The organism is Mangrovihabitans endophyticus (genome assembly GCF_014646155.1).
Taxonomy (GTDB): Bacteria; Actinomycetota; Actinomycetes; order Mycobacteriales; family Micromonosporaceae; genus Actinoplanes; species Actinoplanes endophyticus.
The window spans coordinates 1-52,275 of sequence record NZ_BMMX01000039.1; the positions used below are offsets into that span (position 1 = coordinate 1).

Consider the following 52,275-nt stretch of genomic DNA (forward strand, 5'->3'; position numbering starts at 1 on the left):
GGATCCTGGCCGTAGTCGACCAGCCCGCCTCGATCGGTGCCCTGCCCGTCGCGGTCGCCCGCGCGTGCGGGCATCAGATCGCCTATCTGCCCGGTCTGGTCATGCGCCGCCTCGCGGATCTGCATCCCGGCACGGCGAAGACCGACGCCCGCGACGCCTGGGTGATCGCCGACGCCGCCCGCACGTTGCCGCACACGCTGCGCCGGGTCGACGCCGGCGACGACGCCCTCGCCGAGCTGGAGATGCTGGTCGGCTACGACGACGACCTGGCCGGTGAGGTCACTCGCATCGCCAACCGCATCCGTGGCCTGCTCACCCAGATCCACCCGCCGCTGGAGAAGGTACTGGGCCCGAAAGTCCAGCATCCCGCCGTCCTCGAAGTGTTGTCGCGGTGTGGTGGCCCGGCCGGGCTGCGCAAGACCGGCCGGTCGAAACTCACCGAGATCATCAAACCTCGAGCTCCGCGCATGGGTGCCCGCCTGGTCGAGCAGATCTTCACCGCCCTGGACGCCCAGACCGTTGTCGTCCCTGGCAGCACCGCAGCCGAGACCATCCTGCCGAGGCTGGCCGGCAGCCTGCGGGAGCTGCTGAAACAGCGTGACCAAGTCGCCGGCCAGGTCGAGGAGATGCTTGATGCGCACCCTCTCTCCTCGGTCCTGATCTCGATGCCCGGCATCGGGGTCAGGACCGCAGCCCGGATCCTGCTCGAAGTCGGTGACGTCGCCGCGTTCCCGACCTCCGGCCACCTGGCCGCCTACGCCGGTCTCGCCCCGGTGACCCGCCGCTCGGGCACCAGCATCCGCGGTGAGCATCCACCCAAGGGCGGTAACAAGCAGCTCAAACGCGCGTTCTTCCTGTCCGCGTTCGCGGCCCTGGCCGACCCGCTCAGCCGGGCCTACTACGACCGGAAACGCGCCGAAGGCAAGAAACACAACGCTGCTCTCATCTGCCTTGCACGGCGTCGCGTCGACGTCCTGCACGCCATGCTCCGCACCGGAACGCCCTATCAGCACAAACCAGCAGAGAAGCTTGCCCTGGCTGCTTGACAGAACCCATAGGGACACCCCCCGAGGATGCGCGATCAACTGTGGGGCGGCGCCCGACCGACCCGGGCATCGAGGTGTCGCCGGGACCGACCTCGCCAATTGATGCAACTCGGGGCAGCGGGCAACGGCCGATGCCGGCCTGCATTTCTGCCCGCCGTAGTCGTCACCTGGCGGGCCGAGGTCGACCAGCTGTTCAGGCCCGACCGAGGAAGACAGCGAGCAGACGGCAAGGTCCTGCCAGGTCGGCGCCCTGCAAGACGTACGCGAGGGGGAGGGCGCGGATCGCCGCCCAGCCGTGCAGGTGGACAATACCCGATTCGGCCGCGGCCAGTGCCGCAGCCGTTTACCTTTCGAGTGATCCTCGGGAGGTAAATCCTGCTCAAGCCGCCTGTCGACCCGATGCGCGCTGTTCCTGCCGCGAGCCTGTTGGAGCCACGGACCGCCAGCATCCCACAGTACGAGGTCAAATTCGACGGTTCTCCAGAGACACTGATGTGTCTCAGCTGAGGATCGATGCGTATCGGTTCGCCGCCTCGTCCGTTGAGTGATTGGCACGCTCGTCGATCGCTCGCGGGGTTCTCATGCACCTGTTCTTCTCATCGAGGGCGCGTGCCTCCTGAGCAGCGAGCTGTCATCGTCAGGGTCCGCCCAGGCCGATGGCGGAGGCCGCAATCGACGCCTCTGAGCTCGGCCTATTCAGTATTGCGGCTTTGCCTCATTAATGGTGTGTAAGCAGCCGCCCGAGGCAGTCCAGCGCAGCCGCCCTTCTCCCTGGCCGATGTGGCGCTTACCGTGAGATGGCTCTCGATGAGCCGATCGACGACTTGGCGCTGCGGCGGTTGCAGGGTGACGGGTGAGCGGCTAGTTCCAGATCAGCATGTCTGATCTCGTCTCGCATGCCGCCAAGGTTGAGCGGATCGGTGACGGCTTGGACACCGCGAAGCAGGCTGGCGTGGCAGTCCAAGTTGACTCCGGCGCATATGGACAGCTGTGCCAGTTCGTGCCGACCCTACTGTATGACCTGCAAGCGCAGGTGGTCGACGGCCTCGGCAGCGCGGTCACTGCGGCGCGCGACACCGCAGATGCGTTGCGGTCGACGGCGGCGGGCTACGACACGGCCAGCGGCAAGGCGGCCGACCGGCTGAAGAAGACCCGATGAGTTCGGGCAATGCGCTGGTTGCAACGGCAGGTTCGTCAGTCGACCCATGGCCCCGGGTGTGGATCGCCCAGGGAGTCGAGAGCATCTACCGCAGAGTCAACGACGGTAGCTTGATCGAGGGATCTCCCGGCGCGGTCTCGGCCGGTCTTGACGCGCTCACGAAAGCCGCCGGGTTCGTGGTTGCCAGCGTACGGAGGTTGGTGCGCGACGGAATCGCCACGCTCATGTCCCGCCTGATCGTCTGTGCGGCTCAGCTGCAGCACGAGTGGTACAGGTTGGCCCTGGTGAGGATACGGGAGTCTGACTAGCGTGTTTGTCCATGAGCAACACTGTGGTGGAGCGCCTGATTGGCGCGTTGAACAGGCACGATCTCGACGGGGTGGCGGAGTGTTTCGGGCCGGACTTCTCGGGGGAGTGGCCGGCGCATCCGGGCCGGGACCTCGTTGGGCCGGAGCAGGTACGACGCAACTGGGAGAGGATCTTTAAGTTGTCGCCGGAGATCACGGTGGCGATGACGCAGGCGGTCGAAGTGGGCGACGAGGTGTGGGGTGAGTGGTACTACACCAAGGCCGCTGGGCAGGACCTCAAGGGTGTCATCGTTATTACGGTTCGTGACGGTCTGATCCGGCGGTCTCGGTTCTACATGGAGCCGATAGACGCGGTGGACGCCGCAGTTCCCGGCGGCCCGCGCCTCGCTCGCGACTGACGTAATGGGGCCGCGTGGCGGGATGACGACTTCGGCACCTTGCTGCGGACCCTGCGCCCATTGGGTCACTCCCGATGGGCCGCGGTTCGGGCGTCGCTGCCTATCGTGCGGCGGGTGCCCGGCCTGCGACGCGATGAGCTGGTTGGCATTGCGGGTGTATCGAAAGAGTAGCTGAAGCGGTTGGAGCAGGGGCGGCGACCGTTACGAGAGTTGGTCGACGCGCTCGCTTGAGCGCTGCGGCCCACTACTCCCAAACGCGGCTGGCTGTGCATGTTGGCCGGGGCCGCCGCTTCTCCGGAGCCGAATGGCGTGGTCCCCCGCGAGATCACCGAGACGGCCCGCCGGATGGTGGACCGCCTGACCGAGGTAGCGGTCAGTGCCTGCGACGTGGCACGTGGAAGTCTGCACGGTGCCGGGGGCGGGCCGCGGGCCCAACGGGGTATAAGGGAGATCGCGGAAATCTTAGAGGCCTACGGCCCCAAGGGTAGTTACCGTGCGGCGGCTGAGCTGGCGGGGTGTGACCACCACACCGTGGCCCGGTATGTGAAGTTCCGGGCGGAGGGACGCAGCCCGCAGGAGCGTGCGCAGCGGGTCCGGCCGATCGACGACTTCATCGACAAGATCGAGGAGCTGGTCGCCCGCTCGGGTGGCCGGATCCGCGCCGACGTGGTGCACCGGCGGATCACGGCGATCGGCTTTGTCGGCGGGGAACGCACGCCTCGGCGGGCGGTCGCCGAGCTGGTCGCGGCGAATCTTGCCCCAGGTGCCGATCGGGAGCGGGGGTCTAGGCAAGGGCGCGGCCGTTCATGTCCGGTCGGTGTGGTCCTCGAGCCACTGCTCGACCTCGCTGCGCCGGCAGCGCAGCACGCGACACGGATTGCCGACGGGCCGAGCCCGCGGCTGCGCCAGCTGTAGAGGGTCGCTTTGGGTTTGCGAATCCAGGCGGCGACCTCGTCGATGGTCAGCAACGGGTCCGGCGCCCAGGCCGTGCCGGGCCGGCTCATGGTGAGCCCCGGTGAGCGGGATGCACCTGGCCACGGGCCTTGTTCTCCTCGTTCTGCTGATTTGATGAGGCGATGGCTGGACTTGGCAACACAACGTGACTCATGCGCTGGCAGGGTCGGCCGGTCGTCTCTGTCGCCTGGCGACAGATCCCTGACGTCGGGGCGGGTAGCGGTGCCGCGGGTGACATGGTTGCGCTGACGGTTCTGTCGCGCTGCGCGGCGTCGGTGTCGCGGGTGACAGAGCCGTGCGGCCGTCCCTGACAGGGAGCGCCTCGCGGGGTGTCACGGTCGCCGCCGGGGGTGACCGAAGATCATCAAGGTCGTGGCGGTGCCGTGTCGTGTGTCATCGGAGCTGGCGTGCCTGGCGGTGCGCTTGCCGGTCGCGTAGGTGAAGGCGTCCCGGCCGTCTGCGGCGTCGATCGGGACGATGTCGTGCAGGTGACGGAGTCCGGCGGTCTGCACGGCGGCCAGCAGGACCTGCTCGTGGTGGTGGTAGCTGGTGGTGTCGGCGCCTGGCTGGGTGGCCGTGACGACGACGATGGTGCTGCCGTCGTCGGCGAGGTGCTGTTGACAGCGGCTGAGCAGGTTGCCGGCGTTCACGTCGGTGGTGTCGGGGCGGGGCCAGCGCAGCAGGATCAGCGCCGCTGCCGGGGACGGGTGGGCAAGCGGCTTGGGTCCGGTGGTGTCGGTGGCTGTCGTGTAGGTCCGGCCGGTTGCCTCGGCGGCGTGTTGCAGGTGGATGTCGGCGTCGAAGTCGAGGACGGTGCTGTGCACGTCGCTGTAGATGGCGACGAGGTGGTGCGCCAGGCGTGGCGTCAGCGGACTGGTGCTGGCGTCACCTGTTCCGGCGTCTGTTCCGGCGTCGGTGTCGCCGGGGGAGTCGGCGGCGGTGCGCCAGATGATGACGGTGGCCCTGTCGCGACCGGTGTAGGGGACAGGGGCGTCGGCTGGCGTGCTGGTACGGGACGGTGGTCCGTCGGGCTGATTCGTGTCGTGGGCTGTCATGGGCGGGTTGCTCCCGCGCCGACTGGCCGTGCTCGCATTCCACTAAAGGCGCCGCGGAGCTGGCAATCGCCGGACCGGCGCGCGGCGGCACGCTCAACACCGCCCAACACGCCGTCGTCGTCGGCGGCGGGCGTGACCCAACGAGGCGGCGCCCATCAGGGGCGTTGACCCAACGGCGCTGTGGCCGTACCCAACCCGTGCGGGCGCTCGGCTGTTGGATTCGCGTCGGCCCTCGACATGGATGGCCGTGTTGGCGGGCTGACCTGCGCTGTTGTGCGGGTGGCCCGTCAGCGCAGGGCAGGCAACGGCGACCGTTGGCTGGGAGCCGTCCCAGCGGAGGGAAGCACCGCATGCGCCAGGCCGAAAGCGGGCCCCGGGATGGCCACGGATCTGCGCACGCCCGTGATCATTGTTCCAAGGTGCTTGCTGCTGTCGGCACGCGCTTACCGGCGAGCATCGCGGCGCGCTGCCGCCGGCTCCGTCGGAGGCCGGTCATCGGGCTGGGGCGTTGACCGCCCTCAGCGTGCCGCGGGCGGCGGCGACCGGCTATGTCGCCCAACGGCTTCCAACAGGCAGGCTGGCCTGCACTGTTCGCTGTGCCCGACGACCAGGGTGGGCGTGGCCGTCATGCCGGCCACGGTTGCTGGGAGCCCCGTGACCTGGCCCAACGAGAGAGAGCAGCCGTCGGCTGCTGCGGCCGGTGTTGGTTTGGGCTGCCTGAATGGCGGCTCACGCGCCGCGTGCTGTGGCGCACCGCCCTCTAGGGAGTTTCGCCAATGTCTTGCTCTTCTTCCTGGCCGTTGACGCCGCTGGACGCGGCGGAGAAGGCGTTCACCCTGCTGGCCGCGGCGCCGACCCACGTGCCGTTCGACGCGCGTGGCTTCGCCGGGTTGCCGGAGCGGATTGTGTCGCTGGATGAGCTGCGCGGTCTGCTGCTGTCGGCGGGCACCGGCGGCGTCGTGCGGGACGCGGTCTGGCGTGAACTGGTCGTGCGGGCCCGGCGTGACGGACCGGCGTGGCGAGTCGCGGCCGTCGGGATGGCGATGCCGGGTCTGCGCCGGCAGGCCGGGCTGCTGGCCGCCGGCTGGCGCGGCGACACCCACGACCTCGACTCCGAATTGCTGGTCGGGTTCCTGGAACGCCTCGCGACGATCGACCTCGACACGCCGCGGATTTGCGGGCGGCTGGTGGAGGCCGGTGTCCGTGCCGCGCGCAAGCTGCGGGAGGCGGAGTCCGACACCCTGCTGATCCGCGCCGGCGCGGCGGGTGCGGTGCTGCCGATCCGGCCGTGGGACCACCCGGACCTGGTGCTGGCCCGGGCGGTCGCGGTCGCGGTCCTCGACCGTGACGAGGTCACGTTGATCGCCTCCACCCGGCTGGATCATCAGACGCTGGCGCAGGTCGCCGCACGGATCGGGATCTCCGCGCAGCTCGCCTCCCAATGGCGGGCGCGGGCGGAGAAACGGCTGCGGGAGGCGATCGTCGCGGGCGAGTTAGCGTTCGTGCCGCTGCGGGCGCGCCGCACCCGGGCCACTGTCGGCCGGCGGGCTGGCGGTGTTGGTCCGGCGTTGGGTGCCGGCGCGGCGGCGTAGACGGTGTTGGCCGTCCAACGCGAGGCCTTGGTGGGCAAGACATCGGACCGCAGACAGGGCCCGGTGTCGCGCCCCGGGACCTGCGGGGTGGCGCCGGGCTGACCGGGCCGTGTTCGCACCCGATCCCCGAACGGCTGGAAGGAGCCCTGCTCCCACGGCCCCGCCCCGGGTCCCGGCGGCGCACCCCAATCCCGTCATCGCCCCGGGTTCCGGGGCGGGAGGTGCCCGCCATGTCGCGACGCAACATTTCCCGTCTGCTCCTCGTTTTCACGGTCACCGTTGCGGCGGTGGCCGTGTCCGTGCCGGCCTCCGCGGCTGCCGCCCCGGTGATCGTGGCGGCCCACAGCCTGCCGGTGATCGTCTCCAACATCACACGGTGGATCATCGGTCTGCTGTTCGGGGTCGCGACCTTGTTCCTGACCGTCGGCGGCCTGCGCTATCTGGCCGCCGGCGGTGACCCGGGCGAGGTGGAGAAGGCCAAGTCCGCGCTCAAGTCGGCCCTGATCGGCTACGCCCTGGCGATCCTGGCACCGGTCCTGCTCGCCGTCGTCAGAGGCTGGATCGGTGGCTGAGCGATGACTGACTGGCTCATCTCCGGCCTGATCGACGCGATCGTCACCTGGCTGGCCGCGGTGATCATCGCCGGTCTGAACATTCTGTGGGACCTGCTGTCGGCCACCGCGTTCACCTCGCCGGATGTGACCCTGTTGCCCCAGGTCCAGTCCGTGTCCCGTACGTCGCTGGCGATCGTGAACACCTGCTATGTGCTGGCCCTGTTGTGGATGGCCATCCTGGTCCTGGGCCGCGACACCCTCCAATCCCGGTACGGCCCGGGCGAGCTGATCCCGCGGCTGGTCATCGGCCTGATCGGCGCGAACCTCGCGATGCCGCTGTGCTCGCAGCTGATCGGCCTGGCCAACGCGGTGACGACCGCGCTGACCTCGCAGGCCATCACCGCGCCGGGGTCGCTGCGCCAGATGCGCCAGATCGTGACCGGCTCGCTGGCCGGCCCGCCGGGCACCGACCCGGGCGGTTTCCTGCTCATCCTGATCGGGCTGGTCATCGCGGTCATGGTGGCGATGCTGCTGGTGCAGTGGATCGTGCGGGTCGGGGTGCTGATCGTGGCCGTCGGGATCGCGCCGATCGCGTTGGCGCTGCACGGCACCCCGCAGACCGAGCCCGCCGCGAAGCTGTGGTGGCGCACCATGCTCGGCGTGCTGGGCATCGTGGTCGTCCAGGCGGTCGCGCTGCACACCACCATGACGGTGTTCCTAGGCCCGCAAGCCGATCTGCCGGCGCTGGGCCTGCCCGGCAAGACCGGCACGGTCATGACGCTGCTGATCGTGCTGTGCCTGCTGTGGGCGATCCTGAAGATCCCGTCGATGATGCGCCGCTACGTCACCAGGTCCTCGCCGAGCCCGGTCGCCACGATGGTGCGGGTCCTGCTCGTGCAGCAGCTGACCCGCGGTGTGCGGCGCGGGATCGGCCGGGCCGGGGCGGCGCGGACCGCCGCCGGGCGCGGTCCCGGCAGGCAAGATCTTCCGTGGCCGATCGGCCCGTCTGGCCGGGGCGGGAACCGCCCGGTGCCGCCGCCCGCGGCCAGTGCCCGGCCCGCAACCGTTCGGACGCTGTCGCCTCTGACGGAGCGACCGGCGTCGCCGAGCCCGCGGCGGGCGTCGCGTCCCGATCGGGTGCCGTCACGGCCCCCGGCCGGCGCCGGACCAGGCGTGGTCGGCACGGCCTACCCGACCGGACGCCCGGTCCGGCCCTACACCCCCGACGAGATCGCCGGCGGCGTCGACGTCTACACCCGGTCGCTGCGCCGCCGCGCCGCCACCGCACCGAGCCGCGGCACGGCCGCGCCGTCTGGAAGGAACCGCTCGTGACTACCGACATCGCCGTTTCCCCAGCAATGCCGCCGGCGGGCCCGGACGCCCGCGACCAACCGACGGTCGTCGCGGTGGCCTGGCCCACCGGCCGGCCGATCTACCCCTACACCCCTGACGAGATCGCCGAGGGCGTCGACGTGTACACCCGGCATCTCAAGGCCCGCCGCCGGGCGCAGGGCGGTGGCCGGGATGCGTAACGACCCGGACGTGGCGCCGACGGCCCGTATTCCTGCCGACGTCGACACCCCCGACAAGATTGTTTACGGGCTGACGGTGCGGCAGGTGGCGATCCTCGCGGTCGCCGCTGCCCTCGGGTATGGCGTGGTCCGCGGGCTCGGGCCGCTGCTGCCGCCACCGGCCCTGATCGCCGTGCTGGTCCCGTTCGGCGGGGCCGCGATCGTGCTGGCGCTGGGCCGCCGCGACGGGCGCAGCCTGGACGCGTGGCTGCTCTCGGCGATCCGGCACTCCCGCGGCCCGAAGCAGCACGCCGCGGTGGCGGCCCGGCCGGTGCCGGGCTGGGCGCCCGGTGCGGGTATGGCGGTGCCGCAGCTGCGGCTGCCCGCGCACGCGATCGCCGAGTCCGGCGTCATCGACACCGGCGACCAGGCGGTCGCCCTGGTCGCGGCCACGACGGTCAACATCGGGCTGCGGTCCGGTGATGAACAGGCCGTGCTGGTCGAGGCGTACGGGCGGTGGCTGAATAGTCTCACCGGCCCGGTCCAGCTGGTCGTCTCGGCGCAGCGGGTGGATCTGTCTGGTCAGGCCCAGCGTGTCGCCGACCGGGCGGCGGGCATCGCCGACCCGCAGCTGGCCGACGCCGCGTACGACTACGCCGCGTTCCTCGACCAGCTGGCCGAGCAGCGGGATCCGCTGTGGCGCACCGTCACCATCGCCGTGGTCTCCACGGCAGGCCAGGGCCGCGACGCCGACGTCCTGCGCCGCGCCGACCACACCGCGTCCGCCCTCGCCGCGCTCGGGACGCAAACCGTCGTGCTCGACGGCGCCACGGCGACGGCGGTGCTGACCTGCGCCACCGACCCGTACGCGCCGGGGGATGTCACCTGGCCGCGGGCCCGCCCCGGAGCGCCGGTGACCGTGCAAGGAGCCGCCACGTGAAACTGTTCCCCCGCAGACCACCAGCACAGACAGGTGCTGACGTGAGTCCGGCGGCTTCGGTCGGGCTCGCGCCGGTTCTGGGACCGGCCTCGGTCGTCAACCTGCCCCGGCACGTGCAGCCCGGTGACGGCTACGCCGCGACCCTGATCGTCACCGGCTACCCGGCCGAGGTCGGCGTGGCCTGGCTCGACCCGCTGCTCGCGTGGCCGGGCCGGCTCGACGTGGCCGTCTACCTCGACCCGCTCACCCCGCACGCCGCGGCCGGGCGGCTGCGCCGGCAGCGGGCACGGCTGGAATCCAGCCGGCGCGTCGACACCGAGAAAGGGCGGCTGCCCGACCCGGCCGCCGAGGCCGCCGCCGACGACGCCGCGGACCTGGCCGACCGTGTCGCCCGCGGCCAGGCCAGGCTGTTCCGGGTCGGCCTCTACCTGTGCGTGCACGCGCCGAGCCTGGGGGAGCTGCAGGAGGCGGTCGCGCACGTGCGCGCGGTCGCCGCGTCCGTGCTGCTGGACGTGCAGCCGGCCACCTGGCGGCAGCTGCAGGGCTGGACGACCAGCCTGCCGCTGGCCACCGACACGATCGGCATGCGCCGGGTCATGGACACCGACGCGGTCGCCACCATGTTCCCCCTCGCGTCGCCTGACCTGCCCGCGCCGTTGCCGGGCGAGCCGGCCCCGGAGGGTGGCTTGTTGTACGGGCTCAACCCCGACAGCAACGGCGTCGTCTGGTGGGACCGGTGGAACCAGCACAACGCCAACGCGGTCGTGCTCGCCCGCTCCGGCAGCGGCAAATCGTATTTCGTCAAGCTGGAGGTGCTGCGGTCGCTGGCCGCCGGGGTGCACGTGTCGGTCATCGACCCCGAGAACGAGTATCACCGGCTATCGGACGCGGTCGGCGGCACCACCCTCGCTCTGGGGGCCAAAGGGGTGCGGATCAACCCCTTGGACATCGCGCCCGGCGACCGCCGCGACGACGCCCTCACCCGCCGGGCCTTGTTCCTGCATACGCTGGTCGCGGTGCTGCTGGGCGAGCAGCCGCCCCCGGCCGAACGCGCCGCCCTGGACACCGCGATCATCGCCGCCTACACGGCGGCGGGGATCTCCAACGATCCGGGCACGTGGCGGCGGCAGGCGCCGCTGCTGCGCGACGTGTGCGCCGGCCTCGACGCTCAGGATTCCGATCCGGCGCGGACGCTGGCGGCCCGGCTCACCCCGTGGGTGTCCGGGTCGTTCAAGGACCTGTTCGACGGGCCCACCACCCACGTTCCGGGCGGGCAGCTGGTGGTGTGGTCGACCCGGCAGCTGCCCGACGAGCTACGCGCGCCGGGCATGCTGATCGCCCTCGACGCGATCTGGCGCGACATCGACGCCCCCACCGGCGGGATGCCGCCGCGGCGGCTGGTCATCGTCGACGAGGCATGGGTGCTGCTCCAAGACGGCGCCGGCGCCACCTTCCTGTACCGGCTGTCCAAGTCCGCGCGTAAACGCCGGGCCGGGGTCTCGGTCATCACCCAGGACGTCGGTGACCTTCTCGGCTCGGAGCTCGGGCAGGCCGTCATCGCCAACGCCGCCACCCAGATCCTGCTGCGCCAGGCCGCGCAGTCGGTCGACGTCGTCGCCGACACGTTCGGGCTGACCGCGGGCGAAGCGCGGCTGCTGCTGTCGGCCCGCCGCGGCGAGGGCCTGCTGATCTCCGGCACCCACCGTGTCGGGTTCCAGGCCGTGGCCTCCCGCACAGAGCACCGGCTCTGCAGCGGCGACCTCGACGTCGACGACGCGTAGGGCGCCTGCCGGCAGGCCGCCGCGGCGCCCCGTCTCCACATCTGTCCTCAACATGGGCCGGGCCCGTGAGCTCAGCGGGAGCTTGCGGGCTCGGCCCTTCGTCGTTCGGCGAAAGGGGCTTCCCGTCATGTTCTGGTTCACCGTTGCGCTCCCCCCGCACCCGTCTGCACGCCCCGCTCCGATACCGGAGGTCGCCGAGCCCCTGCCGTGGCTGTGGATTCAGCAGGCCGCCTCCGCCGTCGCCGCCTGGTGCGCGCACCGGCCGTGGCTGCTCGCCGTCGTCCCCGCCGTCCTGCTTTCCGGGTGGACGGCCTGGGCGGTCCTCGTCGCCCGCCGCGACCGGCGCAGCCGCGAGCATGCCCGGCTGATCCTGATCAGCCCGCCGCCCGAGGTCGACCCCGACGGCGCCGCCGTGGCGTGGTCCACGCTGGCCGAGATCCTGCGGCCGGGCTGGCGGCGCCGGCTGCGCGACGGCCGTCCGCATGTGGCGCTGGAGTACCGCTGGACGGGCCGTCAGCTGCGCCTCGGGCTGTGGCTGCCCGCCACCATCGCGTCCGGGCCGGTGTTCGCCGCGATCCGCGGCGCCTGGCCCGGCGCCGCCTGCGAAATCGCCGACCCGGCCGGCCCGATCCCGGCCACGGCGGTTGCCCGGGGCGGGGCGCTGGTCCCGCTGTTGCCGGCCTGGTTCCCGCTGCACCGCGACCACGAGTCCGACCCGCTGCGCCCTCTGATCCAGGCTGCGGCCGAACTCCACCGGCACGAGGCCGCCTGCGTGCAGATCCTGGCCCGCCCGGCCACCAACCGGCAGATCGCCCGGCTGCGCCGTGGCGTCCAAGCTCTGCGGACCGGCAAACCCGCCGCCGGCCTGCTCGATCCGGCAGTGTGGCTGCGTGCCGTCTTGGACTTCGGGCTCGGTGCGTCCGGCCCGCGCCGCCCGGCATCGGCCGCGGCCGGGCGCGGGACCGCACGGCTGCCGGGCGCGGACCCGCAACGCGAGCGGGACGCCCGCGCCGCGGTCGACAAACTCGCCGACGCCCCGCTGTGGGAAGTCGCCATCCGGTACGCCGTCGCCCCCACCGGCCCCGGCGGCACGGCGACAACCGTGGCCCCGCGGCTGACCAGCCTCGCCCACGGCCTGGCGTCCAGCTTCGGCGTCTACACCGGCCGCAACCGGCTGCGCCGCGTGCCCCTGGGCCGGCCGGCCGCCGTGCTGGCCTCCCGTGTCCTGCGCCACGGGTTCCTGCTCGGTGGTGGCGAGCTGTCCACCCTGGCCGGGCTGCCGACCGACCTCGCCGTGCCCGGCCTGGACCGGGCCCGCGCCCGCGTCATGCCGGCCCCGGTCGCTGTGGCCGGCGGCGGGCGCGGCACCAAAGTCCTCGGCGTCGCGCAGGCCGGCGGCCACAAAGTCGCCCTGAAGGCCGCCGACGCCCGCCAGCACGCGCACCTCATCGGCAGCACCGGCAGCGGCAAATCCACCCTGCTGGCCAACATGATCCTCGACGATGTGCACGCCCGCCGCGGCGTCATCGTCATCGACCCCAAAGGCGACCTGATCAACGACCTGATCGACCGGCTGCCCGCCGAGGCCGCCGGCAGACGCCTGTACCTGATCGACCCGGACCAGCCCGCCGGGGCGACCCTGAACCCGTTGCAGGGCAACGACCACGACCTGGTCGTCGACCACATCGTCAGCATCTTCGGGAAGATCTTCGCCAAGCACTGGGGCCCGCGCATCGACGACACCCTGCGCATGGCCTGCCTCACCCTGCTCCGCAAGGCCAACGCCACGCTGACGCTGATCCCGTCGCTGTTGCAGGACAAGCAGTTCCGGGCCGCGTTCACCGCCGACCTCGACGACCCGGAAGGGCTGCTGGGGTTCTGGCAGTGGTTCGAATCCACCCCGCCGCCGCTGCGCTCGCAAGTCATCGGCCCGGTCCTGGCCCGGCTGCGCAGCTTCCTGACCCGCCCGTTCGTGGGGCAGAGCATCGGCGCACCCCGCTCCACGGTCGACATGCGCCGCGTGCTGGACGGCGGCATCCTGCTCGCCCGGCTGCCGAAAGGGCAGATCGGTGAGGAGACCTCCCGGCTGATGGGCTCGTTCGTCCTCGCCTCGGCCTGGCAGGCCGCCACCGCGCGTACCCGGACCGCGGAAGGCTCCCGCCGTGACGCCGTGGCCTACATCGACGAGGCGCACAACTTCCTGAACCTGCCCGGCTCGGTCGGCGACATGCTCGCCGAAGCCCGCGGCTACCGGTTCGGGCTGGTGCTGGCGCACCAGAACCTCACCCAGATGCCCCGCGACACCCAGCTCGCCCTGAGCGCCAACGCTCGCAACAAGGTGTTCTTCACCTGCGCGCCGGAAGACGCCACACAGCTGGCCAAACACACCCTGCCGGAGCTGTCCGACCACGACCTGTCTCATCTGGACGCCTACCAGGCCGCCTGCCGGCTGGTCGTCGACGGACGCGAAACCCCCGCCTTCACCCTGCACACACTGCCACCGAAACCGGCCGTGGGGGAGGCCACCGCGGTCCGGCAGGCCGCTATCGCCAACGTCACCACCACCGACGGCGCCGACCCGGCCACGATCGCCCGCCTCGCCGGCGTCAAACCATCCAGCCGGCACCGAGGCGCCGGCCAGGCCACCGACCCGGCACCCACCGACGACAGCAACGCCTGACTGCACGGTCCTGCCCCGAGCCGCCGAGGCCCGCGCCGCGCGTGTGCTTCGCTCGCGTTCGGCCACGGCGGTGCGGGGGCCGGTCGTCGGTCTCGGCGAAACGTACGGGCCTCGAGCGCGACGGCGCCGCAGCCAACGCGCCGACGCGGACGCGGTGGCGAGACCGGCAACGACGTGTTCGTGGGGCATGTGCCGGTGCAGCAGTAGGACCTCGGTCAGAGCGGGAGTGCCGGCCGCCTCGCCGTCAGCCTCGCAGGCCGCAGCCCACCAGGCGTCATGGACCGGGGTGAACTTCCCGGCCGCGCGAGCCTGTTCCAGGGCGGTGGCACCCGGAAGCGCCCCGAGGTCAGCCGGGCTCCCGCCGCCCAGCGCGGTCTCGAAAATCGCGGACATCGGATCCATCCGATCGAGCGTGCCACTCTCGTGGCGTCGAAAGCGGCGGACAAATCCCACGTCGGAGGGGCTCGGCGCAGAATCTGATCGATCGGACGGGGTCATCGTGATGACCATCCGCCGTCCGAGGCGATGGTTTGGCCGGTGATCCAGCCCGCGTCGTCGCTCAGCAGCCAGGCGACCAACCGGGCAGTATCGGTCGGTGTGCTCCAACGACCTCCGGGGTTGAGCCGGCTCACTTCGGCCCGGAGAACGTCGTCGGCGTAGCCGGTATCGTTCGGCCCCGGGTTGATGCAATTGACGGTGATACCCCGAGGCATCAGGTGCGTCGCGAGGCTGGGGGTGAGCTCGTGCAACGCCGCTTTGGAAGCGATGTAGGGAAGCTCGTCAGGCATGGCGCCGTGGTATTGCCCAGACGTCATCCACAGCACGCGCCCGCCGGCGCGGGTGTCGTCATGCTGGACGGCGAACGCCTGGACCAACAGCAGAGCCGCCCGGGTGTTGACGGCATAGCTCAGGTCAAGTTCGTCGATAGTCAGAGTCTCCAGGGTCTGGTTGATGCCCCGGGCGTGGTTCACGACCAGGGCGTCGACATGCCCGAACGCGTCGCGCGCGGTGTCGACCAGCAGCGCCGGAGCATCAGGCTCGGATAGATCTGCCGAGGAGTGCTCAACCCGCCCACCGGCCTGACGAAGCTCATCGACGAGGGCCTCCGGGCCGCCTGGGTCCGCGCCCCAAGGCTGCTCGGCGTCGTGGGGCGCCCACGATTGCAGGAACACCGCGGCGCCGTCCGTCACCAGTCGCCGGGCGATGGCTGCGCCGATGGCGACCCGGCGGCTGACGCCGGTGACGACCACGACCCGACTCTTCAAGGATGGTGTAGACACCCCGTCATCGTCGCCGCGCATCCGGCAGTTCGCGACCGAGTATGTGGGCCGTCAGCCCGCCATCCGCAGCCTCGTTGGCTGGTGGTGTCGAAACGCGCGGACACGAGACATACCGACGATCATGCGGTGCTCAAACCGAGGTTGGCCCGATGTCCAGAGCAGCAGACACAACCACAGCGGATCTTGTTGGACAGCATCTCAGCGAGCACGCTGCGTAGTGCTGCCTGCCAGGTGTCGGGTCCACCTCGGACGGCGCAGATCGGCACGGTTGATCTTGCACAGCGGTGGCGGGCGGTCGACTGAGATCGGTGACGTTGCGTAGTCTGTCATCGCTCGGATCCCCGACTTCGAGGACGTCCTTTCATGGCTCGGACCTGGCTGTCGATCCGCGTCGAACTCGTGTCCGGCCGCGGCGCCGACTTCTGGCCCCGGCCGGGTCGCGACTTCGCCGCCGCCCGGTCGCACACCTTCGACCAACTCGCCACCGCGATCAACCTGGCCTTCGCCCGCTGGGACCTCGCCCACCTGCACTCGTTCACGCTGGCCGACGGCACCCTGGTCACGCCGCTGGACCTGTGGGACGGGGAAGAGCCCGACCGCAGTGTCGACAGCGACGCCACGAAGTTGAGCCAGCTCCAGCCGGGCGAGCAGTTCGCCTACCTGTTCGATTTGGGCGATGATTGGGCCCATCTGTGTACGGTCGCCGAGCGTCGCATCGACCCGCAGGACACTCTCGGCGTGGTGCCGCCGGAGCCGATGCCCTACTTCGGCTGGGGTGGCCTGCCCGACCAGTACGAACGCCGCTGGCCCGGCGACGACGGTGAGTCCGCGCCACCGAAGAGGCCGCGGAACCTACTGGTCGAGTTGCCGCCGCTGCTGCCGCTGTGGGGCACTCGCCGCCACGGAAGGTAACCATGTCCGCCAAAGCGTCGCAGGAGCTGTGTATTCCAAGCCACTTCGTCAGTGCCTCACCCAGGTGTACGCCGACACCAGGTGAGATCTGAAAATCGGGTCGTTGCCGATGTCCCTGATGGATTCGTCGGACCGGCGCGAATCGACGATTGACGTGTTCAAAGGGGCTGCCGTTGATCGGTGAGTTTGGATGAGGTGGAGTGGGCGATCCAGCGGCTCGCCGCTGCTGCGACGGTGCTGACGCTGGATCAGCGGCGGCGAATCGCGGACCTGCTGGCTCGGCCATCGCAGCTGCAGACAACTGCGTCTGTGCGGGGAGCACCGTGAACGCGCTGGTGCTGACCGTCGAGGAGGCTGCCGAGTTACTGAAGGTTGGCCGGACCACAATCTACGATCTGATCAAGACCCGGAGCGCTGAACAGCATCATGATCGGGCGGCTCCGACGCGTGCGCTACTGCGATGTCGTCGCGTACCTCGACGGAGTCGGGAGCCGTTTCGCCTGAGAGATCAGCGGCCTGCCCGGCTCGGCTGGCCTTGGTGTGGGTGTGGCCGACGACGGTATGGCGCAAGACAACTGCCCTCACTGTGGCGTAGTCCCGTGGGAGCCCTTAGTCGACAGCCGTGATTTGTTGATGATGGTTCGACCGGCTGTTTCGTCTTATGCGGCGACGAGTTCGATCTCGAAGCCGTCGGAGTTTTCGAGGTAGGCGGCGTGGTGGTCCGGGCCGCCGGCATACGGATGGCGGTCGGTGAACAACAGGGTCCAGTCGTGCTGGGGCGCTTGCTGGGTCAGGGCGTTGACGAGGTGGGTGCTTTCCACGTGGAAGGCGAGATGGTTGAGGCCGGGTCGGCGGCGGTCGTGGTCGGCTGCAGTCAGGTCGGGTGATTGCTCGACGACGATGTAGGTCGGGCCCAGTCGCCAGCTGCGTCCGGCGGTCCAGGATTGGAACAGGGTGTAGCCGAGCTCGGTTAACAGCCAGCCCCAGCTGAGGACGGCCCGGTCCAGGTCGGGCACCCAGATCTCGATGTGGTGGAGTGTGCCCGTGGTCGGACTGTTCACGCGGTGGCCCTCTCGATTCGTTTGACGAGTTTGCCACGTTCGGACCGGGCGCCGACGCGGACCAGAGCTACCCAGTGCGCGACCGTGGTGCGGTGCCGGACAGCGGCGAGGCCCCACTCGATCGGATCGTGGTTCATCGATGTACCCCGATGCTCGGCGGGCCGTCGTAAAAGGGGCGAGACATGTGTCCGGGTCGTCGGTGCCCTTGCCGGACTTCGCTGCGCACGCGAGCTTGAACGCTGCTACCGCGCGGCGGGCTTGGTCGCGGTTCTCGGCACTCCAGGTCTTTCCGAGGGCTTCCTCGCCCCGGGGTGGGCAGGTTTCGGCTCCGGGCGTGTTCGCGGTCTTGTGGAACCAGCAGCGGTGCTTCGGGTGTCAGGGAAGGGCTTCGCGGAGCGCGTTCCAGAACCACAGCGTGCCGTTGCCGACGGCCAGGACTGGCGCTCGTCTGCCGCGGCGTTCGCAGTTGCCAAGTCCTGACGGTGAGCGCGGCGGGTGTCGTGCTGCCACTGCACGGTGAGCCCGGGGGGTGACCACTACGGACAGCCGGCGGTTGGTGGCGAGTAACTGCTGCAACGCTGGCACGAAATCGGACGACGAAGGCGGTGTGGGTGCAACACCGGCAGCACCCCGTTGATCTGTGGGGACTTGCGGCATCGGGCGGGCAGGACCGCCGAAGAGGGATCGTTTGCGTCAACGTGTCAACGGCGGTGCCGAAACTGATCACGTTGATTATGGTGATGCGCCCAACTGGGGTTCCGGACGAGGCGTGCGTGAGGTCCTCGGACGGTATTGAAATCGGGTGTTGCCTGCTGGGTGTATGGCTCTTGCTCGTCCGGGGTAACGGGTGGGCACGTTCGCGGGGGAGCATGCTGCGTCGCGATCGCGGCGCGGTCCTCAGGTGGAGGTGAGGCGACGATGGCGGGCAAGTTCGAGGTGTACACCGACAAGGCCAACAAGTTCCGGTTCCGGCTCAAGGCATCCAATGGGCAGATTGTGGCTTCCAGCGAGGCCTATGACACCAAGGCGGCGGCGAAGAACGGCTGCGAAGCAGTACAGCGGGCCGCTGACGGCGCGGAGATCGTTGAGACCGAAAGCTGACCCGGACCTTGGCGTAGCCCGAACGAAGAAGATCGGCGCGACCAACGCGGAAGTGGGCCTTGGAGATAGTCCTGGCAGCTTCCGCGTTCGGCGCGTTTCCGCCCGGCAGACGTTTCCGTTCTGTCGACGGTGACCTGATCATGTGAGAAACCAAGAACGCGGAAGACCGTCGCGGCGGTGACGGAACACGGCACACAACCGGCAGCCCATCAACGAGCGGCCACCCAGCGGAACCTCTTGGAGGCAGCGCGTCGACGATCAGTCGAACCGGATCCGGGTGCTCCCGCCCACGGTGATCGCGATGCAGTGTGTGGATGCGAACAGGCAGTCGCCGCGCTGGCGGCGATGCTCACCGCGAGGGTCTCGTGCACAATAGCTTGTGATCAATAGGCTCTGGTCATGTGGCCGCTGAGCTGCACAAACTCCAGCGGAAAGCCCACTTGGGGCGGTGGGGCCCCTGGAGAATCAGCGATGGCTACGTGAAGGCCTAGCTGCGGAGCTGCCGGGCCTGTCCGGAGCGGGTGGCCGACGTGTTGGGGTCGCCGCGGTCAGCGTCTGCTCCCAGGAGGTCTCCGGTCTGCTCGCGGGGGTCTGCCCGCGGCTGGTCGGCATCCCCGCCGACCGGATCCCACGATTCGTTCGCGTCCTCAACGGGTGCCGCTTGAGCCATTGGCAGGCCGACGAGGACGTCGGCAGGCGAGGGCGGGCAGCCGGCACAGCACGGCGCTCTCGAATCGCTCCGGGGGAAGCGGTTCGAGAGCGCTGAACCTCGACGTACGCCGACACGCTGCCCGCCTCGTGCGGGTGCCACCGCGTGTCCGCGGTGGACCGCCGCCCGGGCGGCTCACGACCGGGCTGATCGGTCTTGTCCTGCCCGGCCTGGACCTGGTCACCGGGTCGGCCCGCGACCCGGCCGGGACCCCGCGTCATCAGGCCGACCCCAGGCCGACTCACGCCACCCAACATCGCAGCTAGGAGCCCGCATGCCCGGCACCGGCCCAACCCGACGCTTCCCTGCAGGGGAAGTCTCCCGAGCGGGGACGCAGCCCCCTGCGTCGCCACCGACCGCGGACTGGGTCACCACCTCGCCCGGTTCCACCCTGATCGGCATCTCGCACCGCCTGCGCCCCCGCGACTACACCATCGCCTCCCTTCTGCATGAACACACCACGCTCACCACCGACCAACTCGCCGCCATCTTGTTCACCAACCCCATCACCTGCCGGCACCGCCTCGGCGTGCTTCGCTCGATCGGATACCTCGACCGGTTCGTGCGCCGCAATCAGCCCGGGAGCTCCAACCTCGTCTGCTGGGTCGCCGGCGTGCTGTCGGCGCGCCTGGTCGCCCTGTCGACGGGGGAGACCCCGCTGCCGGCGAAGGCCTTACGGGAGCGGCAGGACCGCGTCTACGCCAGTCCCACCCTCGATCACCTCATCGGCACCAACTGGTTCGGTGTCCGTCTGCTGGCGCGCAGCCGCACGGACACCGGCGGCGCGTTGCTGCGCTGGTGGTCCGAACGCACCACGGTCCGGATGTTCGGCCGGCGCATCCACCCCGACGGGCACGGCGTCTGGAGTGACGGCACCCGGCAGGTCGGCTACTTCCTCGAGCTGGACCGGGGCACCGAATCGCTCAGTGTCGTCGTGGGCAAGCTCGGCTCCTACCGGCGGCTGCGCGCCGAAGGCGGCCCGGGTTATCCGGTCCTGTTCGCCTTGCCCAACCGCACCCGTGAGCAGAATCTGCACCGGCGGCTGGCTGAACGCAGCGAGCCGGGCGTCGTGGTCGCCACTACCTCACCGGAGTCCGGCAGCGATCCCGCGGGGGCGGTCTGGCGGCTGGTCGGCGACGGGCGTCACCGCCTTGCCCTGGCCGAGCTGCCGGCCGGCCACGGCCAGCCCGGCCCGCTCAACCCGGGAGCGCCGGCGGCGGATCAGCATCCCCTGTACCACCTGCGCTGAGCCCGCCGGCCGCCGCGGGCCCGGTCACCCGGGTCGCGTGCGGCGTTCCCCGCCGCGGCCCTGACCGTTGTGCGGGCCACGGCGGCGACGTCGGTCCCGCCCGGCCGCGTCTGCGTCGCCACCGGTTGCCTGCCGCCGGCTTCTGCGGCCCGCTCCACCCCGGACCGTCGGCGCCCGGCGAACACCGGCTGTGTTCCCTGAGGTAGCCGGCCTCGGCGGCGCTGCTGGCGGATCACCCAACAGCGGCCGGCCGCCCCACAGCATCACCGCCTCACGCGGGCCTCGTTCCGACGGTGCGGCACACACCGGCCGGCCGTGATCGGTGCGCGGGCTGGCTGTTGGGTGAGGCCGGTACGGTGAAGCCTTCTCCATCGAGAAACCCCCGTGCATCACCCGGGCCCGGCGCCCACGACCGCGGTCGCACCCGCCCACCCGCCCTCGAAGGGCCGGTCGGCCTGCACCGCCCGTGGCATTCGCCGCACCCACCGGTCCACCACGGCGCTGGTTCCCGCGCCCCGCGCGCCGCTCTGCGGCGCCGCCCGCCGCTGCTCGGCGGTTCGTGCCTTGTTATCGCGCATCCTGCCCGGCTGTCTGGGCGAGCCGTCTGTAGGCGTGCCCGACACGCAGTCTATCCACTGTGGAGGTTCGGTTGTGTCTGAGAGTTCTGTCCTGACCGTCTGCCTGCCGACGGCCACCCCCGCCGATCAGATCGGCGCTGCCGCGGCGGCCCTGCTGGCCACCCACGGCATCACCGACGCACGTCTCGCGAGCGGGCATTTCCTCACCCGTACGCGGTGGCGTGCCGGCCGACTGCTGCAGCCGGGCGCCGGCGTCGCGGCGGGCGGGCCGATCGGCCTGCTGGATCTTGCGCGGATGCGCGCCGGTCTGCAGCAGCGGTACGGCGACCGCTGGCAGATCTGGCAGCAGGTCGTCGCCGGTTCCCCGGCCGCGCGCCCGTGGTGGCATTTCTACGACCGCTACGCGGCTGATCCGGACACCTACACCTGGGAGCATGCCCGGCACGGTTTCGCCAGCCAGCCGCGGGTGGCCCGGATGCTCACCTACAACGCTCACCCGTGCCGGCAGACGGATCTGCCCACCGAGCACCTGGACGCGTTCGATGCTGGCCTGCAGGCCTATGCCACCTACGGGTGGCTGCAGGCCGTGCCGGGCGGGCGGATGCTGACGCTCGACGGCCGGCTGCTGGGTCCGGGCAGCAGCCGCTACAGCGTTCACCTGGAGTTTTTGGGCCAGGCCAACGTGCACCTGCAAACCCTCGCCGCCGGCGGTGTGCTGGCCGCCTTCACCACCGGCTAAACCTCCACTGTTGCGCCAGGAAAGGCCGGTCATCGCCTGCGATGACCGGCCTTGCCGGCATGCCCTGATTTTTCGACCGGAAGGAGAACCGATGTGATGTCGTCAATCGCCTTTGCCGTGCCCGGCCTGCGCACGCTTGCCGCCGGTTTGCTGCTGCTGGCCGCTGCCGTGGTGCTGCAGGGCGCCGGGCTGGTCGCCGCGCCCGGTCACCGGGCGGGGAGCCTGTGGTGGCAGGCGGGCAGCCTCGCGCTGGCGGGCGTCGGCACGCTGACTGTGCTCGGCGGGCTGCTGCACACCCGTATCCGGGTGCGGGAGCTGGTGCAGCGGCTGGAACAGCCGATCGTCGTGGCCGTCGTCGAATGGCAGTCCGACCGCGGCGAAGACCCCGCCGTGGTGGTCGGCGACAGCGTGCCGGGCGTGCAGCGGCCGGTCGCCGCGCTGCTGGCCCGGCTGGCCGGCGACGGCGCCCTCAACTACGTCGACGACGCCTGGGTGGCCGAGCACCCGCGGCCCGACCTCGGCGACCCGGCCGCGGTCGCGGAGTACCTCGACGCGGTGCGCGAGCAGACCACCGACGCGTGGGTCACCCTCTACGGCCCCGTCGGCAGCCGTGCGCCCGGCGCGTTCCTGCTGACCTACCACGACGTGCGCGCCGACCGCCCGGACAAGTAAGCCTGGCGCCCTCGGCGCGCAGCCGGGCTGAGGGCCCTGCCACCCGCATTTCCTCGTTGTGAGCCCCGTCCCCGGGGCGGCCGGACACGGCCAGCCTGCCGCACCGGCCCCGGGGTCACCGGGGTGGTGTGCGCGCGGCCGGCGGTCCCGGCCCCTCCCCGGGGCAGACCGAAAGGACAGCCATGTTCGAACCGTCCACACCCCTGTCCACCCTGCTGGCCCGGGCCGCCGGGCAGCAGCCCGCGGCCCTGCAGGCGGCCCTGGACCGCGTCAGCGAGTTCCCCAGCCCGGCGCAGGCCCAGCTGACCGGTCTGCTGCTCGACCCGGCGGGCCGGCAGTTCACCGAGGAGTTCCTCGACAGCTGGTGGGCCGACGCCGGGCGGCGCCAGCGCCTGCTGCAGACCGCGAGCCCGGACCGGGAGGTGATCATCGGGTCGGGGGTGCACGCCGCCGTGTACGCGGCGGTGCGGGTCCAGCGCGGGTTCGCCAAGCCTTTGGTGCTCGAGCGCGGCACCCGGGTCGGGGGCACGTTCGCCCTGACCGGCCGTCCGGCGTTCTACCTCAACTCGCGGAACCGTCGCGGTGTCAGCGGGATCGCCGGCGACCAGGGCGCCGACCTCAACTACCTGCCCGGCGCGCCGGTGCAGGCCGCGGACCTGTCCATGCGCGAGTACCAGCCGAACACCGACCTGGGCCTGGCCGTGCGCCTCGCGCTGGCGCAGTACGCCGACGTGGTCACCGAGGCCGAGGTCGCCGGGGTCGACGAGGACGGCCTGGGGGTGCAGCTGGACATCGCAGGGGCGGATCCGGTGTTCGCCGGGCGGGTCATCGACGCCCGCGGGCTGGGCGATCCCCGCGACCAGCAGTGGGCCGACGGCGTCACGATCTGCACGTTCGAGCAGTTCATGCGCCGCATGGCCGGTGTCTGGCCGCTGCGCGGCGTGCGGCGCGTCGCGGTGATCGGCGGCGGTGATTGCGGCAAGTGCGCCGTCGAGTCGTGCCTGGGCCTGGCCCCGCCACCGGTGGCGGGCCTGGATCGGGTCGAGCAGGTCGACTGGTATGCCCCCGGCCTGCCGGATCGGTGCAAGCCGTGGCGCCGTGAGGTCCGCGGCCGTTACCAGAGCATCGGCCGCTACCTGCGGCCCGACCGGCGCGGGACGCGCCGGCTGATGGTGCTGCCGCGCGCAAGTCGGCCGGTCGGCCTGCCCGGCCAGGGTCTGGTCGACGGGCGCGGCTACGACCTGGTCGTGGTGTGCACCGGGTATGCCGAGCGGCGTCTGCCCGGGCTCGGCTTCGAGGACTTCACCCCGTACGCGATCCCGGGCGGCCCGGTCGTGGCCGCCGCGCACGACGAACTGCCGGTGTGGCGGGTCGGCCCGCACGCCCGGCTGGGGTTCTGCGGCCGGGAGTACCGCGACGGGCTGGCCGACAACCCCGGTAACGCCGTGGCTGTGTTCCGCACCGTGCCCAACACCGCTGCGCTCGCGGCGACCCTGACGGCCCCGCCGAGCTTCTGACCGGGCCGCGAACCCCCCCCCGGGCCCTGCGCTGCCGCCAGGCCCGGTGCCCGGCCCACGAACCAGCCCTTCGGCGGGCACGGCCGCGGCCGTGCCCGCTCCACTCGTTTTCGCCTTGGAGGCTTTACGTGACAATCCACGACACGGTCACCGTGTACGACTCGTCCCACCTGATCGACGCCGGCGCCGGCCACCGGTGCCCGCACGGCGGTGCCGCCGTCTTGCGCCCGGACGGCGACCGCCGTGCCCGGGTCCGGCCGCCGCAGGTCCCCACCCGGGAGCCGCTCCGATGATCACGCTGGTGTTCCCGCTGCCCGAGGTTCTGCTGCTGGCCGAGCACGCGCTGGCCGCGAGCACCCGGGCCGCGTCGATGCGTGAGGTGCTCACCGGTACGACGCCCCGGCCGGCGTTGTGGCTGGTCGGCGATCAGGGCCTGTTCCTGATGTCCAACGGCCTGAGCAGCCCGGCCGGCGACAACGACAACGTTGTGGAGCTGCCCGTGGTGTACGCGCGCGGCTACCGGACGCCGGCGGCGTGGCGGGCGGTCGCCGGCCGGCTCGGCCGCGGCAGCCAGATCCGCGTCGTGCTGGCGCTGCTGGAGGCGGCGCCCGAGCGGCCGGGCCTGCACCGCGCCCTGCTGGCCGGCGTCGCCGCCGGCGTCGCCGATGTCGTCATCGACCTCGATGCCCGGCAGCTGCGCTGGCGCCTGCCGGGCGACCCCAGCCCGGAGGTGACGCGATGACCCTGCTGCCCATGGGCGCCCCGATCCGCCGGGCGCTGACCCTCGAGGAGCTGACCGCCGTGCTCGCCCGCATCCGCGCCGCCGAGGACATCTCCAGGGTGCTGGCTGTCGCGGTGGTCGCGGTGTACGACACCCTGCTGGCCGACCGGGGCCTGAGCATGGCCACGCTGCCGGACGGCCAGCAACTCGACCCGCGGAAATTCCTGATCCCCGCCTCGCAGCGGGACGCGGTCACCGGGGCGGTCCTGGACCGGGCCGCCGCCGAGGGCGGCGACCCCGGCGTGGCCCTGGATCTGGTCAACCTGCTGCCGGGCAGCTACGACGACCCGGACGCGCCGGTCCCGGACGGGCTGCCCGGCCCGGCGCGACGGAGCGAGCATCTGGAGGTGGTGCTCACCCGCGACGCGGTCGAGGCCGTCACCGCCGCCGGCCACCACATCCAGGCGCTGGCCGCCTACTACGGGCAGAACTCCCGCGAACACGTCACCGCCGCCACCACCTGGCTGGCCTGCCTGACGCAGGTCCTGAGCACGAGCGGCGGCCCCCAGCTACGGGTCGCCCGTGAGGGGACTCTCAGCCTGCTGGTACGCACCGTCAGCGGCTTCACCGTCGGCGTGATCTTCCACGGCGACGCGCGGCGCTGCATCGCCGGTGACGGCTGCACTGCGCTGATCGACGACGACGGCACCGTTCATGCCCCGTACGCCGCGTCGCCGGTCGCCGAGCACCGCCACCAGCCCGGCTTCCCGCTGCAGGGGCCCCGGCCGGGGTCCTGGAGCCTGCACTCCTGAGCGCAGCGCGGCGGTGCAGGCATCCCTGCCGCCGCGGTTTCGCTGGGTGATCGCTGGTCCGGACGCCGCCCGGCCCCACCCCCTTCTCTTTTTTCTGGTTTCCGGGCCCGGCCGTCGTGCCGTGCCCGGAAACCCCTTCTTCTGCAAGGGAGTTCCCGTCATGACCCACGCCTACCTGCCCGGCATCACGCCGCCGCATCTGGCGGCGCATCTGCTGCTGCGCCCCGGCCAGCCGGTCCACGTCAACCACCACGCCGGCTGGCTGCCCGCCACCGTCACCCGCATCGCCGCCCGCACCGTCGAGGTCAGCTACCCGGCCACCACCGCGGCCGGTCGGCTCGCCCGGACGGTGCGGCCGTGGGCGGTGCGCCCCGCCGACGGCGCCCGGCTGCGCCCGGCCCGGCAGGTCACCGCCGGTGACCAGATCATCTTCGGCAGCCGCATCCGGACGGTGGCCGCGCCCCCGGCCCAGGACCAGGCCGGCTGGCTCGTGCTGGCCTTCACCGACGGCGGCCAGGCCGCCCTGGTGCTGCCCGGCGCGGTCCTGCGCCTGCTCGACGACACCCCGCCGGTGAGCGTCCACGGCCGGCCCGTGACCACCAGGTCCGGCAGGCCCGGCCATGCCTGACCGGATCACGGACAGCCGGCGCCCGCCCGCGCCGGGCGAGCCCGGCATCCCCGGCGACGTGCCCGGCCCCGGCGGGCGCGGGCAGCAGGGGGTGTTCACCGGCGCGTGGCTGGCCGAGGGCTGCGACTGCCACCCCTACACCGCCGGCTACGCCGGGCGCCTGGTGCGCTCCGGCGCCGGCGGGTGCGTGTTTCGTACCAGCCGGGCCGTGGCCGGCGCGGTCGTCGCCGGGTACCAGCACGCCCTGCTGGGGCTGGTCTTCGAGCACACCGGGCAGGGCGCCTACCTGGGCGATGCGTGGCTGGCCGCCCTCGAGGACCACCCGTCGATCACCTGGCTCGGCCCGCTGATCATCGCCGACCGGCGGCTGTGCACCGGCGACGACGCCGCCGTGGACATCACCGTGCCCGACGCCGTCGGCCTCTACACGATCGGCTGGGGCCTGAGCTGGGAGCGCGTCGACACCGCCGCCGTGCACACCGTCCACCGCACCCCGCACACCTGACCCGCCGACCCGTGAGGAGACACCCGTGAGCCCGCCACCCGCCCGCCGGCTGATCTTCAGCCACTACCTGCTGCGCCTGCCCGGCCACGGCGGTGCCCGCCGGCGCATCGGCTACCACGCCGCACCGGCGGCGACACCGGGCATGATCCGGGCCAGCCGCGCCGTCGCCGCGCAGATCGCCGCCGACCTGCAGGCGCTGCGCGCCGAAACGCTGGCCGCGGCCGCCCGCCGCGAGCAGTTCTACGACGACGCCCTCGTCGAGGTCGACAGCCACCTCCCGCGTATCGAGAAGCACGGCGAGCACCTGGTCGCGGACTGGCGGCTGGTGACCGGCGACCGCAACGCGGTACGCGCCACCAGCCCCGACCCCGACGGCCGCTACACCCTCGACCTGGGTCTGGGCTGGCAGCGGGTCGGCGCCGGGCAGTGCGACACCGTCCGCGACGACACCACCGGCGCGTCACCGCTGGCCGACGCCTCCGCGGCGTATGCGAGCTGCTTCACCGACGCGCCCGCCGCCCTGCTGCACCTGGCCGGACGGGCCGGCATCGCCGTGGCCTGGCTCGACCGCGACGCCATCGAGGCCGGCAGCCGGGAACTGACCGACGAGCAATGGGCGCTGATCCGCGACCAGCTCGACCAGTACCACGAGCACGTGTCGGGAACCGGCACCGTGAACAGCACCTTCCTCGACCGGATCTTCGCCCGCGCCGGCCTTGAGCGCCGCACCAGCGCCAACCCGGGCGAGTAACCACCCACCCCGATATTCGAAACCCCGCGTACGGGCATCGCCGACTCGTCGGCCGCCCCGCGAGCAGGGGTGACCCGTCGGCGATGCCCGTCCCTGATGGACGGAGACCCCGCGCATGACCCCCACCGGCAACACCCCCCGCTGCTGGACGAGCCCGCCGCCCGGGCCGCCACCGGCCGTCCTGCGCCGCGACGCGGAGACGATGATCGCCGCCCTCACCACGCAGACCGCGCCGGTTGTCGCCGCGATGGGCTGGGCCGAGGACGAGATCGCCGCGGCCAGCCGCCGGCATCCCGGCCAGGCCGACACCCTCTACCACACCTTCGCACTGCTGCAGCCGCGCGCCATCGGCGCGGGCATGGGCACCGCGTTCGTCTACCGCGCTCACGCACGCGAACTACTGGAGCGGGCCGCCGCCGGGACGGACCTGCGCCCGGCGAGCGCCGCCGAGCTGTGCCTGGCCCTGGCCGAGACCAGCCTGCGCGCGCCGCTGCACGGCCCGGCCACCGGCCTGTACCTGCGGGCGTGGCAGGCCGCCTTCCCCGACCATCCGCTCACCGCCGGACACACCGGCCCGCTGGCCTCCTACGAGCAGCTGTACCGGCCGCGGATCGACGAGCTGGAGGCGGACCTGCGCCACCGGCTGCGCGACCCCGGCCGGCAGGCCGGCGACATCGACTGCGCCGGCCGCCACCACGGCCACCGCGTCGCCTGCCGGTACGCCCGCCACTGACCGTGCCACCCCGGCCGGCCCGTGTCGCCGAACCCTGACACGGCGACACCCGCGCGTTGCGTGAGCGTGTCGTCAGGCCGGCGAGCACCCGGCCTGCTCCCGGCACCACCACTGATCCCGCCGCTGTCGTGCGGGACGCACCAGCCGAACCCGTTTCGGCCCCGCGTCCCGCACCCCGGGGCGCTGGGCCCTGCCCTTTTGCAGGAGGCACCCATGCCCCACCATCTGACACCCCGCACGGCGCCCGGGGGTGCCCCATGGCCACGCTGACCGCCGGCGGCCGCACGTCGGGCCGGGCTGCGGAACGCGCCGCGTGGGCGTTCTACGCCATCGCCGCGCTGGGCTCGTCCATCGGCCAGATCTGGGTCGGCGCGGTCATCCCGCCGTGGCCCGCCACCATGCCGCTGTGGCTGCGCGCCCTGCTGGTACTGCCCTTCGCGGGGGTCATCGACCTCGGCGGGGTCGTCTGCTCCGGCTTCGCCGACGCCCGGCAGCGCCTCGGCGAGAACGCCTACGGCTGGCGGATCCTGTCGGCCGCGTCGGTGAGCCTGGCCGTGGGCATCAACGTCGCCGGGCACCGCACCAGCCCCTATCTGGCCGTCGTGTTCGGCGGGCTCGGCGTGTTCGCCTACACGGTGTGGCTGCTGCACACCTCCGCCCGCCGCCGCGACGCGCTGCGCGCCAGCGGGAAGCTGGCGGCCACCGCACCGGCCTACGGGCTGTGGCAGTGGCGGCGCGAACCCGAGATCACCCAGCGCGCCAAGAGCCTCGCCGCGGAGTTCGGCTACGGACTGCACGAGTCCCTGACCCAGGCCCGCGCCCAGCTGCGCACCGAAGCCCGCCGCAGCGCGCTGGCCCGCCACATCGACACGATGATCAGGGCACGACACGCCAAAGATCCGGTGCTGGCGGCGATCGCCGCGACCACCACCCCGGTCGACGACGTCGCCGCCGCCCTCCTGTCCATGATCGACACGAAGGGGTGGGCGCGGGCGATCGCCGCCGAGATCCAGCCACCCGCCACCGACCCGCCCGACCCGCCCGCAAACGCCGGTCAGCCGGCGGCCGGGGCCGGTCAGGCGCACCAGCCGAGCACAGCCGTCCTGCGGCAGATCCCCACCCAGCAACCGGATTACGACCGCTGGCGCGAGATCTGGCACGCCCTCAACGACGGCACCGGTCCGTCCAATCAGGACGTCGCCGGCCGGTTCGGCGTGTCCACCCGCACCGTGCAGCGCATCCGCGACGCCGGCCGTGCCGGGTTGCTCGACTCACCCGACACCCCCGTCGCCCGGCTCACCGCCTCCGGCAACGGCACCTCGCCGCTGCCACCGGCCGCCGCCTGACCCCGGGCGCCGCAGGGTGGGCGCACTGGCACCACCGCCGGTGTCCACCCCGCGGCGCACCGGGGGAGGAGCTGCCCGGCCGGTGACCCCTGCCATGACAGAAAGGGCATGACATGCCGGCCGACACCCTCCGGAGCCGGTCATGACCGGCCGCCTGCTCGCCCTGATCACCGCCGCCGCGGTGACCGCCGTCGCCGCCGTCGCCGTCCTCGCCGCGCTGGGCGGCGCAGCCTCCGGCTGCCTGCCCACCCCGTCGTCCGGGTCCGTGCGCGGCTTCGACACCCACCAGCGGCGCAACGCCGCAATCATCGTTCAGGTCGCCGACCAGCGCGGCCTGCCGGACCGGGCGGCGGTCATCGCCGTGGCCGTCGCCATGCGCGAATCCCAGCTGCACAACATCGGCGACCTCGGCGACAACAACGACCACGACAGCCTCGGGCTGTTCCAGCAGCGCCCCAGCCAGGGCTGGGGGACACCGCAGCAGATCATGAACCCCGCGTACGCGGCAGGACGGTTCTACGACACGCTGCTCGGCGTCGAGCACTGGCAGCACCTGCCGCTGACCGTGGCCGCCCAGGCCGTGCAGAACAGCGCCTACCCCGGCGCATACGCCGCGCACGAACCCGACGCGACCGCGCTGGTCGCCGCCACCATTCGCGGCCCCCACGACGGCGCGGCTGCTGCCGCTGGACTATGCGGCGGGACCGGCTGCCCCAGCTTCACCCCACCGCCGGATGGCTCCGGCGGGTGCGCCGGCCTGGACGCCGTGTTCGCCCGGGCCCGCTCGTGGCTCACCGCCTGGCCCGGCGGCCGCCCCGTGCCCTACCTGTCGAGCAACGCCCCCGCCGACCTGTTCGGCGGATACCGGCGTGACTGCTCCGGCTACCTCTCCATGGCGCTGGGCCTGCCCGGGCCCGGCCTGGACACCATCACCCTCGCCGCCCGCTCCACCATCATCACCCCAGCAGACCTGCACCCCGGCGACCTGATGATCAAACCCGCGGCCGGCGGCGCCGGACACGTCGTTCTGTTCGCCGGCTGGACCGGCACCTCGAGGTCGTCCTACTGGGGCTACGAACAATCCGGCGACGGCGGCACCCACTACCGCCAGATCCCCTACCCCTACTTCGGCGGGTACGCGATGACGCCGTATCGCGCGAGACCGGCCACGACAGTGACGAACGAGAACCAACGATCGCACGACGCGGCCAGCAGTGATCCCATGACCCAGCGATCAGGAACCAGGGCCCACCCGATGTAGGCGGCCCTGGTTCCGTTGGTTAGTTCCGGTCCCACTCGTCAAGGTCTTTGGGGGCCCATCACTCGACAACGGTTTCCTGTGTTCGGGACTGGGACTCTGGGACCCACCCCTCGTCGAGGTTTTGGTGATGTTCGTTTCGGCCTAGGTGTGAGCTTGGTCCGTCGAACGGTCGGCGTACACGAATCGTTCGATCTGCGACACGGTTAGGTCTCGTCCGAGGGGGCGGAGGTAGCGTTCGGCGTACTCGGCGGGTCCGACTTGTTCGTGTTCGGTCCATCCGTAGTCGCGGAGCAGTTTGGGCGTCTCCTCTGGAAGTAGCCCGAAGTGCCAGACGTGGCGTTTGGTGACGAACTCTTGCCTCGCGGGTGCGGCGCCGTAGTCCTCGGTGCCGTCGAGGAAGTCCTGGCGGAGGTAGGTGAAGATGAGCCGGCTCCCCGGCGCGGATGGGGTGAGGCTGGCGAGTGTCCTGCGGATGCCGTCCTCGGTCAGGTACTGGGTGACGGCCTCCCAGATGAACATGGCCGGTTCGGTCCAGTCGAAGCCGGCCGCGGTGAGCGCGGCGGCGAGGTCGTCGGTTTCGAGGTCGACCGCGGTGAGGGTGGTGGCCGGCAGTTGGCCGTAGGTCTCGGTGAGGCGGCGGCGTTTGTAGGCGATGTTGGCTGGCAGGTCGGTCTCGAATGATCGGGCTCCGGTCGGGGTTACGAGCCGGTAGGGGCGGGTGTCGAGTCCGGCGCCGAGGAAGGCGAACTGTTTGATGCCGTCGTGCAGAGCGTCTCGGACTTTGTCATCGGCGTACCTTTTGCGACACAGCATGCTGCCCCAGAGGCCGTGCGCTTTGCTGTCGGTGGCCCGGACGAGCAGGTGATGGATCGGTTTCCATCGGCAAGCGCCGACGATCAAGCGTTGGCCAGGTGGTAACAGGCGGGCGGCGTCCGGGTCGTCGAACAGCCGTTGATTCGCGGGGAGGATCTGCTCGCAGGCGGCGATGACCATCGGGCCGAAGGCGGTCTGTGCCGCGGCCGGTAGTGCTGTCATCCTTGTGACTCCTTGGCTGCGCGGGCGGTTGAGGGCAGGGGCGGCGCGTTGTCGAAGATCTGTTGCATCCAGCGGAAGACCTCGTTGGCGGCGGCGATGCGTCCACCGTGGTTGGGTGACGAACCGGCCAGGGGTGTGCCGTCGTGCAGGATCTTGCCGACGGCGGCCAGTGAGGCGATCTGCCGTTGGACGACTTTCTCCCAGGCGTCGTCGTCGACGCGGTAGAACACCGTCCGGGACGCCGGCTTGGTCAGGACGCGAACGAACCCGACGGAGCTGAGCAGGCGAAGGTTGGTCGACAAGGAGGCCCGGCTGGCTCCGATCGCGGTCGCGATCTGCTGCGCGGACTGCTCGGGCGGGTCGCAGATCATCAACCAACCGAGCACCCGCCCGGCGATCAGCGGCACGCCGTCCTGGTCAGCGCAGTACTTGGCGAGCCGTTCGACCCATTCCAGCACGGCTGCCGAAGGACCGACGAGGGCGTCGTTGTCAGATACTTCAGCATTCGATGGCTGTTTCACAAATTTCAGTCTTTACTGAAACAGGTCTCTTGTCCAGGCTGGATGGTCCGGTTGGTATGTGTTCGCGAAGGACGGTTCGGCTACCCGTGAACAGGGTTTTTTCGCCAGTTGAGGTCCCACCTCGATCGGGTGGTTCGATGTTCGCCAGTTCCGGACCGCTTCGTGTGGTGGGAGCATCGGCTGGGTCTGGACGGGAGGCCGCCGATGCCGCCGATGTCGAAGGTCGACCTGTTCGCGGCGATCCGGCGGGATTCCCGCGCCGGTCTGTCCGTGCGTGGTCTGGCCCGCAAGTATCAGGTCATCGACGACATCCTGCGCGCGGACCTGGACGCGCATGCGGCGCTTCCGCTCCTGGGACGGTACGGAGCTGGCATATCGGCTGGTGGGTTCCGGGCCGCCCGTGGTGTGCGTTCCCGGCGGCCCGGGTCAGGCTGCCGAGTACCTCGGTGAATTGGGCGGTCTCGGGGACTTTCGGACGCTGATCCTTGTGGACAATCGGGGCACGGGCGCGTCGGCGGTTCCCGAAGACCCTGAGACCTACCGAGTCGACCGGCTTGTTCTGGACGTTGCAGCGCTGCGCGAGCATCTGCGGTTGGACCGGATGGACCTGCTTGGGCATTCGGCCGGTGGTGGGGTCTGCCTGACGTACGCGGCCGCCTATCCATACCGTCTCGGCCACCTTGTGCTGGTCGCTCCGTGGCTGCGGGTCGCCGGGATGCAAACCGATTCAGGTCTGGATGAGGTGCTGGCCCGGCGGGTGCACGAGCCCTGGTACGCCGAGGCGGTTGCTGCGCTGCACGCCGAGACTGCGTCGCCGCGGGAACTGGAGCGGTGCCGTTGGCTGGCGGCACCACTGCTGTACCGGCGGTGGGATGCCGCGGCCCAGGGGCAGGCTGCCGCTGAGCACGCCCAGTTTTTCCAGCCGGCCACGGACGGTTTCTACGCCGGCTTCGCCCCGGATCCGATGATGCTGAAGCGGCTCGCGGTGCTCGAAGCGCCGGTGCTGCTGGTCGCTGGCGAGTATGACATCTGGCCGACGTGCCGGGCCGTCCGTGAGTTGGCTGCCCAAATTCGCCGTGCCGAGGTGGCTGAACTGCCGCGTATCGGGCACTTCCCCTGGGTGGATGACCCGACCGTGTTGAGAGACACCGTGGAAAGGTTCCTGGCGTCCCGCCCGGCACCGCCGGCGGGCTTCGGGTCTTCGCGGCGGTGACCGGCTGGCATCCGGTGGCGGTGGTCTGCTGCGGTCGGCTCGATGTCACCGTCCGCGACGGCGTCTACGCGCCGTATGCCTCCGAGACCGACTACGGTCGGGTGCTGTCCGAGCGGTACCAGGCCCGGCCCGCGGGCACACTGCGGGGCCCGGCGCGGCTCCGCGGCCGGCGCGACCGCACCGACAAGCCGGATGCATCGACCGTTCCCGGGGCGCCCGGCAGCACGGGACGCAATCCGGTGCGGGTCGGCGCGGCGTGGAGCCTCGACGGCACGATCGCGCCGCCGGACAACCACTGATCAGCTCCTGACGCAACGCCGTACGAGCTGACGGCTTGGTGCAACGCCGCAGCTGATCAGCCTCAGATCTGCAGCTAGCTGCCTGAGTCCAGAACCAGGCTGTTCACGGCTGCCCGGCTGCTTGCCGCGGTCTGCGAGAAAGCGGCCACCGAGGAGCGCCGTGCGCGGCGCCCGCCAGGCTGCCGGTCGCCGTGCTCCCGCTCGTCTGCTGATAGCCGGCCCGGGATCGTCTCCGGGTTTTCGGCCCCATCCATGTGCCTACGGGCAGGCTGGGGCCGCGGTCCCAGCCTGCCCGCCGCCACCTGGCGGGGAAAGGACGGACCACCATCATGGCCCGGAGAAGCAAGCTGTCCGAGCAGGAGCACACCGAGCTCCTGCAAGCGATCAAGGCCGATTTTGATGCCCGGCTGGCCCGGCTGGCCGCGGATCCGGCCGAGTGGGTGACGTTGCTGGAGACCGTCGCCTGCTTCGGCGCCCGGTACACGCTGAACAACCAGTTCCTGCTGATGATGCAGGCCGAACAGCGTCAGATGACCCCGACGTTCTTCCTGCCGTACGGCAACAAGGACGCCACCAGCGGCTGGAAGAAGCACGGCCGGCAGGTCCGCCGGGGTGAGACGGCGTTCCACGTGTGGGCTCCGATCCGGCGCCGGCCCGGCGAGGACGAAGCCGCGCGGCGGGAAGCCGCAGGCCGCCCGGTCGTGCGGGAGGAGTCGGGCCGCCCGGCCGTGCAGGTGGTCGGGTTCGTCCTGTCGCCCACGTTCGACCTGTCGCAGACCGACGGGGAACCGTTCGAGGTGCCGAGCGTGCAGCGGGCCCGCCGCGTTCAGGCTGCGGGCGGGCGGACCCCGCAGCTGCTGGACGGGGAGGACCCGACCGGCGTGTACGACGACGTCGTCACGCTGATCACGGACGCCGGGTACGCCTTCGATCTGGCCGCCCCGGGCAGCCGGTATCTGGGCCAGGCGAACGGGGTCACCGTCACCGGCCACGGTGGCGGCATGCGGCAGGTTCTGGTCCGCGCCGATCTGTCCCCGGCACAGCGCGTCAAGACCACGATGCACGAGCTGGCGCACATCCGCTGCGACCACGTCGACCGGGTGGGGGAGAACCGGCACCGTGGCCGCGCGGAGACCGAAGCCGAAAGCGTCGCCTACCTGTGCTGCCGGGCGCTGGGCCTGGACACCCAGACCTACAGCGACGCGTACGTGCTCGGCTGGGCCGGCGGCGACCTGGACCTGGTCGGCCAGTGCGCGCAGACCGTGCTACGCGTCGCCAGAACCATCCTCGGCGATCTCACCCCTGCCGGCGAACCCGCCGACAGGAACGTCACCGGCGACCCGGCCGCCGTGGTGGAAGGAGACCCGGCATGAGCACCGACCTGGAAACGGTCCGCACCGCGCGGGCAGCGCTCGCCCTGCTGCCCCGCAACCGGGACCTGCACGAGCTGCTGGTCACCCTCGGCCCGGTCGACGCCCTGGCCTGGCTGCTCGCCCCGCACCCCAGCGAGGACGACCGGGAGCAGATGCTGTGCGGCGTCACGGTGGCCGAGCTGCGCGAGCACGCCGCCAGCATCGGCGAGCGGACCGGCTCGGTGGGGGCGCGGCTGCTGATCCCCGAGGATCCCGACTGGCCCGCCCGGCTCGACGATCTCACCCGGGTCGCGTACGCCGCCGCGCCCAGCTGCGCGCTGTGCCTGTGGGCGCGCGGCCATACCGATCCCGGCCCGGCCGGGACCGGGGTCATCGCGGTGACCGGGTCACGGGCCGCCACCGGCTACGGCGCGGTGGCGGCGACCGGGCTGGGCCACGACCTGACCGCCCGCGGCTGGCGGGTGGCCACCGGCAGCGGATTCGGCATCGACAGTGCCGCCCTGCGCGGCGCGCTGGCCGTCGGCGGCCCCGCCACGGCCGTGGTCCCGGCCGGCCTCGACCGGCTCCACCCAGCCGGCAACACCCAACTGCTCGAACAGGTCGCCGACCACGGGATGCTGATCACCGCCGAACCGCCCGGCAGCCTCGCCACCAGCCGGCGCAGCGCTGCCGCGTACCGGCAGCTGGCCGGTGTGACGGACGGCGTTGTCGTGGTCGAAGCCGCCCGCGGCAGCGCCACCCTCACCGTCCTGACCGAAGCCATCGCCCGGGGCCGGACAGCGATGGTGGTGCCCGGCCCCGTCACCGCGGCAACCTCCGCCGGCACCCTCCAATTCCTGCGCGACCACCGGCAGGCCAGACTTGTCCGTGACGCTGCCGACGTCATCGCAGACATGCCGGACCTCCACCGATAGGCCCTGCACCGCCACCGGATCGCTGCCGGGGCGCACCCGTCGGCCGTGCTCACGCACGTCCGGCGGGTGCGCGCCTGTCGACCGGTGGGCGGCAGGGCCGCCAGGATACGGCGGGCATCGATCAGGTCTGCCGCTCGTTGCCTGCCGGCGCGTGTGTCGAGCAGGCGCACGAAACGGGTTGCCCATTACGTCCCGGCTGGCCCGCCGGTGGGCACATTCAGTGAGCATGACAGCGACGCGTGGCCGCATAAGCCGCCGGTAGCCGATGACGTATTTGATGAAGGCCAAGTGGTGCGGTCGTAAAACCCGCTTCTCGGCACTGCGAACGGGCCGGCGACGCCACCGGCGTGTTGGACGCCGCGGTAGCGCCATGTGGCTCCGTTCGCGAGTTCGCGCCAGAGCCGATTTAGGGCACCAGATTTTGCGAGTCTCGGTGCCGTGTTGCCCGCTCTACAGGCCGTGATGCTCGCGAACCTGCACCAATTGTGGATCTTGAACCTCCATGATGATGCCGGTGGTAGTTCACCCTCCGTGCAATAGTCATGATGAACCTGGGGGTTCAGTTGCGCGGATCTGCCGATGAGCGGATGCCACGCGTTGAGGTTCGCGCCATTCGCGACGCGCAAGCGGCCATTGGCATGGCCAGCTACTCTTCTTCGTCGAGCAAGACTTCATTTACAATTTGAAATAACTGCTCAAATCCCGCAACATCGAAGCCGGTGAACGGCTCGACTTGGTCATGGATGAGCTGGGCGAGGCGGGCTTTAGAGAAACCTAACTGCCGGCCGCTCTGATCGACAATCAACTCGGACTTTCCATCGAACGGCTTCTTTTCCAATTCCTTGCCCTTGATGGGTGGCAAGGGGACATATCTCGGAGGGGAGCCAGGTTCGATTTCTATCCGAAGCTCATTGTCAAAGTACAACCGTTTGCCGGTGTAATCTTTCGTGCGCAAATCTTCGTCCGTGTATAGCATCTCGATGGAAATGTTCTTGTAGCCGATGCGATGCTGCGGCACGGGGATCGCCAATGAATACACATTGTTGCCCCATCGTTGGAAGCTGTCGATATTTCCTTTCTCCCTGAGCTTAGCCAGGACCTGGCGATTGTCCCTGTCGAACATGGCGATGACCTTGGTGGAGTTGATGGGCCCAAACTCGGCCAGGCGTTCGCAGACTTGCAGAAGGGCCGTGTCACCTAGCGATTCTTCAGACGTGGCGTAGGATAGTGGTTGCTCAACGCCAAGTGCTCTGCGCGCCGCCTCAACGTGACGCCAATCCGTTTTGCCTTCAGTGATGATATGAGGTCGTCGGGATTCCAGGAGACGTTTCGCGATGTTCGAGCTGATTCGCTCAACATGGAGCGTGCGGAGTAGCATGCCAAGGTATTGCCATACGTGCTCTGGTTCAATTTGGCGGCTTGAGTCAAAGTAGAGTGCGTACCGCCAGCCCGCCTTCAGGACGCAAATCACGACGTCGTCTGGCCGAATCTCTACGTCTTTGACCCTGTAGTATGTGATATCGCTGATGTCATGCACGAAGACATCCTCGCCCTTTGCGACATCACGGTTCACGCGAGCCGTCACGACCGCAGCATAATCCGTGAACAACTCGACGCTGCCATCAATGTGCTGTAGAGCAAAAAATTTGGTGATCGAATCGCCCCTAATTCCCGCTGGACTTAGAAACCCATCCTCGAGCTGGTTGACGTATGTGTAAAAAAGTTGATCGTCAGATGTACCAGCATAGCTGCTGCGAACTTGTACAGGCTCACCGTCGGCTGCGGAATCGATGGCGAAGCCTGCGAATGGTTCCGCCACGAAGGTCTCTCGACGCACATTTCGAGTTTACTCGGAGGAGCTCAGATCTGCAGCTCTCGATGGTTCACGGATCTGCCGCCGAGTGCGCGTGCCCGGCTGGTGTAGGGCAGTGACGCGGTGCTTTGCGTGCTGGCTCGCGCACGGGTCGAGCCGTTCAGGGTCCGTCTGCCGCGCTTGAGCGTTCGAGTAGCCGGGCGACCCGCTTGTAGGCGTCGAGGCGATGCTGGCGGCGCCGGTCACGTTCGTCCGGGTTTGGGGCCCAGAGTGCCTGCTGTGATGGGTGATAGGTCTGCACCACCTCGAGGCCGAGCTTCTGCAGCGGCAGCGGTTCATGACGCACCAACCGTTTCCAGCACGCTTGGGCGTCGCGGCCCTGCAGCAGTACGACCGTCAGACGCGGCATCAACGCGATCAACCGCATTAGCGCGTCGACGCCGGCGTCCAGCTCCTCCCCGGTGGGCTTACGGTTGATGTACCAGGGATAGGCATTCCACGGAGTGACCTCCTCCAGGGCAATTCCGGCGTCGGCAAACCCGCGAGCCTGCTGCTCGGCCGTAGCGTCGTCGTTCTCGACGCACAGAAACCCAGATCCGACACCGACCTGGGTGGCAGGCCCAGGATCGCGCAGCACCGACAGCACCCGCGCACGCGTTCCGCCGTGGACCGGAGCGACGTAGGGCAACCATCCGCGACCCTGCTCGTCGTGCAGCTCGTCAACGAGCGCGTTGATCGGCGCCACGTGCGGCAAGGTACGCCCATCGTGCTGTTCCTGCCGGAACGCCGGGTCCGCCATCCGCCTCACCACCGAGGCTCACCCCCTCCGCCAGCCCGCCTACCGGTAACCATGCCGCAGCACCGGCGCCGGCGTGGCTCACCTCAAAGATCTCGAAAGCATGAACCCGACCTCCGGCACATCGCCTCACCGCGGGCTCGGCTTCGTCGGCCGACGTCGAGAGAACGAACCAACACCGGACACGGCGCCTTCGTATCAGCTCGGGCCGGTCAAGCACAGCTCCGCGGTCGACATGGCCTTCACCACCGACCGTCGCCTCGCCGTCATCGCCGGGCGCGGCGGCTTCGTCGTCTGGAACTCTGCCGACGGTGAGCTCGTCTTCGACGGGCGCCCCCTGGACGAGCCCTCCGAACCGCTCTATCTCACCGAAGTGGTGACGGTGTCGTCCGACGGCGGGTTCGCCCTGGCTGGCGACGAGAGCAAGCAGACCGTCGACGTCTGGGATCTGCGGGCCGGGCGGCGGATCCACACACTGCACGGGCACCCCGCGCAGGTGCGGACCATTCGCGCCGACGCCTCCTTCAGCACGATCGTCACCGGCGACCATCAGGGCAACGTCCGGGTCTGGGGCCTCGACTGGGATTACGAGGAGTGAGCGCCGATGGCCAGGAACGATCTGCGGGCCCGGTTCGTGGCGAACCGCGAACGCGTCCGTTCCTGGATTGCGGCCTGGGAGATCCGCGAAGTCGTGTGGACCGAGGAGTTCAGCGAGATCCCCCGGCCCTGGGTCGTGGCGGAGCGAGACCGGGCGGGCTGGCTCAGGCGGAACGCACCGTTCCTCGACGAGTACGACTGGTGGTTCCTCGGCCGGCCCCTGACCCCGGGTGTGAGCGAGGTGCGGGCCCTCTGGCACTTCGGCCCCGACCACCGGTTCGAGAAACTCGACCTGACGATCGTCAGCGTCTGCGATCCCGAATACCTCGCCGAGAAGCTCACCATGGCGGTCCACCACGCTGCCCTGAAGGGCTGGCAGGCCGACGACGCGCAGCCGGTCTATCAGTGGCTCGTCCAAGGCATCCACACGACGCCGCTCGACGACTTCGTCCGCGGCCACAAGCGCCTGGGTTTCGTCCTGCTCCACTTCAGCCGCTTCCCGGCCGACGACGGTGAGGTGAGCGTGACGGTGAGTCCAGCAGCCCGGCGGCGCCGACGGCGCGGATGCGTTGCACGGTCCGCACGCTGGTCGCGAATTCCGTGGCGAGTTGTTTGTTGGTGGCCTCGGGCCGCCCGCTGATCTCGGCCCACCAGCCCTGCCAGCGTCGGCAGGTGGCCGGATGGCGGGGCAGCATCCGGGCGAGCTCGGTCGGCATGTCGAAGCCGTGCTCGGGCTCGTCGTGGCTTTGGTTGCCGCGTCCGGCGTGGTCGCGACGCTCATCTGGCGGGTAGCCCTCGTCGGTGATGGGGCCGACGTCTCTGCCCTTCTGCGTGGGGTCCGGCCGTCTGCCGGTGATGCGCGGCGTGCCGGCGAGGGGCGGGGGCTGGATTTCGGCGTTGATGGCGAGGGCCCAGGTGCGGGCGTCGCTCAGGTCGATGAGGTGCTGGGTGATCTCCTCGATCGGTGTGGTGGTGGCGGCGATGGAGGCAAGGATCGGGTCGTGGTGGTGGCGGGCGCGGATGCGCGCTTCGATGTGCGCGGCCAGTGCTTTCTGTCGTTTCTCGGTGGCCAGTTGCCGGCGGGCGAGGGTCAGGGATTCGGTGAGGCCGTAGCCGTGGTGGACGGCGAGGGTGCGGGCGCGCCAGGTGAGGGTGGGTGCGTGTTTCCATTGCAGGATCCCGTAGGCCGGTGGGGTGTTGCGGAGTTTGCCGGCGGCGCGTAGGGCGTCGCGGCGGCGGGCGGCGGTGTGGAGCAGCCAGACGCTGTAGGCGAAGGTTCCCAGGCCGGCGAAGACGGTGGCGAGGTAGGGCGAGTCGGCGTGTCCGGCGACGTTGATGCCGACGGCGAGGGTGACGGAGGCGGCGGACAGCAGGCGCCATCCGGTGGCGGTTTCGCCGAGGCGGCGGCGGGTGTCGGCGAAGGCGGAGGCGACGGCGCCGCCGAGGTCGATGACGAGGGCGAACGGGGCGACGAGCAGGGCTCGTGTCCACAGTGGCAGGGTGTCGGGCCAGGGTGGCAGGTCGGTGCCGACCCAGATTTGTCCGATGGAGGAGCCGAGCGCGGCGATGAGGTAGAACGTCCAGGCGGCTCGCTCCACCCCGGCGGTGCCCGGTGTGGTGGGGCTGTTGCCCGGTGCGGTGGCGGCCGGTGGGCGCAGCATGGCGGATGACCTTTCGGCGAGGCGAGGCGAGGCGAGGCGTCGCGGGGACGGGGTCGGCGGGGCGGGGCCGGTTATCGGTGTGGCGGTGCGGGAGCACCGGCCGGAGCGCCCTGCTCGTGCGGGTGGGGTGGTTGCCGGTGGTGCAGCAGTTGCCGGGCGAGGGCTTCGGTCTCCTCGGACATGTCGAGGTCGTGGTCGGCCAGGGCGCGGCGCAGGGTGGTGAGCCGGTGGCGGATGGCGTCGGTGTCGCCCAGGGTCGCGGCGGCGCGCATGGTGGTACGGGCGAGTTCGTCGGCGAGCGGGTCGATCTGGCAGGCGTGTTCGAGCAGGTGCCAGCAGCGGTGGGGGTCGGTGGCGGCGAGGAGGGCCGCGGCGTGGGTGTGCAGGGTGATGCGGTGGCGGCGGACGGTTTCGCGGTCGGTGTCGATCCAGTCGTAGTCGTGGCCGTCGGCCAGCCCGCCGGTGGCGGCGTTGAGGGCGGTGGTGAGGTGGGCCAGGCGTTGCTGGTCGTCGGGGGCTGCGGCGGCGGCCTGGTAGTGGTCGTGCAGGGTCCACCAGTCGACGTGCACGAGGCCGGGGTCGAGGTGGTAGCGGCTGCCGGTGTTGGGGACCGGTTCGAGGCGGGGCGTGCCGGCCGGCGGGGTGCCGGCGGCGTGGCGGATGTGTTTGCGCAGGTCGGCTACGGCGGTGGAGAGCCGTTCGCCGGCGCGGCGCAGGCTGGCGTCGGGGTAGAGGGCTTCCATGATGTCGCTGAGGTCGGCGCCGTCGCGGTTGACGGCGAGGTAGACCAGCAGCTCGAGGGCTTTGGAGCGGATGCCGGGGGAGGGCTGCCCGTCGGGGCCGAGGACCGCGGGAGTGCCGAGAACCTGCAGGGCGACCGGCAATCGTCCGGCGGCCGCGGCGGTGTGGGGTGTGGCAGTGGACGCGGCCGGATCTTGGTCCGGTGCGGCGGCGGGCGGGGGCTGGTGGACGGCAGCCGGCCGGGGCTGGGCAGGGCCGCGGTGGTCGGCCGGGGCGGCGGGTGGGGTGTCGTCGTGGGCTTCGCGCAGGACGGCGAGGATCTCGGTGGCGGCGGGGGTGTCGAGCACGCTCAGGCGGGGGATGTCGGGGTGGTCGGTGGTGCCGTCGGCGGCGACGGTCACGACGGTGCCGGCCGGCCAGTCCCCGATCACGGCGGCGCCGATGTCGACGCTGCGGCCCAGACCGATCGCGGTGCTCAGCCGGCTGGTCCAGGCCGGGCCGGGCGCCGCGATGATCAGCAGTAGCTGCGGCAGGGGTTCGGCGTGGACGTCGGTGTCGCGCAGGGCGGACACGTCGGCGGCGTGGGCTTCGGCGAGTAGCCGGGACCGGCGGATGATCTCTTCTTCGAGCCGGGTGATGGCCTCGGCGTCCGTGGTGGTCACGGTCAGCCGGGCGAGGGTGCCCAGGCCGGTCGCGGACGCGCCGAGCAGGGTGGCCAGGGTGGCGGCGGGGAGGAGGGCGCGGCCTTGGGCGTCGGGGTCGTCGGGGCTGCCGGAGGCGAGGGTGGCCACCAGCAGGCCGCGGGCGGCGTCGAGCGCGCCGTCGCCGGCCAGTCCCATCCCGGTGGCCAGCGGCAGCGCGGCGCAGCCGGCCAGGTCGGTGCCGGTGGGCCCGGGTGGTGGCAGCGCGGGTTTGACGGTGGCGGCCTGGTATTCGCGCACCGTCGGCGCCGCCGCCGATGGTGCATTGTCGGGTGGCGGGATGCGGCGTGTGCGGGTGCGCAGCCGGGTCATCGCGGCCAGCGGGGGCAGCAGGTCGGCGTCGTCGAGGACGGTGTGGGTGAGCGGGGTGGGCCGGTAGCGGTGCCGACGGCGCCGCCACACCATCGTCGCGGCGGCCAGGAGCCCGCCGGCCAGGCCCAGGGTGATCCATCCGCCGGGCAGGTCGACCCCGTCCGTTGTCGAGGCCGAGGGGGCCGAGGTGGGGGTGCCACGATGGGTCGGGTCCGGTCCGGGGGTGTCGGGGGATGCGGCGGGCGTGGGGGTGGTGCCGCCGGCCGGCTGCGAGGGCGGCGGGGACACACCGTCGTCGGTGGCGTGGCTGGGGGCCGTCGTTGGGGACGGGCTGGTCGAGGCCCCAGGTGGGTGGAGGCTGGGCTGGGCCGGCGCGGCCGGGGGAGACGTGGCTGGCGCCGGGCCGGTGGGCTGGTGGGCGGGCAGGGTGAGGATCCAGCCGACGTCGATCTCGTCGGGGTCGGTCAGGGCGTGCCCGTTGGCTTGGACGTGGCCGCGGTTGAGGTGGTAGATCTGCGGCCAGCGGAGCGGGTCGCCGAGGTGTTCGGCGGCCAGGTCCCACAGGGTGTCGCCGCGCACCACGACGCAGGTGCCGCCGGTCGCCTCCGCGCCGGACGGCCCGTTGCTGCCGGTCGCGGCGGCCGTGGTGACGGATGCCGGTGGTTGCTGCCGGGTGTCCGTGCCAGGGCCGGCCGCGGTCGGCGCGGCGCCGCTGGGGTCGCCGGGGTCGTGCAGGTGGGGGGCGGCGGCGACCGCTGCCGCGGGTGGTGTCAGCAGCGGGGAGGCGGCGGTGGCGACCACGGCCGTGCCGAGCAGGGCCGCGGCCAGGCTCTGCGCCGGGGCCGGCAGCCGGCTGACGATGGCCGGCCGGTGGGCGGTGCGCAGCCGCCACCGTAGCTGTGCGGTGAGCACGGCGAGGACCGCCAGGGTGATCAGCGCCCAGACGCTCCAGGCCAGGACTATGGCGGTCTGCTGCTGGTAGACGGGGTTGAGGGGGTCGTCCAGCCACGCCCGCACCTGCCCGGCCGACGGCGCAGCCGAAGGCACAGGTGAACCGGCCACGGCGACCAGCAGCGCCGGAGCGCCCAGCAGCCAGGCGGCGACGATCAGGGCGGTCCGGGCCGCCGCCATCAACCGGATCATGATCGTAGGCCCTTTCTGGACGGTCGCCGGGTTCGCCTCCGGGGCCGGGTGCTCGGGGCGGTTGAGGCGACGCTAGATCCGGTCAGGCGGCACCGGGCGGTCCTGGGCGCGCACGGTCACGCACAACGACGCACGCGGAATCACAACCGCAGGTCAGCGCCCCGCCCTGCCGGGCGCTCGGGCCGGCCGACGGCCTGCGGGCGGGAGGACAAGTGGCGGCCGGCGGGCGGGTGGTGACTGTGTCAGCGGTTCGCGGTGTGCGGGTCGCCGAGGGCGGTCAGCAGGTCGCGGGCGTGGGCGTGCAGGGCCTGGTTGTGGGGGTCGGCGGCCAGCGCGGCGCGGACATGGTCGAGGGCCTCGTCCGGCGGTGCGGCGGCGGCCAGGCCGGTGAAGGCGTCCAGGACGTCGCGGCGCAGCGCCTCCCGCGGGGGTGGCAGCCACGGCCAGCTGAACCCGGCGGCCAGCTCGCCGGGGTAGGCGTCGGTGAGCGTGCGGGCGGCGGCACGGCGGTGGCGGCTGGTCACCGCGCCGGCGGCGGCGGCGAGGACGTCGCGGAGGTGGTCCAGGTCGGTGGTGATCTGGTCGCGGTTGAGCCGGTACCGCTCGTCGTGGCGCAGGATCGGATCGCTCAGCGCGGGCTGCAGCTGGCGGCGCAGGTCGCTCAGGGTGGTGTGCAGCCGCTTGGTGATGGTGTTCGGGTCCAGGCCCGGCCACACGGCGCGGATCAGGTCGGTGGTGGACGCGCCGGCCGGATGCACGGCCAGGTAGGCGAGGATCTGCAGGGCGGCGCTGCGGCGCGGGTGCACCACGACGCCGTCGACCTGCAGCCGGCAGCCGCCCAGCAGCTGCAGCTGTCCCCGCCCGGCCGGGCGCTGCTGCCCGGCCGGCCGCGACGGCATTGTCGTGGTGGTGTGTTGCTCGACCAGGCGCAGCAGGTCGGCGGCCGCGGCCGCGTCGAGCAGGCACAACCGCAGCGGCGCGTCCCGGTGGTGGCTGGTGACCCGGCCGTGGGTGTCCACTTGCCAGCGTCGCCCGTGCGGGCCGTCGTGGCCGAGCAGCACCGTCGTGTCGGCCCCGGTCGGCTGGTGGATCACCAGGGTGGGGTGCCGGGCGGGCCGCTCGCAGCACGCCGGGGTGCCGGCGCCGGCCGCCGGGGCGCCGGGGCGCAGCCCGGGCAGCCCGGCCGGCAGCTCCCCGCCGGGTCCGAGCAGGACGTCCAGGTCGGCGGGGCGTGCCGTGACCGCCGGCGCCGCCCGGCCCAGGGCAGCCCCGAGCAGTGCGGTGACGAGCAGGCCGCGGGCGGCGCCGGGAGCGCCGGGTCCGTGCAGGACCAGCAGCCCGCCCGGCAGATCCGGCACCAGCGCACCAGGCAAGTGGTCGGCGGCGGGCGGGCCGGCGACGGCGATCAGGGCATCGGCGGTGTCCGGCAGCGGCTGCAGGTCCGCGTCACGCGGCCCGCCGCCGCGGGGGTGGTGCGGCTGGTAGTGCTGGCGGCGGTGCAGCCAGATCATCGCGCCCAGGACGCTCACGGCCAGGGCGGTGCGGTAGGGCACCCAGCCGCCGCCGGGCAGGTCGATGCCGGCCCGGGCGGCGTCGGCGTGCGGGCCGGGCAGGTCGGCGCCGGCCGCCGCCGGCACCAGCACGATGCCCTCGCCGGGCGCGACGGTGACGCCCGGCAGGGCCAGCGCGGCGACTCCGGCCATCGACCCGGCGGTCACCTGCGCCGCCGAGGGCAGCGCCGGCGCGCGCAGCCGCCGCATCGCGGCCCGTACGGCCGCCCGGGCCTGCAGGACCACCACGGCCACCAGCAGCAGCCAGACGCCGATCGCGGCCATGCTGATCAGCGCGGCGACCGCGGCGGCGCCCGGCGGCTGCTGCACCGCTGCCGACACCTGCGCCGGCGACGGCAGCCGCCACCGGTGCGCCCGGACCCACCACAGCGCCGCCACCGGCGGGCCCGCCACGACCAGCACCACCATCACGGCGGCGGCCAGGGCCGTGCCGGCGCGGCGGATCCAGCGCATCACCGGGCCACCGTCCCCGGCCGGCTCACGGGGCGGGCGCCGGGCGCCCGCTCCGGAACAACGCCCAGTCGTGATACGCCCACCAGGCGGCCACCGCCAGGGCGTAGATGACCGCGAGGATGCCCAGCCCGGACTGGGCGATCAGCGCGCAGAAGAACCCGAGCAGCGGCGCGGCCACGATCCGCAGCGCCAGATGCCGGGTCAACGTGCACGCCAGCGCCACCCCGACCAGCACCCCGCCGGCGTAGCCCAGAGCCCAGGCCCAGCCGTTGAACCACACCGGCAGATGACCGCGCCCCGCCGCGGCCGCCGCGGCGATACCCGCCGCGCCGGCCACGGTCGAGCTCGGCGGGAACGCCAGGAACCCGTCCCAGTCCCCGCCCGGCGGCCGGTACCGCCACGCCAGACCCGCCAGCACCGCCGCGCACACCACCACCGGCACCAGCGGTGTCAGCGTCCACCGCAGCGGATCGCTGACCGGCTTACCGAAATACACCGCGGCGCTCACCCCGTACAGGCCGGCGATCGCCAGACCCGCCGCCGCGGCCACACCGATCCCCGAACTGATCGGCCCGCCCCGCTGCGGCGCCGGGCCGCCGGCCGTCTGGCCGTGCAGGGCCGCGCCGATCAGTCCGGCCGCCTGCAGGCACATCAGCAGGGCCAGCAGCGCCGCGACGGTCGCCTCACCCCAGCTGGCCAGCACATAGTAGAAGCGGGCCTGCCGCTGCGGGGTGCCGTTGTAGAAGTCGGCGGCGAACACGAAATGCGCGAACAGCGCCAGCGACAGCAGCCCCGGCAGCAGCAGCCCGGCGACGCGGCGCAGCGGCGGCAGATCCGCCATCCACGCCGGCCGTGGCGTCACCTCCGGCGGCAGTGCGGCGGTGCCGGCGGCGCCGGACACGGCCACCAGGCCCGGCTGCTCAGATGCCTGCGGGGTCGTCCCGAGCTTGTCGGCGATCATGTCCGCGGATCCGGGAACCGCCGTGGCGGCCCCGAACGCCCACACCGCGTCCAGATCCGTGACGCTCAGGTCGGCGTTCGCCACCGCCTCGGCCGCGAGTTCCCCGGCACGGGCGAACACCGGCTGCGCCGCCTGCCGCAGCACCGCCGTGCTCACCACCGCCGACGGTTGGCCCGGCACCAGCACCGTCACCGCCGGCTGTTCTGCCAGGGCGTGTTTGGCCGCCCGGACACTGGCCAGCGCCGTCCACCGCTGCCCGCCCGGCAGCTCTTCCAGGCCGGTGCCGAGGACAAGGTCGGCCAGCCCGGCGTCGATGCGGTCCCCGCCGGCCTGCGCGTCGGCCATCGTGGACAGCACCTCGACCCCGGCGCCCGCCACAGCCCGGACCACGCTGACCTCACAGCCGGCGCCGACGTCGATCATCAGCCAGTGCGCCGGCGCCCCGGCCTCGGGCGGGGCGAGCCGCTGCGCCGCCGCCACCGGCGCCTCCACCAGCCGGACCTGCCCCAGCCCGGCCTTGCCGCAGGCCCGCCGCCACCACGTACGCCGCCGCGGTCCCCACCCCGCGGGAACCACCGTGCGCACATCGGCCACCCGGTCACCGGCCACCGCGGTCGCCTCGCTGGCCACCCGCCGCAGCGCGGCCACGATCAGCTCCGCCGGTTCCATCACCGCGCCGGCCACCACCACCGGGCCGTCACCGGCCGCCAGCGGGGACACCACGAACCCGTCCGGGTCGGTGTCGGCCTGCTGCCAGGCCGTCGCCCCCACCCACGTGCCGGTTGCGCTGACATGTGCCGCGTTGGACAGCACGGGCTGGCCGTCGAAGCTCAGCGGGGTCGCCGTGCCGTCCGGCATCACCAGCACCGCCTTGGTATAGGCGGAGCCGTAATCAAGAGCCAGCCAAGGTCGACCCGGATGCACGCCTGACAGTGAAACAGAAGAAGGTCAATGCGTCACCCGGCTAACACCGCTACAGTCGGCAATCGGATTCGACAAAGGGAGACCGAACCCCGGACACGCCGTGGCCAGGGCGGCAGCATCCACCGGAGCCGGCGGCAAGCAGGTCGTTTCGCACCCGTGGATCGCTCGGCGAGCCGGGCACCGTCACCGTCCAACCCGACGGTTGATCAATATCGCGGGAGTCCTGGCCGCACGTCCCGCCGGTGTTCAGGGTTCAGGTCTCGGCGAGCACGTTGTTGAGTTCGGCGGCGACTCGGCCGCCGTTGACCCTCGCAAAAGCGGCCACGCTCAGCCCGGACGCGGCGGCGTCCTCGGTCAACGCGCTCCTGGACAGCAGCAGGCGGCGCACGGTCGAGCCTGGCGCGAGGACTGCCTCCGGGCTGACGAAGCAGATCCCCTCGTCGCTGTCGACCAGGCATGTGCGGCGACCACGCATCCGATCGGCGATGGCCAGCGCGCGGACGTGATCGGCGGTGACGCGGTGCGGCTCGGCGACCATCACGGCTCCTTTGACAGGCGGGGCCGTCCTGGCCTGCGGTGCCACCCCGTACGGGCGCGACCAGCTTCGACCCGCCGCGCTGAACCGTACCGGACGCGCCATTGATCACCCCGCTCGACGGTCCGGGACATCAACGCTCAAGCTCGTGGGTGCCTTGCACCGGCCGCGGCCCCGTGTCTTTCCGAGCCTGCAGGAATGCGTCGACTTCAGGGCGGCCCGATCGCCGCCGGAGGGTCTACTGCGGGTTGGGTGTGCCGTTCGGCCAGATGCAGGGTGAGCTGCTGCTGAGGGTGAAGTCGAGGTGGTCGCCGCGGGCGAAGGCGCGGACGATCACCGCGTAGCCGTCGGGGGTTTCCACGACGTATTTCGGGTCGGGCCGGGTGCGGCCGTCGTCGTGGACGCGGTAGTGCGGTTGTTGCCAATAGCGGACCAGCGTGGATATCACTTGGTCTGCCGGCCATGTCTGGCCGGTGGTGGGTGGGACGAGGTTGTATCGGTGTTCGACGAAGATGCGGCCGGCGGGTCCGTTGTCGGTGGGGTCGTCGCACGGTACGCCGTCGCTGTGCTGGAGTGACGCGCCGTCGGGTAGCGCGGCGAACGCTGCTCGGGCGAGCTGCTCGACACGGGCCTTGGCTTCGGCCCGGGTGTCGGTGGGTTGCACTTTGTCCTCCGTGGAGCAACTCGCGAGGGCGAACGTGGCCAAGACCGCGCCGAGCAGGGACGCAGTGGTGCTGCGGAGTCTCATCGCAGTCTCTCCGTCTGACCGGTGACGATGTAGGCCATGTTCCTGCGGGCGATGTTGCGGTTATCCCAGTATGCGGAGTGGGTGGCGGCTTCGTTGTCGGGGTTGCCCGGGGGAGGCGACGAAGACGAGCGCGTCGGCGTTGATGGCGGGGTTTTGGGCGGCGTGGCCGATGACGGTGGATCCGTAGCTGTGTCCGAGCACGGTGTTGCGGGAGGGGGTGTCGCCGTCGTGGGTGGCGCGTAGTCCGGTTTGGAAGCGGTCGAGGTCGTCGGCGGCGTCTTCGGCGTAGGTGCTGGATCCGGCTTGGGGGATGCTGTCCGGAGCGTCGTAGCCCAGCCAGAACACCGCTGAGGTGGACGCGTCCGGGGCGTAGAGGGTGGCGTCGCCGGCCATCAGGTCGGTGCGGGTGACGTCGCCGCCGACTTCGAGCGCTACCGGCCGTGTAGCGGTAGGCCTGCCACGACATTCGTGGCACCCCGGCCGACATCGTGGACGTGGTGGACTTGTGCGGCGTGGTGGGCCACGCTGTGGGCGTGGCCGGTGAAGTATGGCAGGACGACAGTTGCCCTGACTGTGGCGGAGAGCTGCGGCTTGCCGGGCTGCTGCTCTGTTACCGCCCGGAGGACGACCGGCGTGTCTGCCGGGCCCCACTGTGGTGCTCCACCTGCGATCGGGTGTGGAGCCGCTGGGCAGATCGCCAAGACCCGCTGGAGCCCGACGAACCGCTGCCCGCAAGCATGAAACGGTCGTTACTGGGCCGATAGGCTCGTACCGGGAACAGGGATACCTCTGAGGACTTAGCCGGTTCGGTGCTCTGCGACACACGCGGGACTCGTTCAGACCGGGACGTTCCCGGAGACGCCTGCTCCGCGAGCGGTGAACCGGGTGTCGGCGATGCCCCCGCCGCGCCAGGGCCAGCTCCCCTGCGGGAGGGCCCTAACCGGGCGCATCATGTCGTATCGCAAACCCGCGCCGCGAACGTTTCGCCGGGGATCGTCGGCATAAATGTCTGATGCAACGCGCCGCAGGTCACACGGGTGCTAGGACCGCTGCCGACTCGACGATTCACCCCTGCCACTCACGAAGAGTCACCAGTGACGCAGCCAAACACGCGGATTGTGGCATGTGAGTCGGCCCCGACAGGGTAGTCAGGCGAACACCTGATTTCATGGGGCCCGCTAACGACCGCTATGGCGGGTCTCCATGCTGACGGCAGCGTTGGCGTGCAGCAAAGAGTTCTGACAACGCCCTAAGGACCTCAGGTATCCTTTCGGCTGGAACCTTGAGCAACACCACCAGCGCTACAACGAGGCGGGGAAGGGTCCAAGAAAACACGACGATAGCCAGACACATCGGGCTACCAAATATGGCATTTGCCAGCACATCGAGGGACATGACCTCTCCTCACTCGCCTGACCGAGTGAGTGCACCAAACTACCTCACCTCGATCAGTCAGAACTGATCTCGAAGAGGCCGCTTGGTTGCCGCCGAGCCGCCATCTCAACGACGCCACAGATCTCTTGCTGCGTCTGTGCGTCCTTCCTATCCATCCAGTCGAAGCATACCAAATACCGCACTGTCTGCTATAGAGTGCAATCAAACAGGTGACCGCGCACTCCTGCGCGGCGATTTGTTTGCTGATCTACGACCGCCACCAGTCCGGAACCGAGCACTGAGATCTTCATTGCATCCATACGCACATCACCCGACGATCCGACATCTCCCGGCAGGGGCAGCCAACACCGCAGGGAGCGGTTTGAGATGTATACGGCCGCCACGATCTACATGCCTCGACGTCTACACCGCCGCCCGTCTGCTGGTCCACAACCGGGAATGCCCGCCTTCAACTTCCGCACCCACCCGCCACGCCGATCATCGGCGAATCGACCGCGATCCGGCGATGCTGCGCCGCCACGAACGCCCTTGCGGGACACAAACCGCCGATGCAGCAGGTCGCCCGCACCGCTATGAGACGACGCATGACCCAACGCGATCGTTGACCGGCAGCGACCGTTTGATAGGTGCCGTGCCTGCTCGTTCGGCAGGATGTGCTGGTGAGCCTACCTCCCTCTGAACGATCCCAAGCGCGGTTGGACGCCGCTCACCTCCGGCGGCTGTCCGACCTCGCGGAACAAGACCATGAGTACTTCACCCGAGACGACGGCCGGCCGGAGTACCGGAACCGTCGTCTTCTCGTCGCACTCGGACAGGGTGCCGCTCTACACTACCTGGACCGCCGTACGGGTATCAAAGATCTCGATTTGTGGACGTTCTATGCCGCCGTTCCCGGCCGCCGCTTTCCCGCCGACAAGCGCGAAACGCACGCCGATTTCGGAGAATCGGATCTGGGCCGTCAGCGGTACGACCTGGACGCGGCTCGTAACCAACGCGAGCGCAGCCGATTCCAGACCTGGCAAAACTATTCGGGCCGTCGAGTCGATTTCATGCTGCGGTCTCTGCCGGTGCCGCCCGACGCCGTTATCGAGGATGCTGTCGCTGCGGTGCAGCGCTGGCTGGCCCAGGGAGCCGCGACGAATGCGCGTCACAAGCCGACCCCGTGGCATCTGGCGAAGAAGGCCATGATCCTCGTCTGGCCCCACGAGCGGGCGGGCGATCAGCTATGGCCACGTCCGTAAACCGGTACTTCCACCGATCAAGCGTCACGCCGTCGGGCGCTGGGCGCAAAGCGGCGGCGGGCACGCAGAAGGCGGACCTACTGAGCGTCGGGTGAGCCGTTGGGCCAGATGCAGGGTGAGCTGCCGGTGAGGGTGAAGTCGTGGCGGTCGCCGCGGTCCAAGGCGTCGAGGGTGAGGGCGTACCCGTCGGGGGTTTCGACGACGTAGCGGGGATCAGGGTCGGTGCGGCGGTCGTCGTGGACGCGGTAGCTCTGGTCATGCCAGTAGGCGACCAGGGCGGGGATGACGTCGTCGACGGACCAGGTGTCGTCATCGGGCGGGACGAGGGTGTAGCGGTGTTCGACGAAGATCCGGCCGGCGGGTCCGTTGTCGGTGGGGTCGTCGCAGGGAGCCTCGTCGCTGCCGTCGTGGTACTTCAGCGTCGTGCCGTCGGGCAGCGCAGCGACCGCTTGCCGGGTGAGCTGATCGACGCGGGCTGTTGCCTGGGGCTGGGTGTCGGTGGGTTGCACGGCCTCATCCTTTGCGGTGCAGCCGGTCGGTGCGGTCAAGACCAGGGCGGTCACGGTTATCGCAGCCAGCATCGACGCGACGGCGCGGTAGGGCACTGTCATCGCAGTTTCTCCGTCTGACCGGTGACGATGTAGGCCATGTTCCTGCGGGCAATGTTGCGGTTATCCCAGTATGCGGAGTGGGTGCCAGCTTCGTTGTCGGGGTTGCCGGGGGCGCTGGTGAAGACGTGGGCGCCGAAGTCGTCGCGGGTGGGGTCGTTGCCGTG

48 protein-coding genes and 2 pseudogenes are annotated in these 52,275 nt (G+C 71.2%); 33 read left to right on the top strand and 17 right to left on the bottom strand.

What is annotated here, in order from left to right; all coding sequences use genetic code 11:
• The 4 genes and pseudogenes from IEY73_RS26940 to IEY73_RS26955 form a co-directional block, all read left to right on the top strand.
• The coding region (locus tag IEY73_RS26940) for an IS110 family RNA-guided transposase (RefSeq protein ID WP_189082132.1) at nucleotides 1-1,046 on the top strand (1,046 nt) is incomplete at its 5' end.
• A gap of 877 nt (nucleotides 1,047-1,923) precedes the next feature.
• A complete protein-coding gene (locus IEY73_RS26945) occupies nucleotides 1,924-2,205 on the top strand; it encodes a type VII secretion target (protein WP_189082133.1) in 282 nt (93 codons plus the stop codon).
• Nucleotides 2,206-2,524: 319 nt separating this feature from the next.
• The gene (locus IEY73_RS26950) at nucleotides 2,525-2,911 is read left to right on the top strand and encodes a nuclear transport factor 2 family protein (RefSeq protein WP_189082134.1); all 387 of its coding nucleotides are present in this window, start codon (nucleotides 2,525-2,527) and stop codon (nucleotides 2,909-2,911) included.
• 441 nt (nucleotides 2,912-3,352) lie between these two features.
• A pseudogene (locus IEY73_RS26955) lies at nucleotides 3,353-3,658 on the top strand (IS21 family transposase); the annotation flags it as partial.
• 539 nt (nucleotides 3,659-4,197) lie between these two features.
• Here IEY73_RS26955 and IEY73_RS26960 read toward each other — a convergent pair.
• Nucleotides 4,198-4,920 carry a hypothetical protein gene (locus tag IEY73_RS26960; protein ID WP_189082135.1) on the bottom strand — a complete coding sequence of 241 codons (723 nt, stop codon included), beginning with the start codon at nucleotides 4,918-4,920 and terminating at the stop codon, nucleotides 4,198-4,200.
• 776 nt (nucleotides 4,921-5,696) lie between these two features.
• Here IEY73_RS26960 and IEY73_RS26965 point away from each other — a divergent pair.
• The 7 genes from IEY73_RS26965 to IEY73_RS26995 all read left to right on the top strand — a co-directional run bounded on the left by IEY73_RS26965 (nucleotide 5,697) and on the right by IEY73_RS26995 (nucleotide 13,978).
• Entirely contained in the window at nucleotides 5,697-6,512 is an 816-nt protein-coding gene (locus IEY73_RS26965) for a hypothetical protein (RefSeq protein ID WP_189082136.1), read from the top strand.
• 230 nt (nucleotides 6,513-6,742) lie between these two features.
• Nucleotides 6,743-7,084 carry a pilin gene (locus tag IEY73_RS26970; RefSeq protein ID WP_189082137.1) on the top strand — a complete coding sequence of 114 codons (342 nt, stop codon included), beginning with the start codon at nucleotides 6,743-6,745 and terminating at the stop codon, nucleotides 7,082-7,084.
• A gap of 3 nt (nucleotides 7,085-7,087) precedes the next feature.
• Nucleotides 7,088-8,398, top strand: a complete 1,311-nt coding sequence (locus IEY73_RS26975) for a TrbL/VirB6 family protein (RefSeq protein WP_189082138.1) — start codon at nucleotides 7,088-7,090, stop codon at nucleotides 8,396-8,398.
• Nucleotides 8,395-8,598 (top strand): hypothetical protein, encoded by a 204-nt coding sequence (locus IEY73_RS26980; RefSeq protein ID WP_189082139.1) that lies wholly within the window; start codon nucleotides 8,395-8,397, stop codon nucleotides 8,596-8,598. The genes IEY73_RS26975 and IEY73_RS26980 overlap by 4 nt, the downstream gene beginning before the upstream one ends.
• Entirely contained in the window at nucleotides 8,591-9,517 is a 927-nt protein-coding gene (locus IEY73_RS26985; RefSeq protein ID WP_189082140.1) for a PrgI family protein, read from the top strand. The genes IEY73_RS26980 and IEY73_RS26985 overlap by 8 nt, the downstream gene beginning before the upstream one ends.
• Before the next feature lie 41 nt (nucleotides 9,518-9,558).
• On the top strand, nucleotides 9,559-11,298 hold the full coding sequence (locus IEY73_RS26990) for a VirB4 family type IV secretion system protein (RefSeq protein WP_189082179.1): 1,740 nt from the start codon (nucleotides 9,559-9,561) through the stop codon (nucleotides 11,296-11,298).
• Between the two features lie 127 nt (nucleotides 11,299-11,425).
• Nucleotides 11,426-13,978: a type IV secretion system DNA-binding domain-containing protein gene (locus IEY73_RS26995; protein WP_189082141.1), complete on the top strand. Its 2,553-nt coding sequence runs from the start codon at nucleotides 11,426-11,428 to the stop codon at nucleotides 13,976-13,978.
• 494 nt (nucleotides 13,979-14,472) lie between these two features.
• Here the strand turns inward: IEY73_RS26995 and IEY73_RS27000 are convergent, their stop codons facing one another.
• Nucleotides 14,473-15,279 (bottom strand): SDR family oxidoreductase, encoded by an 807-nt coding sequence (locus IEY73_RS27000; RefSeq protein WP_189082142.1) that lies wholly within the window; start codon nucleotides 15,277-15,279, stop codon nucleotides 14,473-14,475.
• A 342-nt stretch (nucleotides 15,280-15,621) separates the two neighbouring features.
• On the opposite strand from IEY73_RS27000, the gene IEY73_RS27005 reads away from it, so the two are divergent.
• Entirely contained in the window at nucleotides 15,622-16,170 is a 549-nt protein-coding gene (locus tag IEY73_RS27005; RefSeq protein WP_189082143.1) for an IS1096 element passenger TnpR family protein, read from the top strand.
• 335 nt (nucleotides 16,171-16,505) lie between these two features.
• Nucleotides 16,506-16,796, top strand: coding sequence for a helix-turn-helix domain-containing protein (locus IEY73_RS33795; RefSeq protein WP_229716194.1), 291 nt, complete (start codon nucleotides 16,506-16,508; stop codon nucleotides 16,794-16,796).
• A 33-nt stretch (nucleotides 16,797-16,829) separates the two neighbouring features.
• Here IEY73_RS33795 and IEY73_RS27015 read toward each other — a convergent pair whose 3' ends face one another.
• Together IEY73_RS27015 and IEY73_RS27020 are read right to left on the bottom strand one after the other, a co-directional pair.
• Entirely contained in the window at nucleotides 16,830-17,231 is a 402-nt protein-coding gene (locus IEY73_RS27015) for a VOC family protein (RefSeq protein ID WP_189082144.1), read from the bottom strand.
• Nucleotides 17,228-17,368 carry a hypothetical protein gene (locus IEY73_RS27020; protein WP_189082145.1) on the bottom strand — a complete coding sequence of 47 codons (141 nt, stop codon included), beginning with the start codon at nucleotides 17,366-17,368 and terminating at the stop codon, nucleotides 17,228-17,230. The genes IEY73_RS27015 and IEY73_RS27020 overlap by 4 nt, the downstream gene beginning before the upstream one ends.
• Before the next feature lie 781 nt (nucleotides 17,369-18,149).
• On the opposite strand from IEY73_RS27020, the gene IEY73_RS27025 reads away from it, so the two are divergent.
• Both IEY73_RS27025 and IEY73_RS27035 read left to right on the top strand, forming a co-directional pair.
• Nucleotides 18,150-18,332: a YegP family protein gene (locus IEY73_RS27025; protein WP_189082146.1), complete on the top strand. Its 183-nt coding sequence runs from the start codon at nucleotides 18,150-18,152 to the stop codon at nucleotides 18,330-18,332.
• 983 nt (nucleotides 18,333-19,315) lie between these two features.
• Nucleotides 19,316-20,290: a replication-relaxation family protein gene (locus IEY73_RS27035; RefSeq protein WP_189082148.1), complete on the top strand. Its 975-nt coding sequence runs from the start codon at nucleotides 19,316-19,318 to the stop codon at nucleotides 20,288-20,290.
• 389 nt (nucleotides 20,291-20,679) lie between these two features.
• Here IEY73_RS27035 and IEY73_RS27040 read toward each other — a convergent pair whose 3' ends face one another.
• Nucleotides 20,680-20,868, bottom strand: coding sequence for a hypothetical protein (locus IEY73_RS27040; protein WP_189082149.1), 189 nt, complete (start codon nucleotides 20,866-20,868; stop codon nucleotides 20,680-20,682).
• A 73-nt stretch (nucleotides 20,869-20,941) separates the two neighbouring features.
• Here IEY73_RS27040 and IEY73_RS27045 point away from each other — a divergent pair, with 73 nt between their 5' ends.
• From IEY73_RS27045 to IEY73_RS27100, 12 genes are all read left to right on the top strand, one after another.
• Nucleotides 20,942-21,607: a hypothetical protein gene (locus IEY73_RS27045; RefSeq protein ID WP_189082150.1), complete on the top strand. Its 666-nt coding sequence runs from the start codon at nucleotides 20,942-20,944 to the stop codon at nucleotides 21,605-21,607.
• Nucleotides 21,608-21,703: 96 nt separating this feature from the next.
• Nucleotides 21,704-22,279, top strand: coding sequence for a hypothetical protein (locus IEY73_RS27050; protein ID WP_189082151.1), 576 nt, complete (start codon nucleotides 21,704-21,706; stop codon nucleotides 22,277-22,279).
• 182 nt (nucleotides 22,280-22,461) lie between these two features.
• Nucleotides 22,462-23,796: an FAD-dependent oxidoreductase gene (locus tag IEY73_RS27055; RefSeq protein ID WP_189082152.1), complete on the top strand. Its 1,335-nt coding sequence runs from the start codon at nucleotides 22,462-22,464 to the stop codon at nucleotides 23,794-23,796.
• Nucleotides 23,797-23,924: 128 nt separating this feature from the next.
• Nucleotides 23,925-24,089, top strand: a complete 165-nt coding sequence (locus tag IEY73_RS27060) for a hypothetical protein (protein ID WP_189082153.1) — start codon at nucleotides 23,925-23,927, stop codon at nucleotides 24,087-24,089.
• Nucleotides 24,086-24,538 (top strand): hypothetical protein, encoded by a 453-nt coding sequence (locus IEY73_RS27065; RefSeq protein ID WP_189082154.1) that lies wholly within the window; start codon nucleotides 24,086-24,088, stop codon nucleotides 24,536-24,538. The genes IEY73_RS27060 and IEY73_RS27065 overlap by 4 nt, the downstream gene beginning before the upstream one ends.
• Complete coding sequence (locus IEY73_RS27070) at nucleotides 24,535-25,329, top strand: hypothetical protein (RefSeq protein WP_189082155.1); 795 nt, start codon at nucleotides 24,535-24,537, stop codon at nucleotides 25,327-25,329. Before IEY73_RS27065 ends, IEY73_RS27070 begins: the two co-directional genes overlap by 4 nt.
• Nucleotides 25,330-25,489: 160 nt before the next feature.
• Nucleotides 25,490-25,957 (top strand): hypothetical protein, encoded by a 468-nt coding sequence (locus IEY73_RS27075; RefSeq protein WP_189082156.1) that lies wholly within the window; start codon nucleotides 25,490-25,492, stop codon nucleotides 25,955-25,957.
• Nucleotides 25,950-26,462 (top strand): hypothetical protein, encoded by a 513-nt coding sequence (locus IEY73_RS27080; RefSeq protein ID WP_189082157.1) that lies wholly within the window; start codon nucleotides 25,950-25,952, stop codon nucleotides 26,460-26,462. Before IEY73_RS27075 ends, IEY73_RS27080 begins: the two co-directional genes overlap by 8 nt.
• A gap of 25 nt (nucleotides 26,463-26,487) precedes the next feature.
• The gene (locus tag IEY73_RS27085) at nucleotides 26,488-27,213 is read left to right on the top strand and encodes a hypothetical protein (protein WP_189082158.1); all 726 of its coding nucleotides are present in this window, start codon (nucleotides 26,488-26,490) and stop codon (nucleotides 27,211-27,213) included.
• 115 nt (nucleotides 27,214-27,328) lie between these two features.
• Nucleotides 27,329-27,946: a hypothetical protein gene (locus IEY73_RS27090; protein ID WP_189082159.1), complete on the top strand. Its 618-nt coding sequence runs from the start codon at nucleotides 27,329-27,331 to the stop codon at nucleotides 27,944-27,946.
• Nucleotides 27,947-28,203: 257 nt separating this feature from the next.
• Nucleotides 28,204-29,292 (top strand): hypothetical protein, encoded by a 1,089-nt coding sequence (locus tag IEY73_RS27095; RefSeq protein ID WP_189082160.1) that lies wholly within the window; start codon nucleotides 28,204-28,206, stop codon nucleotides 29,290-29,292.
• A 142-nt stretch (nucleotides 29,293-29,434) separates the two neighbouring features.
• A complete protein-coding gene (locus IEY73_RS27100) occupies nucleotides 29,435-30,553 on the top strand; it encodes an NlpC/P60 family protein (protein WP_189082161.1) in 1,119 nt (372 codons plus the stop codon).
• A 141-nt stretch (nucleotides 30,554-30,694) separates the two neighbouring features.
• On the opposite strand, the gene IEY73_RS27105 is transcribed toward IEY73_RS27100, so the two are convergent.
• Together IEY73_RS27105 and IEY73_RS27110 are read right to left on the bottom strand one after the other, a co-directional pair.
• Nucleotides 30,695-31,588, bottom strand: coding sequence for an SAM-dependent methyltransferase (locus IEY73_RS27105; RefSeq protein WP_189082162.1), 894 nt, complete (start codon nucleotides 31,586-31,588; stop codon nucleotides 30,695-30,697).
• Nucleotides 31,585-32,109, bottom strand: coding sequence for a GbsR/MarR family transcriptional regulator (locus IEY73_RS27110; protein ID WP_229716191.1), 525 nt, complete (start codon nucleotides 32,107-32,109; stop codon nucleotides 31,585-31,587). The genes IEY73_RS27105 and IEY73_RS27110 overlap by 4 nt, the downstream gene beginning before the upstream one ends.
• A gap of 334 nt (nucleotides 32,110-32,443) precedes the next feature.
• On the opposite strand from IEY73_RS27110, the gene IEY73_RS27115 reads away from it, so the two are divergent.
• The 4 genes from IEY73_RS27115 (at nucleotide 32,444) to IEY73_RS27130 (ending at nucleotide 35,908) form a co-directional block, all read left to right on the top strand.
• Entirely contained in the window at nucleotides 32,444-33,322 is an 879-nt protein-coding gene (locus tag IEY73_RS27115) for an alpha/beta fold hydrolase (RefSeq protein ID WP_189082163.1), read from the top strand.
• A complete protein-coding gene (locus IEY73_RS27120) occupies nucleotides 33,319-33,621 on the top strand; it encodes a hypothetical protein (RefSeq protein ID WP_189082164.1) in 303 nt (100 codons plus the stop codon). The genes IEY73_RS27115 and IEY73_RS27120 overlap by 4 nt, the downstream gene beginning before the upstream one ends.
• Nucleotides 33,622-33,950: 329 nt before the next feature.
• On the top strand, nucleotides 33,951-34,994 hold the full coding sequence (locus IEY73_RS27125; RefSeq protein WP_189082165.1) for an ImmA/IrrE family metallo-endopeptidase: 1,044 nt from the start codon (nucleotides 33,951-33,953) through the stop codon (nucleotides 34,992-34,994).
• Nucleotides 34,991-35,908 carry a DNA-processing protein DprA gene (locus tag IEY73_RS27130; protein WP_189082166.1) on the top strand — a complete coding sequence of 306 codons (918 nt, stop codon included), beginning with the start codon at nucleotides 34,991-34,993 and terminating at the stop codon, nucleotides 35,906-35,908. The genes IEY73_RS27125 and IEY73_RS27130 overlap by 4 nt, the downstream gene beginning before the upstream one ends.
• 646 nt (nucleotides 35,909-36,554) lie before the next feature.
• On the opposite strand, the gene IEY73_RS27135 is transcribed toward IEY73_RS27130, so the two are convergent.
• Both IEY73_RS27135 and IEY73_RS27140 read right to left on the bottom strand, forming a co-directional pair.
• Nucleotides 36,555-37,745 (bottom strand): hypothetical protein, encoded by a 1,191-nt coding sequence (locus tag IEY73_RS27135; protein WP_189082167.1) that lies wholly within the window; start codon nucleotides 37,743-37,745, stop codon nucleotides 36,555-36,557.
• A gap of 136 nt (nucleotides 37,746-37,881) precedes the next feature.
• Nucleotides 37,882-38,466, bottom strand: coding sequence for a uracil-DNA glycosylase (locus IEY73_RS27140; protein WP_229716192.1), 585 nt, complete (start codon nucleotides 38,464-38,466; stop codon nucleotides 37,882-37,884).
• Between the two features lie 286 nt (nucleotides 38,467-38,752).
• On the opposite strand from IEY73_RS27140, the gene IEY73_RS27145 reads away from it, so the two are divergent.
• Nucleotides 38,753-39,115, top strand: a complete 363-nt coding sequence (locus tag IEY73_RS27145; RefSeq protein ID WP_229716193.1) for a WD40 repeat domain-containing protein — start codon at nucleotides 38,753-38,755, stop codon at nucleotides 39,113-39,115.
• 487 nt (nucleotides 39,116-39,602) lie between these two features.
• Here IEY73_RS27145 and IEY73_RS27150 read toward each other — a convergent pair whose 3' ends face one another.
• From IEY73_RS27150 to IEY73_RS27180, 7 genes and pseudogenes are all read right to left on the bottom strand, one after another.
• The gene (locus tag IEY73_RS27150) at nucleotides 39,603-40,775 is read right to left on the bottom strand and encodes a DUF2637 domain-containing protein (protein ID WP_189082170.1); all 1,173 of its coding nucleotides are present in this window, start codon (nucleotides 40,773-40,775) and stop codon (nucleotides 39,603-39,605) included.
• 71 nt (nucleotides 40,776-40,846) lie between these two features.
• Nucleotides 40,847-43,660, bottom strand: a complete 2,814-nt coding sequence (locus tag IEY73_RS27155; RefSeq protein WP_189082171.1) for a BTAD domain-containing putative transcriptional regulator — start codon at nucleotides 43,658-43,660, stop codon at nucleotides 40,847-40,849.
• Nucleotides 43,661-43,914: 254 nt separating this feature from the next.
• Entirely contained in the window at nucleotides 43,915-45,699 is a 1,785-nt protein-coding gene (locus tag IEY73_RS27160) for an AfsR/SARP family transcriptional regulator (RefSeq protein ID WP_189082172.1), read from the bottom strand.
• 22 nt (nucleotides 45,700-45,721) lie between these two features.
• Entirely contained in the window at nucleotides 45,722-47,515 is a 1,794-nt protein-coding gene (locus IEY73_RS27165) for an Hsp70 family protein (protein WP_229716195.1), read from the bottom strand.
• A 319-nt stretch (nucleotides 47,516-47,834) separates the two neighbouring features.
• Nucleotides 47,835-48,119: a hypothetical protein gene (locus IEY73_RS27170; protein WP_189082174.1), complete on the bottom strand. Its 285-nt coding sequence runs from the start codon at nucleotides 48,117-48,119 to the stop codon at nucleotides 47,835-47,837.
• Between the two features lie 235 nt (nucleotides 48,120-48,354).
• On the bottom strand, nucleotides 48,355-48,864 hold the full coding sequence (locus tag IEY73_RS27175) for a hypothetical protein (protein ID WP_189082175.1): 510 nt from the start codon (nucleotides 48,862-48,864) through the stop codon (nucleotides 48,355-48,357).
• Nucleotides 48,861-49,290, bottom strand: a pseudogene (locus IEY73_RS27180) (alpha/beta hydrolase); the annotation flags it as partial. The gene IEY73_RS27175 and the pseudogene IEY73_RS27180, both read right to left, overlap by 4 nt.
• A 1,595-nt stretch (nucleotides 49,291-50,885) precedes the next feature.
• Here IEY73_RS27180 and IEY73_RS27185 point away from each other — a divergent pair.
• A complete protein-coding gene (locus IEY73_RS27185) occupies nucleotides 50,886-51,500 on the top strand; it encodes a hypothetical protein (protein ID WP_189082176.1) in 615 nt (204 codons plus the stop codon).
• Nucleotides 51,501-51,577: 77 nt separating this feature from the next.
• Here the strand turns inward: IEY73_RS27185 and IEY73_RS27190 are convergent, their stop codons facing one another.
• On the bottom strand, nucleotides 51,578-52,111 hold the full coding sequence (locus tag IEY73_RS27190) for a hypothetical protein (RefSeq protein WP_189082177.1): 534 nt from the start codon (nucleotides 52,109-52,111) through the stop codon (nucleotides 51,578-51,580).
• Nucleotides 52,112-52,275 lie beyond the last annotated feature (164 nt).

Coding starts and splice junctions, on each gene's coding strand:
- IEY73_RS26945 (WP_189082133.1), top strand. CDS start 1,924: ATGTCTGATCTCGTCTCGCATGCCGCCAAGGTTGAGCGGATCGGTGAC.
- IEY73_RS26950 (WP_189082134.1), top strand. CDS start 2,525: ATGAGCAACACTGTGGTGGAGCGCCTGATTGGCGCGTTGAACAGGCAC.
- IEY73_RS26960 (WP_189082135.1), bottom strand. CDS start 4,920: ATGACAGCCCACGACACGAATCAGCCCGACGGACCACCGTCCCGTACC.
- IEY73_RS26965 (WP_189082136.1), top strand. CDS start 5,697: ATGTCTTGCTCTTCTTCCTGGCCGTTGACGCCGCTGGACGCGGCGGAG.
- IEY73_RS26970 (WP_189082137.1), top strand. CDS start 6,743: ATGTCGCGACGCAACATTTCCCGTCTGCTCCTCGTTTTCACGGTCACC.
- IEY73_RS26975 (WP_189082138.1), top strand. CDS start 7,088: ATGACTGACTGGCTCATCTCCGGCCTGATCGACGCGATCGTCACCTGG.
- IEY73_RS26985 (WP_189082140.1), top strand. CDS start 8,591: ATGCGTAACGACCCGGACGTGGCGCCGACGGCCCGTATTCCTGCCGAC.
- IEY73_RS26995 (WP_189082141.1), top strand. CDS start 11,426: ATGTTCTGGTTCACCGTTGCGCTCCCCCCGCACCCGTCTGCACGCCCC.
- IEY73_RS27000 (WP_189082142.1), bottom strand. CDS start 15,279: ATGCGCGGCGACGATGACGGGGTGTCTACACCATCCTTGAAGAGTCGG.
- IEY73_RS27005 (WP_189082143.1), top strand. CDS start 15,622: ATGGCTCGGACCTGGCTGTCGATCCGCGTCGAACTCGTGTCCGGCCGC.
- IEY73_RS27020 (WP_189082145.1), bottom strand. CDS start 17,368: ATGAACCACGATCCGATCGAGTGGGGCCTCGCCGCTGTCCGGCACCGC.
- IEY73_RS27025 (WP_189082146.1), top strand. CDS start 18,150: ATGGCGGGCAAGTTCGAGGTGTACACCGACAAGGCCAACAAGTTCCGG.
- IEY73_RS27035 (WP_189082148.1), top strand. CDS start 19,316: ATGCCCGGCACCGGCCCAACCCGACGCTTCCCTGCAGGGGAAGTCTCC.
- IEY73_RS27040 (WP_189082149.1), bottom strand. CDS start 20,868: ATGCGCGATAACAAGGCACGAACCGCCGAGCAGCGGCGGGCGGCGCCG.
- IEY73_RS27050 (WP_189082151.1), top strand. CDS start 21,704: ATGTCGTCAATCGCCTTTGCCGTGCCCGGCCTGCGCACGCTTGCCGCC.
- IEY73_RS27055 (WP_189082152.1), top strand. CDS start 22,462: ATGTTCGAACCGTCCACACCCCTGTCCACCCTGCTGGCCCGGGCCGCC.
- IEY73_RS27065 (WP_189082154.1), top strand. CDS start 24,086: ATGATCACGCTGGTGTTCCCGCTGCCCGAGGTTCTGCTGCTGGCCGAG.
- IEY73_RS27070 (WP_189082155.1), top strand. CDS start 24,535: ATGACCCTGCTGCCCATGGGCGCCCCGATCCGCCGGGCGCTGACCCTC.
- IEY73_RS27075 (WP_189082156.1), top strand. CDS start 25,490: ATGACCCACGCCTACCTGCCCGGCATCACGCCGCCGCATCTGGCGGCG.
- IEY73_RS27080 (WP_189082157.1), top strand. CDS start 25,950: ATGCCTGACCGGATCACGGACAGCCGGCGCCCGCCCGCGCCGGGCGAG.
- IEY73_RS27090 (WP_189082159.1), top strand. CDS start 27,329: ATGACCCCCACCGGCAACACCCCCCGCTGCTGGACGAGCCCGCCGCCC.
- IEY73_RS27095 (WP_189082160.1), top strand. CDS start 28,204: ATGGCCACGCTGACCGCCGGCGGCCGCACGTCGGGCCGGGCTGCGGAA.
- IEY73_RS27100 (WP_189082161.1), top strand. CDS start 29,435: ATGACCGGCCGCCTGCTCGCCCTGATCACCGCCGCCGCGGTGACCGCC.
- IEY73_RS27105 (WP_189082162.1), bottom strand. CDS start 31,588: ATGACAGCACTACCGGCCGCGGCACAGACCGCCTTCGGCCCGATGGTC.
- IEY73_RS27115 (WP_189082163.1), top strand. CDS start 32,444: ATGCGGCGCTTCCGCTCCTGGGACGGTACGGAGCTGGCATATCGGCTG.
- IEY73_RS27125 (WP_189082165.1), top strand. CDS start 33,951: ATGGCCCGGAGAAGCAAGCTGTCCGAGCAGGAGCACACCGAGCTCCTG.
- IEY73_RS27130 (WP_189082166.1), top strand. CDS start 34,991: ATGAGCACCGACCTGGAAACGGTCCGCACCGCGCGGGCAGCGCTCGCC.
- IEY73_RS27145 (WP_229716193.1), top strand. CDS start 38,753: ATGGCCTTCACCACCGACCGTCGCCTCGCCGTCATCGCCGGGCGCGGC.
- IEY73_RS27150 (WP_189082170.1), bottom strand. CDS start 40,775: ATGCTGCGCCCACCGGCCGCCACCGCACCGGGCAACAGCCCCACCACA.
- IEY73_RS27155 (WP_189082171.1), bottom strand. CDS start 43,660: ATGGCGGCGGCCCGGACCGCCCTGATCGTCGCCGCCTGGCTGCTGGGC.
- IEY73_RS27165 (WP_229716195.1), bottom strand. CDS start 47,515: ATGCCGGACGGCACGGCGACCCCGCTGAGCTTCGACGGCCAGCCCGTG.
- IEY73_RS27170 (WP_189082174.1), bottom strand. CDS start 48,119: ATGGTCGCCGAGCCGCACCGCGTCACCGCCGATCACGTCCGCGCGCTG.
- IEY73_RS27175 (WP_189082175.1), bottom strand. CDS start 48,864: ATGAGACTCCGCAGCACCACTGCGTCCCTGCTCGGCGCGGTCTTGGCC.
- IEY73_RS27190 (WP_189082177.1), bottom strand. CDS start 52,111: ATGACAGTGCCCTACCGCGCCGTCGCGTCGATGCTGGCTGCGATAACC.